Origin of the sequence: Phyllobacterium sp. YR531, from assembly GCF_000282595.1 — a bacterium.
GTDB lineage: Bacteria > Pseudomonadota > Alphaproteobacteria > Rhizobiales > Rhizobiaceae > Phyllobacterium.
Window position 1 is genome coordinate 56,987 of the sequence record NZ_AKIZ01000002.1, and the last position, 49,979, is coordinate 106,965.

At 52.2% G+C, this 49,979-nt stretch carries 47 protein-coding genes and 3 tRNA genes (1 of these 50 cut by a window edge); 23 read left to right on the plus strand and 27 right to left on the minus strand.

Going from position 1 to position 49,979, the window contains the following annotated elements; all coding sequences use genetic code 11:
- The 4 genes from purL to PMI41_RS01010 form a co-directional block, all read right to left on the minus strand.
- Positions 1–1,457, minus strand: partial view of a phosphoribosylformylglycinamidine synthase subunit PurL gene (gene purL / locus PMI41_RS00995; RefSeq protein WP_008120823.1) — the 5' portion only. It extends 775 nt beyond the left edge of the window; the window shows 1,457 of its 2,232 coding nt (coding positions 1–1,457); the start codon lies at positions 1,455–1,457; the stop codon falls past the left edge of the window.
- Positions 1,458–1,626: 169 nt separating this feature from the next.
- Positions 1,627–1,884, minus strand: coding sequence for a YjhX family toxin (locus PMI41_RS01000; protein WP_008120824.1), 258 nt, complete (start codon positions 1,882–1,884; stop codon positions 1,627–1,629).
- A 207-nt stretch (positions 1,885–2,091) separates the two neighbouring features.
- Positions 2,092–2,583: an anthrone oxygenase family protein gene (locus tag PMI41_RS01005; RefSeq protein ID WP_008120825.1), complete on the minus strand. Its 492-nt coding sequence runs from the start codon at positions 2,581–2,583 to the stop codon at positions 2,092–2,094.
- Entirely contained in the window at positions 2,580–3,422 is an 843-nt protein-coding gene (locus tag PMI41_RS01010) for an NAD(P)H-binding protein (RefSeq protein ID WP_008120826.1), read from the minus strand. Before PMI41_RS01010 ends, PMI41_RS01005 begins: the two co-directional genes overlap by 4 nt.
- Before the next feature lie 95 nt (positions 3,423–3,517).
- Here PMI41_RS01010 and PMI41_RS01015 point away from each other — a divergent pair, with 95 nt between their 5' ends.
- The gene (locus PMI41_RS01015; protein ID WP_008120827.1) at positions 3,518–4,147 is read left to right on the plus strand and encodes a TetR/AcrR family transcriptional regulator; all 630 of its coding nucleotides are present in this window, start codon (positions 3,518–3,520) and stop codon (positions 4,145–4,147) included.
- On the opposite strand, the gene PMI41_RS01020 is transcribed toward PMI41_RS01015, so the two are convergent.
- Positions 4,144–4,980 (minus strand): SDR family oxidoreductase, encoded by an 837-nt coding sequence (locus PMI41_RS01020; protein WP_008120828.1) that lies wholly within the window; start codon positions 4,978–4,980, stop codon positions 4,144–4,146. The two genes, PMI41_RS01015 and PMI41_RS01020, sit on opposite strands and share 4 nt — an antisense overlap.
- A 112-nt stretch (positions 4,981–5,092) precedes the next feature.
- Between PMI41_RS01020 and PMI41_RS01025 the strand changes: the two genes are divergently transcribed.
- From PMI41_RS01025 to PMI41_RS01050, 6 genes are all read left to right on the plus strand, one after another.
- On the plus strand, positions 5,093–6,010 hold the full coding sequence (locus tag PMI41_RS01025; protein ID WP_008120829.1) for a LysR family transcriptional regulator: 918 nt from the start codon (positions 5,093–5,095) through the stop codon (positions 6,008–6,010).
- An 88-nt stretch (positions 6,011–6,098) separates the two neighbouring features.
- On the plus strand, positions 6,099–7,601 hold the full coding sequence (gene gatB / locus PMI41_RS01030) for an Asp-tRNA(Asn)/Glu-tRNA(Gln) amidotransferase subunit GatB (RefSeq protein WP_008120830.1): 1,503 nt from the start codon (positions 6,099–6,101) through the stop codon (positions 7,599–7,601).
- Complete coding sequence (locus tag PMI41_RS01035) at positions 7,602–8,111, plus strand: GNAT family N-acetyltransferase (RefSeq protein WP_008120831.1); 510 nt, start codon at positions 7,602–7,604, stop codon at positions 8,109–8,111.
- A complete protein-coding gene (locus PMI41_RS01040) occupies positions 8,108–8,596 on the plus strand; it encodes a GNAT family N-acetyltransferase (protein ID WP_008120833.1) in 489 nt (162 codons plus the stop codon). The genes PMI41_RS01035 and PMI41_RS01040 overlap by 4 nt, the downstream gene beginning before the upstream one ends.
- A 70-nt stretch (positions 8,597–8,666) precedes the next feature.
- Positions 8,667–9,065 (plus strand): NADH:ubiquinone oxidoreductase subunit NDUFA12, encoded by a 399-nt coding sequence (locus PMI41_RS01045; RefSeq protein ID WP_008120835.1) that lies wholly within the window; start codon positions 8,667–8,669, stop codon positions 9,063–9,065.
- Between the two features lie 75 nt (positions 9,066–9,140).
- Complete coding sequence (locus PMI41_RS01050) at positions 9,141–9,584, plus strand: DUF2155 domain-containing protein (RefSeq protein ID WP_008120837.1); 444 nt, start codon at positions 9,141–9,143, stop codon at positions 9,582–9,584.
- A gap of 2 nt (positions 9,585–9,586) precedes the next feature.
- Here PMI41_RS01050 and PMI41_RS01055 read toward each other — a convergent pair whose 3' ends face one another.
- From PMI41_RS01055 to PMI41_RS01090, 8 genes are all read right to left on the minus strand, one after another.
- Positions 9,587–10,003 (minus strand): VOC family protein, encoded by a 417-nt coding sequence (locus tag PMI41_RS01055; protein ID WP_244423887.1) that lies wholly within the window; start codon positions 10,001–10,003, stop codon positions 9,587–9,589.
- Positions 10,004–10,086: 83 nt separating this feature from the next.
- Complete coding sequence (gene aat / locus PMI41_RS01060; RefSeq protein ID WP_040853423.1) at positions 10,087–10,656, minus strand: leucyl/phenylalanyl-tRNA--protein transferase; 570 nt, start codon at positions 10,654–10,656, stop codon at positions 10,087–10,089.
- A gap of 59 nt (positions 10,657–10,715) precedes the next feature.
- Positions 10,716–12,077, minus strand: a complete 1,362-nt coding sequence (gene accC, locus PMI41_RS01065; protein WP_008120844.1) for an acetyl-CoA carboxylase biotin carboxylase subunit — start codon at positions 12,075–12,077, stop codon at positions 10,716–10,718.
- A 28-nt stretch (positions 12,078–12,105) separates the two neighbouring features.
- Positions 12,106–12,573, minus strand: a complete 468-nt coding sequence (gene accB / locus PMI41_RS01070; protein WP_008120846.1) for an acetyl-CoA carboxylase biotin carboxyl carrier protein — start codon at positions 12,571–12,573, stop codon at positions 12,106–12,108.
- A 38-nt stretch (positions 12,574–12,611) separates the two neighbouring features.
- Positions 12,612–13,052, minus strand: coding sequence for a type II 3-dehydroquinate dehydratase (gene aroQ / locus PMI41_RS01075; protein WP_008120847.1), 441 nt, complete (start codon positions 13,050–13,052; stop codon positions 12,612–12,614).
- A gap of 115 nt (positions 13,053–13,167) precedes the next feature.
- Positions 13,168–13,959, minus strand: coding sequence for a DsbA family protein (locus tag PMI41_RS01080; RefSeq protein ID WP_008120849.1), 792 nt, complete (start codon positions 13,957–13,959; stop codon positions 13,168–13,170).
- A 46-nt stretch (positions 13,960–14,005) separates the two neighbouring features.
- On the minus strand, positions 14,006–15,415 hold the full coding sequence (locus tag PMI41_RS01085; protein ID WP_008120850.1) for a M48 family metalloprotease: 1,410 nt from the start codon (positions 15,413–15,415) through the stop codon (positions 14,006–14,008).
- Positions 15,416–15,586: 171 nt separating this feature from the next.
- Positions 15,587–18,523: a ribonuclease E/G gene (locus tag PMI41_RS01090; protein WP_008120852.1), complete on the minus strand. Its 2,937-nt coding sequence runs from the start codon at positions 18,521–18,523 to the stop codon at positions 15,587–15,589.
- Between the two features lie 785 nt (positions 18,524–19,308).
- Between PMI41_RS01090 and PMI41_RS01095 the strand changes: the two genes are divergently transcribed.
- The 3 genes from PMI41_RS01095 to prfB all read left to right on the plus strand — a co-directional run bounded on the left by PMI41_RS01095 (position 19,309) and on the right by prfB (position 24,478).
- Positions 19,309–20,538 (plus strand): N-acetylmuramoyl-L-alanine amidase, encoded by a 1,230-nt coding sequence (locus tag PMI41_RS01095; protein WP_008120853.1) that lies wholly within the window; start codon positions 19,309–19,311, stop codon positions 20,536–20,538.
- 247 nt (positions 20,539–20,785) lie between these two features.
- Positions 20,786–23,245, plus strand: a complete 2,460-nt coding sequence (locus tag PMI41_RS01100) for a penicillin-binding protein 1A (RefSeq protein ID WP_008120855.1) — start codon at positions 20,786–20,788, stop codon at positions 23,243–23,245.
- A gap of 104 nt (positions 23,246–23,349) precedes the next feature.
- Positions 23,350–24,478, plus strand: a protein-coding gene (gene prfB, locus PMI41_RS01105) for a peptide chain release factor 2 (protein ID WP_157179267.1) whose coding sequence is annotated in 2 segments (ribosomal slippage) — positions 23,350–23,418 and positions 23,420–24,478 — 1,128 coding nt in all. Because the reading frame shifts where the segments join, the coding sequence is not laid out codon by codon here.
- A gap of 11 nt (positions 24,479–24,489) precedes the next feature.
- On the opposite strand, the gene PMI41_RS01110 is transcribed toward prfB, so the two are convergent.
- Both PMI41_RS01110 and PMI41_RS01115 read right to left on the minus strand, forming a co-directional pair.
- Positions 24,490–25,755 carry a M23 family metallopeptidase gene (locus PMI41_RS01110; protein ID WP_040853424.1) on the minus strand — a complete coding sequence of 422 codons (1,266 nt, stop codon included), beginning with the start codon at positions 25,753–25,755 and terminating at the stop codon, positions 24,490–24,492.
- A 107-nt stretch (positions 25,756–25,862) separates the two neighbouring features.
- Positions 25,863–26,336, minus strand: coding sequence for a peroxiredoxin (locus tag PMI41_RS01115; RefSeq protein WP_040853425.1), 474 nt, complete (start codon positions 26,334–26,336; stop codon positions 25,863–25,865).
- A gap of 108 nt (positions 26,337–26,444) precedes the next feature.
- Between PMI41_RS01115 and PMI41_RS01120 the strand changes: the two genes are divergently transcribed.
- Complete coding sequence (locus PMI41_RS01120) at positions 26,445–29,882, plus strand: DUF3971 domain-containing protein (protein ID WP_008120862.1); 3,438 nt, start codon at positions 26,445–26,447, stop codon at positions 29,880–29,882.
- A gap of 52 nt (positions 29,883–29,934) precedes the next feature.
- On the opposite strand, the gene tyrS is transcribed toward PMI41_RS01120, so the two are convergent.
- A complete protein-coding gene (gene tyrS / locus PMI41_RS01125; RefSeq protein WP_008120865.1) occupies positions 29,935–31,188 on the minus strand; it encodes a tyrosine--tRNA ligase in 1,254 nt (417 codons plus the stop codon).
- Positions 31,189–31,310: 122 nt separating this feature from the next.
- On the minus strand, positions 31,311–31,985 hold the full coding sequence (locus PMI41_RS01130) for an alpha/beta hydrolase (RefSeq protein WP_008120868.1): 675 nt from the start codon (positions 31,983–31,985) through the stop codon (positions 31,311–31,313).
- Between the two features lie 206 nt (positions 31,986–32,191).
- On the opposite strand from PMI41_RS01130, the gene PMI41_RS01135 reads away from it, so the two are divergent.
- From PMI41_RS01135 to PMI41_RS01165, 7 genes are all read left to right on the plus strand, one after another.
- Positions 32,192–33,367, plus strand: coding sequence for a cysteine desulfurase family protein (locus PMI41_RS01135; RefSeq protein ID WP_008120870.1), 1,176 nt, complete (start codon positions 32,192–32,194; stop codon positions 33,365–33,367).
- Positions 33,368–33,535: 168 nt separating this feature from the next.
- Positions 33,536–35,065 (plus strand): Fe-S cluster assembly protein SufB, encoded by a 1,530-nt coding sequence (sufB, locus tag PMI41_RS01140; RefSeq protein WP_008120872.1) that lies wholly within the window; start codon positions 33,536–33,538, stop codon positions 35,063–35,065.
- Complete coding sequence (locus tag PMI41_RS01145; RefSeq protein WP_008120874.1) at positions 35,065–35,274, plus strand: hypothetical protein; 210 nt, start codon at positions 35,065–35,067, stop codon at positions 35,272–35,274. Before sufB ends, PMI41_RS01145 begins: the two co-directional genes overlap by 1 nt.
- Before the next feature lie 77 nt (positions 35,275–35,351).
- On the plus strand, positions 35,352–36,107 hold the full coding sequence (sufC, locus tag PMI41_RS01150; RefSeq protein WP_008120877.1) for a Fe-S cluster assembly ATPase SufC: 756 nt from the start codon (positions 35,352–35,354) through the stop codon (positions 36,105–36,107).
- A gap of 11 nt (positions 36,108–36,118) precedes the next feature.
- Complete coding sequence (sufD, locus tag PMI41_RS01155; RefSeq protein WP_008120879.1) at positions 36,119–37,390, plus strand: Fe-S cluster assembly protein SufD; 1,272 nt, start codon at positions 36,119–36,121, stop codon at positions 37,388–37,390.
- Positions 37,391–37,430: 40 nt separating this feature from the next.
- Positions 37,431–38,672, plus strand: coding sequence for a cysteine desulfurase (locus tag PMI41_RS01160; protein WP_008120881.1), 1,242 nt, complete (start codon positions 37,431–37,433; stop codon positions 38,670–38,672).
- 6 nt (positions 38,673–38,678) lie between these two features.
- Positions 38,679–39,077, plus strand: coding sequence for an SUF system Fe-S cluster assembly protein (locus PMI41_RS01165; RefSeq protein WP_008120884.1), 399 nt, complete (start codon positions 38,679–38,681; stop codon positions 39,075–39,077).
- A gap of 944 nt (positions 39,078–40,021) precedes the next feature.
- Here PMI41_RS01165 and PMI41_RS01170 read toward each other — a convergent pair.
- Positions 40,022–40,615 (minus strand): hypothetical protein, encoded by a 594-nt coding sequence (locus PMI41_RS01170; RefSeq protein WP_008120885.1) that lies wholly within the window; start codon positions 40,613–40,615, stop codon positions 40,022–40,024.
- Between the two features lie 126 nt (positions 40,616–40,741).
- On the opposite strand from PMI41_RS01170, the gene sufA reads away from it, so the two are divergent.
- Both sufA and PMI41_RS01180 read left to right on the plus strand, forming a co-directional pair.
- Positions 40,742–41,116: a Fe-S cluster assembly scaffold SufA gene (gene sufA, locus PMI41_RS01175; RefSeq protein WP_008120887.1), complete on the plus strand. Its 375-nt coding sequence runs from the start codon at positions 40,742–40,744 to the stop codon at positions 41,114–41,116.
- A gap of 10 nt (positions 41,117–41,126) precedes the next feature.
- Positions 41,127–41,447, plus strand: coding sequence for a TfoX/Sxy family protein (locus tag PMI41_RS01180; protein ID WP_008120890.1), 321 nt, complete (start codon positions 41,127–41,129; stop codon positions 41,445–41,447).
- Between the two features lie 29 nt (positions 41,448–41,476).
- Here the strand turns inward: PMI41_RS01180 and PMI41_RS01185 are convergent, their stop codons facing one another.
- From PMI41_RS01185 to PMI41_RS01205, 5 genes are all read right to left on the minus strand, one after another.
- The gene (locus PMI41_RS01185; RefSeq protein ID WP_040853411.1) at positions 41,477–41,911 is read right to left on the minus strand and encodes an NUDIX domain-containing protein; all 435 of its coding nucleotides are present in this window, start codon (positions 41,909–41,911) and stop codon (positions 41,477–41,479) included.
- Positions 41,908–43,416 (minus strand): DEAD/DEAH box helicase, encoded by a 1,509-nt coding sequence (locus tag PMI41_RS01190; RefSeq protein ID WP_008120893.1) that lies wholly within the window; start codon positions 43,414–43,416, stop codon positions 41,908–41,910. The genes PMI41_RS01185 and PMI41_RS01190 overlap by 4 nt, the downstream gene beginning before the upstream one ends.
- Positions 43,417–43,617: 201 nt before the next feature.
- Positions 43,618–44,391 (minus strand): NAD kinase, encoded by a 774-nt coding sequence (locus PMI41_RS01195; RefSeq protein ID WP_008120895.1) that lies wholly within the window; start codon positions 44,389–44,391, stop codon positions 43,618–43,620.
- Between the two features lie 110 nt (positions 44,392–44,501).
- Positions 44,502–45,008: an AAA family ATPase gene (locus tag PMI41_RS01200; protein WP_008120897.1), complete on the minus strand. Its 507-nt coding sequence runs from the start codon at positions 45,006–45,008 to the stop codon at positions 44,502–44,504.
- A gap of 95 nt (positions 45,009–45,103) precedes the next feature.
- A tRNA-Thr gene (locus PMI41_RS01205) sits at positions 45,104–45,179 on the minus strand.
- 266 nt (positions 45,180–45,445) lie between these two features.
- Between PMI41_RS01205 and PMI41_RS01210 the strand changes: the two genes are divergently transcribed.
- On the plus strand, positions 45,446–47,098 hold the full coding sequence (locus PMI41_RS01210; RefSeq protein WP_008120899.1) for an FAD-binding dehydrogenase: 1,653 nt from the start codon (positions 45,446–45,448) through the stop codon (positions 47,096–47,098).
- A 4-nt stretch (positions 47,099–47,102) separates the two neighbouring features.
- Here the strand turns inward: PMI41_RS01210 and PMI41_RS01215 are convergent, their stop codons facing one another.
- The 3 genes from PMI41_RS01215 to rlmB all read right to left on the minus strand — a co-directional run bounded on the left by PMI41_RS01215 (position 47,103) and on the right by rlmB (position 49,239).
- Entirely contained in the window at positions 47,103–47,657 is a 555-nt protein-coding gene (locus tag PMI41_RS01215) for a YceI family protein (protein WP_348225790.1), read from the minus strand.
- A 50-nt stretch (positions 47,658–47,707) separates the two neighbouring features.
- Positions 47,708–48,280, minus strand: a complete 573-nt coding sequence (locus tag PMI41_RS01220; protein ID WP_008120904.1) for a cytochrome b — start codon at positions 48,278–48,280, stop codon at positions 47,708–47,710.
- A 101-nt stretch (positions 48,281–48,381) separates the two neighbouring features.
- A complete protein-coding gene (gene rlmB / locus PMI41_RS01225; RefSeq protein WP_008120907.1) occupies positions 48,382–49,239 on the minus strand; it encodes a 23S rRNA (guanosine(2251)-2'-O)-methyltransferase RlmB in 858 nt (285 codons plus the stop codon).
- Between the two features lie 240 nt (positions 49,240–49,479).
- Between rlmB and PMI41_RS01230 the strand changes: the two genes are divergently transcribed.
- Both PMI41_RS01230 and PMI41_RS01235 read left to right on the plus strand, forming a co-directional pair.
- Positions 49,480–49,564 (plus strand) — tRNA-Tyr (locus PMI41_RS01230).
- A 79-nt stretch (positions 49,565–49,643) separates the two neighbouring features.
- Positions 49,644–49,717: transfer RNA gene (locus tag PMI41_RS01235), tRNA-Gly, on the plus strand.
- On the opposite strand, the gene PMI41_RS25330 is transcribed toward PMI41_RS01235, so the two are convergent.
- Positions 49,706–49,979, minus strand: a 274-nt coding sequence (locus tag PMI41_RS25330) for a hypothetical protein (RefSeq protein ID WP_210160783.1), incomplete at its 5' end; no start/stop codon positions are given. The two genes, PMI41_RS01235 and PMI41_RS25330, sit on opposite strands and share 12 nt — an antisense overlap.

The window sequence follows — 49,979 nt, forward strand, 5'->3', positions numbered from 1 at the left end:
ACAGCTGTAAGATTGCGCCAGCATTCAGCAACAGCCTGCTTGCCGCCTTCATAGGGATCGGCTTCGCAATAACGTGGTGTCACGTCTGATGAGAAAGCGAGTGCCTTAGTAAGATGGCCTTCAACGCGAACAACACCTGCATCGCCACCCGGCAATTGCAAGGAATTGCCCTGAATGAGGGTATCATACTGCTCGTAAACCCAGCGGCGCGAGGACAGGTCTGCGGAGTTCAACATCTGCAAAAGCGCCGCGCCATAATCTTCGACTTGTGGAACGTTAGACGCTGGTAACGCAGCATGCTTGCCGGGCTCCATCCAGGGCCGGTCATATTCGGGAGCCTGATCGCCAAGATCCTTGATAGGAAGATTGGCAACTTCGTCGCCCTGATGGATGACGCGGAAACGAAGATCGTCAGTGGTGTGGCCTACGATGGCAAAATCCAGACCCCATTTCTTGAAAATGGCCTGTGCTTCTTCCTCTTTTTCCGGACGCAAAACCATGAGCATACGCTCCTGGCTTTCGGAAAGCATCATTTCGTAAGCTGTCATACGCTCTTCGCGCACAGGCACCTTATCCAGGATCAGTTCAATCCCGAGGTTGCCTTTGGCACCCATTTCAACTGCGGAGCAGGTGAGACCAGCAGCACCCATGTCCTGAATTGCGATAACCGCGCCAGAAGCCATCAACTCAAGCGAGGCTTCCAGCAGGCATTTTTCCGTAAAGGGATCGCCAACCTGAACGGTCGGGCGCTTTTCTTCAATCGACTCGTCAAATTCGGCAGATGCCATCGTTGCACCGCCGACACCATCGCGACCGGTCTTCGCACCGAGATAAACGACGGGAAGTCCAACGCCCTTGGCTTCGGAAAGGAAGATCGCATCAGTCTTGGCAAGACCGGCAGCGAATGCATTGACAAGGATATTGCCATTGTAGCGTGCATCGAAATTGACTTCACCACCAACAGTTGGCACACCGAAGGAATTGCCATAGCCGCCGACGCCTTCAACAACACCAGAAACAAGATGGCGGGTCTTGGGGTGGGAAGGTTCGCCAAAGCGCAGAGCGTTCATCGCTGCGATGGGGCGGGCACCCATGGTAAACACATCGCGCAAAATGCCGCCGACGCCTGTTGCAGCGCCTTGGTAAGGCTCGATATAAGAAGGGTGATTGTGGCTTTCCATTTTGAAAACGACGCAATCACCATCACCGATATCAACGACACCGGCATTCTCGCCCGGGCCTTGAATGACCTGGGGGCCAGTGGTGGGCAAGGTGCGGAGCCATTTCTTTGATGACTTGTAAGAGCAATGCTCGTTCCACATGGCGGAGAAAATACCAAGCTCGGTAAAGCTGGGCTCGCGTCCGATCAGATCGAGAATGCGTTGATATTCATCCGGCTTCAGCCCATGAGAGGCGATTAGTTCCGGTGTGATCTGAACAGTGTTGGAAAGACCCATGAGCAATATCAATTCCGTTGCGTGTTAAGCGGTTCTCTTAGAGCAATTTGCTTCGGGAATACACCATGTCGGATAGAAAAAAGAACAGGGAATCACCGAAAAATACCTCGTTTATTGCAGCAGACAGGGATGTTGCTACTGGTAGCGCCTTTCAGCGCCACCAGCAGTCTCAACGATTGTCGAGTTCCGAGCGGACCAGTTGCAGGCCCCGCCGCGTTACAAGATAAGGTCCGCCGCCTGACGAGGCGATGGCCTTCTTTTGTTTCAGTTTACGAAACAGCCTTAAATCACAGGCCGTATATCGGGCACCATCACGCGTGAGGCAGATGATATCCCGGATAATTTTGCGCTCGTCTTTTTCAAGCAGAATTTTACCGCCTTGAGCGAGCAAGTGTAGAATGCGCTGTTCGTCGCGCGAAATGTCCATTTTGATAAGTCCCGAAAACGGGCAAAAATGCCCATGAGAACACGTCCGCAGCCATATGGAAGTGGCGCGGGGCTCCTGTTTTCATGCCCCAAACCTCATAGAAGTTGGGGCTTTAGCGGGACTCAGACTGATTGGACATAAAAACTCCATCGTGTGGATGGCGGCTATATAGCAATGCGAGGGTAGGGTGTCAAAGAGGGAGCAGCTTCAAGCTGCACCCAGCTTTGCATAAGCCAGCACGAATGCGACCAGCGAGCCTGTGCTGGCAATTGTGCGGACGTGATTCCACGGCACCCACTCGGCAAGATAGCGGGTCCAAAGTGCAGCGCCTTCGGGACTGGCAGGCGAGACGGCTTGCAGCGCATCATTCAGTGGCACATTGAATGCAACCGTAACGGCAATTATCCCGATCAGGTAAAGCAGGCTGCCTGTGAGCAGCCATGCCGAGCCAGGCTCTGTCCAGCGCAAGAAGCTGATGATTGCCAGAAAAATGCAGAGCAGCGCTGTACCGAAAAAAGCAAGTCCAAACGTGGCATTGAGGATGGTCACATTGATCGAGTTCATGGCCGCAATACCCTGTTCGGGCGGAAGTCTCGAAAAGGCCGTCATGATGAAACTGGAGAACGCGAAGAAGAGGCCAGCCATGATGCCGCTGCCGACAGCGGCGAGTATGGTCAGAATTGGTAAAAGAAGGATCATTGTCTCTGCTCCCATATGCCGGTTGCGGCGGTTTCACTCGCGAAGATTGAAAAGTCACGCGGCGCGCGTCCGAGCGCTTCGCGAACCCCGTTGCTGATATACTCGTTTCGTCCGTCCAGCACGACTGTGAAAAGCTCGTTGACCAGAGCTGCAATGTCATCAGGAACGTTTTCTGCAGCAAGTCCTTGCATGAATTCTGCCGGAGTGATGGTGAGGTAATCGATGTTGCGTCCAGTTGCTTTTGCGATTTCGGCAGTCGCTTGTGCAAAGGTCAGCATTCTCGGGCCAGTAACTTCATAGAGCTGGCCAATATGGCGATCATCAGTCAAAGCGGCAGTGACGACATCGGCTATGTCATCGGCATGAATGAATGGTTCGCGAACACCATCCGCCGGAAGAGCCAGTGTCCCCGCAATGATCGGCTCCAGCATCATGCTTTCGCTGAAATTCTGCATGAACCAACTTGCACGGACAATCGTCCAGTCTGCACCGGACTGCTGCAGAAGCTTTTCCGCGTGCTGTGCTTCAGGTTCGCCGCGCCCTGAAAGCAGAACAAGCCGGATTACCCCTTTGCGGACCGCCAGACGTATGAAATCGCCAACCATTTCTGCCGCACCGGAGACCGCTAGGTCGGGATAATAGGTAATGTAAGCGGCACAGACACCCTCAAGCGAAGCGGCCCATGTCTCTGGTTGCTCCCAATCAAAGGCGGGAGAGGCATTGCGTGAGCCGATGCGTAAGGGAAGGCCCTGTTCAGCCAGTCTTTGCGCAACGCGGCGTCCGGTTTTCCCTGTGCCACCGACGATCAGAATGGGTTTTTGCCCTGCAGATATATTCATGATTTTCATCTCCGATTGAATATGAGTAATCCTCATATTTGCAAATGTGATAAATCCTCATATTATAAGAGTCAACAGAAATGTGAGGGTTGCTCATGAATCAGAATCTTCCTGTCGATCAAGTGTCCACTACGCGCCGGGAACCCACGCAACGTCGGAGCAGGGAACGCGTAGAGCGTATCCTTGGATGTGCGTCGGAACTGATCGAAAAGGCGGGAAGCGATTCCATGCGCATGAGCGACGTCGCAGAGATGGCCGGAATTTCCATCGGTTCGCTCTACCAGTACTTTCCAGACAAGGCTGCGATTATTCGCACTTTGGCGGAGCGTTATAATCTTGCCGGACAGGCATGCATTGCAGACGGTCTGGTCGGTGTTCGCGATAGTGCAGGATTAATCAAGGCTTTCGGCGAACTGATCGACATCTATTACGCCATGTTTCTGGCAGAGCCGGTGATGCGCGATATCTGGTCAGGTACGCAGGCGGACAAGGCGCTGCGCGATATCGATATTTCGGACAGCCGCATTAATGGGACGGTGTTGGCCAATGCACGTGAAAAGTCAGGCTCTCATTTGGGCAGGCAGGAACTGGAAAGCTCAAGCTTTCTCATCATGCAACTTGGCGAGGCCACGATGCGCCTCGCCATATCTGTTGAGCGCGGGGAAGGGGCTGCGCTTGTTGAGCACTTCAAACGCATGGCACTGCGCGAGATGGTCGAGACTTAGCTCGCAGCGGAAGCACCGAATTTTGATCGCATAAACTGAATATATTCGGCTTCTGATGTCTCGCGCCGAGCCCGTACCAAGGGCTTGATATCATCCGTTGCCACATAGCGGAGCTGGTCTGTTCCATCGGTAACTGCATCATGGATGACCTTTGCTACATCCTCTTCGGTCGCCAGGCGCTGCCCACGCATTGTTTCAAAAATTGCCAAGGATGACGTTACGAATGGCTCGTAATCCGGAATCGATTGCGCCTGTCCTGCTTCCGCACCACTACGTTGACCAAATTTCGTGCTGATAACGCCGCCGGGCTCCACTACCTTGACCGTGATACCAAGGCCGGACAATTCATAACTCAGCGCCTCGGAAAAGCCCTCAAGGGCAAATTTGCTGGCGCAGTAAAGGGAAATCATTGGCAATGTGAAGACGCCAGCGCCGGAGCTGACATTGATGATCACGCCGGCTTTATTGGTCCGGAAATGCGGCAGTATCGCCCGCGTGACCGACATGACGCCAAATACATTGACATCGAACTGCTCTTTGATCTTTTCTGGAGAGGTAGCTTCGAAAATGCCGAAAAGGCCGTAGCCCGCATTGTTGACCAGAGCATCAATGCGCCCGAAACGTTCAATCCCCGCTTCTATTGCGCTGGCAATGCTTGCCGGGTCCTCGACGTCCAGACGTGTCACCAGCACATTGTCCAGTTCGGCTAGCTCTTTGCCATCGCTGATGTTGCGCATCGTCGCGATGACATTCCAGCCTTGCCGTACGAAATAGCCGGTGGCTGTCTTGCCAAAGCCTGAAGAGCAGCCGGTTATCAGAACTGTCTTTGTCATTTTATCTTCCTGTAGATGGATGTGTTGCATTACGACCGAAAGCTAGTCATTGTCGATTGATGCGATAAGAGGCATATTTCGGCATAAGTCATTGCAGAAATCGGGATAATCAGTGACGAGCGATTTTCAGGAACTCAACGCAGTTGTCGCGCTGGCAACACATCGCAACTTCAGGATTGCGGCCTCCAATCTCGGTATGTCGCCGTCAGCGTTCAGCCGTGCGATTGGAGCTCTTGAAGAGCGCATGGGCGTTCGGCTTTTTCACCGCACAACACGCAGTGTTTCACTTTCCGAAGCTGGTGAGCAGTTTCTGGCGCGCGTTCAACCCGCTTTACGCGAGATATCTGACGCAATGGATGCAGCGAATATTTTCCGGGACACGCCTCGGGGAACGTTGCGTATCAATATGTCAGAACCGGCTGCCCGGCAGATATTTCACCCGCTGATACTGGAGTATTTGAAGCGCTACCCTGACATGAGCGTTGATCTGGTGGCTGAAGGCCGTCTCGTGGATATCGTGTCCGGAGGTTTTGATGCAGGTATCAGGCTTGCCGAAACGGTGCCGCAGGACATGATTGCAGTATCCATTGACCAAGGACAAAGAATGGTCGTCATGGGCTCTCCGGAATATTTTCAACGCAACGGAATGCCCAAATCTCCGAGTGACCTTTTGCGGCATGAGTGTATTCGCCTGCGCTTGCCCAGCGGAAAAATATACCGCTGGTCTTTTACAAAAAATGGCGAAGAAATCGTGCTGGACGTGAACGGGAGGCTGACACTCGATGCACCAAGCCTCATCGTTGATGCCGCCTTGGCTGGGGTAGGACTCGGGCATCTCAACCGCTGGTCGGTCCAGGATCACCTGAGGGAAGGTCAACTTGTTGAGGTTCTCGAAGATTGGCTGCCACCATTTCCCGGCTTGCAATTATATTATCCCGGTCATCGCCATATTTCTGCAGGACTTCGGGCGTTCATTGATCTTGTTCGCGAGGTAAATAGCCCTGCAAGGCGTCATAAGCGTGAGCCTTGATAGGCGAAAACCTCAGAATCACTTGCCTCATAAGCCGGATTGCACTAGCCAGTATTCAGATATTTTCATTCAGGAACGACAGACCAGCATGACTCTCGTTGATACCCGCACGCCCGAACCCAAGCGTTTTGTTTCAGGTGCCACAGGCGATTGGGAAATCGTCATCGGCATGGAAGTCCATGCCCAGATAACCTCCAATTCAAAACTGTTTTCTGGTGCCTCGACAACATTTGGTGCAGGCCCGAATGAGAATGTTTCGCTGGTGGACGCGGCAATGCCCGGCATGCTTCCCGTCATCAATGAATGGTGCGTGCGTCAGGCAGTGCGTACCGGTCTTGGCTTGAAGGCGCAGATCAACCTGAAGTCGGTCTTTGATCGCAAGAACTATTTTTATCCGGATTTGCCGCAGGGCTATCAGATTTCACAGTTCAAGCAGCCAATCGTCGGCGAAGGCACAATGATTATCTCCGTTGGTCCCGACAAGAAGGGCGAATTTGAAGATATTGAGATTGGCGTCGAGCGTCTGCATCTTGAGCAGGACGCCGGTAAGTCACTGCACGACCAAAACCCCACAATGTCCTATGTTGATTTGAATCGTTCGGGTGTTGCCCTGATGGAAATCGTATCGAAGCCGGATATGCGATCGTCCGATGAGGCCAAGGCATACCTGACCAAGCTGCGTACCATTGTGCGTTACCTAGGCACTTGCGACGGCAACATGGATGAGGGCTCCATGCGGGCCGACGTCAACGTTTCGGTTCGCAAACCGGGCGGCGAATTTGGCACGCGTTGTGAAATCAAGAATGTCAATTCCATCCGCTTTGTTGGTCAGGCGATCGAGTACGAAGCACGCCGCCAGATTGCCGTTTTGGAGGATGGTGGTTCCATTGATCAGGAGACACGCCTTTTCGATCCCGTGAAAGGCGAAACGCGGTCCATGCGCTCCAAGGAAGAAGCGCATGATTATCGCTATTTCCCCGATCCTGATCTGCTGCCGCTGGAATTTACACAGGCATATGTCGATGAATTGAAGGCAGACCTTCCCGAACTCCCCGACGACAAAAAGGCTCGTTTGGTCTCTGCGCTTGGCCTGTCCGTGTACGATGCATCCATCCTTGTGACCGAAAAAGCAATTGCCGATTACTATGAGGCGGTAGCCAAGGGACGGGACGGAAAACTATCTGCCAACTGGGTGATCAATGATCTTCTTGGTGCTTTGAACAAGGCAGGCAAGGGCATCGAGGAATCACCTGTTTCACCGGATCAGCTTGGCGGAATAATCGATCTCATCAAGGAAGGTGTTATCTCCGGCAAGATCGCCAAGGATCTTTTTGAGATCATCTGGAATGAAGGCGGCGATCCGCGTGACGTCGTTGAAAGCCGCGGTATGAAACAGGTCACTGATACCGGGGCTATCGAAAAGGCAGTTGATGAAATCATCGCCGCTAATCCGGATAAGGTTGAACAGGCTAAAGCCAAGCCAAGTCTGGCGGGCTGGTTTGTTGGTCAGGTGATGAAATCGACTGGTGGTAAAGCGAATCCGCAGGTTCTGAGCGATCTGGTCAAGGCGAAGCTGGGGATTACAGAGTAGATGTGGGTCCGCAGCGCAACCAAGGAAGATTTGAGCGCTGTCCACGACTTGCTGGTCGAGACTTGGCACGCCACTTATGACGATGTCTACGGCGTTGAAAAAGTCAACGAAATTACAGCTCGCTACCATTCGTTGGATGCACTCAAAAAGCAACTGGCCAAGCCCTATTCGGAATTCATTATCGCGGATGATGGAGCCGATATTATGGGTATGGCCTACGCTTCGCAGAAGGATCACAAGCTTTCGATCCTCAATCAGCTTTATGTTCATCCGGAACACCAAAAGAAAGGTGTCGGGTCATTGCTTCTGGCTGAGGTCGAAAGCGCGTTTCCGGGTGTCTTTGCCCTGCAGCTTGAAGTGATCGACAAGAATCGAAATGCTGTCGAATTTTACGAGAGCAGGGGATTTGAGAAAACCAGCACAAAGATTGATGACTGGGGCCAGCCAAATTCCGGCATATCAGTGATTGTTCTCGAAAAATCTCTCACCGGATACGAACTCGCACCATGAGTGTTGAAATTGGTCTGGGCTTTCGGGAAGCGACGATCGATGATCTGCCTGAACTCATAGCTCTGTTTGCCAATGATGCGGTTGGCGGCCATGGGGACACGACCGATGCGAGTGCGTTGCCAGATTATGAGCGTGCATTCGCTGCCATTAGCGATAGTCCCAATAACAGGCTTTTGGTCGGAGTCATCAACCGGGAGGTTGTTGCAACGGCGCAGATTACCTTCATCACCTCACTGACCGGCCGTGGTCGCAAGAGAATGGCAATAGAGGCCGTGCAGACCAGGGCTGATATGCGCGGACAAGGTATTGGCGCGCAGTTGATCAACTATTGCTTGCAGATTGGACGCGATCACGACGTCTCATTGGTGCAGCTGACGTCAAGCAATCAACGCCCGGATGCCCATCGCTTTTACGAACGCCTTGGCTTCGAGAAATCTCACGCGGGCTTCAAACTCAGTTTGAAAGCGGCTCCAGCGTCAACTTGACCCTTGCTATCGGCCAGTGATACGGCCATAAACCCGGTAACAAAACGACTTCGTTGCAAGCAGGATTGCTATGAAAAACCTCATTACCCAGATTTTCACATGGTGGAACGGCCAGACAATCGGTACCCGTTTCTTTACATGGCGCAAGGGCACGAAGGTTGGTGAAGACCAGTTTGGCAATGTCTATTACGAAGGCACGTTCGACTCTGAGGGCCGCAAGCGCCGCTGGGTCATCTATAATGGTTATGCGGAGGCTTCGGCGATTCCAGCAGGTTGGCATGGCTGGATGCATCACCGCGTTGCAACAGCGCCCTCGCAGGAAGATTACAAGCCGCATGCATGGGAAAAGAATCATCAGCAGAACCTGACAGGTTCCGCTGCTGCTTACCGCCCCAAAGGCTCGATTGCACATGGTGATAACCGCCCGGCAGTGACCGGCGATTACGATGCCTGGACGCCCGGAAACTAAACGGATTTTTTGTCGCCACAATTGATCTTTATCGACGGAGAGGAATCTTCGTCGTTATGCCAAACCGGAAGTGAAATGATCCGTCCGACCCAGTTCTTTCCCTTCTTCAAAGGCCAGTTCATTAGCAGACTTTTTGTCGGCGCGATTGCTTTGGCAGGCTTGACGGTTCCAAGCTTGGCGCAGGAAAAAATCACCAATCCTATTGCCGTGTTTTCCGGCCTGGACAAGATTACCGGCCGTATCACGACTTTCGACGTCTATATCAACGAAACGGTCCAGTTCGGTGCGCTGCAATTGACGCCGCGCGTTTGCTATACGCGCCCCGATACGGAAGCTCCCAAAACGGACACTTTCGTTGAAGTCGATGAGATCACGCTCGACCGTAAAATCCGCAAGATTTTTTCCGGCTGGATGTTTGCCGATAGCCCGGGGCTCAACGCTGTTGAACACCCGGTTTATGATGTCTGGCTCAAAGCCTGCAAACAGAAGTCAGATATACCAGCGCCCGATAAAAGCTGATCCTACATCGGTTTCGGGCAGTTAACGATCCATGGCGTGCCGAAGCGATCGGTAAACATGGCAAACTGCTGCGCCCATGATGTCTCGCCAAGGGGCATCATGATGCTTTCGGCTTCTTTCGATAAATCCGTGAACAGACGTTTTGCTTCATCCGGAGTGTCGATATTGATCGCGACGGTCATTCCCTGCGCCTTCTGAAAATAAGGCGGTGGCGCGTCCGAGCCCATCAATACATTGTCACCAATGGTCAACATGGCGTGCATGACATTCTTTGCAGATTCAGGTGGAAAGTCGCCACCTTCCGGCATTTCATCATAGCGTATTATGGCTTCTATCTTGCCGCCAAGAACTTTTTCGTAAAACTTGAAGGCTTCTTCACATTTGCCATCAAAGTTCAGATAAGCGTTGATTTTCATCATAATTCTCCTGTTCGGGATCGTTCCCAATCAGAGGACGAATGAAAAACAATAAATCCTACTCTTTGACGAAAATATTCTTGTCGTCAGAACTCTGCGGACTGGGCGAGGGCGTTCTCAAGCATCTTTTGATATTGACGGCGTGGGACTTCCACGGCGCCAAAGGTCTCTAGATGATCGGTGGTGAACTGTGTGTCGAGCAGCGTAAAGTTCTTTTCGATCAAATGGCTGACCAGATGAACCAGACACACTTTGGAAGCATCACGTTGGCGCGAGAACATGCTCTCGCCAAAGAATGCAGAGCCCAGTGATATGCCGTAAAGTCCGCCGACGAGTTTATCGTCATGCCAGGCTTCGACTGTGTGGCAATAGCCGAGTTCGAACAGCTTGCCATAGGCGTTGCGGATTGGCTGATTGATCCATGTGCGGGCACGCTCGCCACTGCCACTCGCACAGCCGGCAATGACCCCTTCAAAATCGGTATCGTAGCGAATATCGAACGTCGCCTTGCGTACAGTTTTGCGCAGGCTGCGGGATACATAAAAGTTTTCAAAGGGAATAATGCCACGCTTTTCCGGGCGAACCCAGAATACTTCCGGGTTATCGGCCTCTTCTGCCATGGGAAAGACCCCGGTTGCATAAGCTCGAAGCAGCAATTCGGGGTCCAGAATAAATGTTTGTTCCGGGTTTTTACCCGCCATTCCTGAGCCTTGGATTATTCTTCGGCTGTTTCGGGAGCGTCACCAGCCAGATATTTTTCAAGCCAATGAATGTCGTAGTCGCCATTGGCAATATCAGGATTGTTGATCAGGTCCTGAAACAGCGGCAGCGTTGTCTTGATACCGTCGACGACGAACTCGTCAAGAGCGCGACGAAGACGCATCATGCACTCAACGCGGTTGCGACCGTGTACAATCAGCTTACCGATAAGGCTGTCATAATATGGCGGGATTTTATAGCCCGTGTATACGCCTGAATCGACGCGGATGCCGAGCCCGCCCGGTGTATGCCAATGGGTGATCTTTCCGGGAGATGGCGCGAATGTACGCGGATCTTCAGCATTGATGCGGCATTCGATGGCATGGCCGGAGAAGCGGATATCTTCCTGTTTGACGGAAAGACCGCCACCGGATGCGACACGGATTTGCTCGTGCACAAGGTCAATGCCGGTAATTGCTTCGGTTACAGGATGCTCCACCTGAAGCCGGGTGTTCATTTCGATGAAATAGAACTCGCCGTTTTCATAGAGGAACTCAATTGTACCTGCACCGCGATAGCCCATGTCGGCCATCGCATTGGCACAGATCATGCCGATCTTTTCGCGAGCATCGGAATTGAGCGCAGGCGAGTTTGCCTCTTCCCAGACCTTCTGGTGGCGGCGCTGCAACGAGCAATCGCGTTCGCCCAAATGCACGGCATTACCGAAACCGTCGCCCATCACCTGAACTTCGATGTGGCGTGGCTTTTGCAGATATTTTTCAATGTAGACTGCATCGTCGCCGAATGCCGCGCCGGCTTCAGTCCGTGCAGTCGAGAGAGCAATAGAAAGCTCGTCTTCGTTCAGCGCGACCTTCATGCCGCGTCCGCCACCACCGGCAGAAGCCTTGATGATGACCGGATAGCCGATCTCTGCGCAGATGCGTGCAGCTTCCTTGTCATCCGTCACGCCGCCATCAGAGCCCGGAACAACGGGAATGCCAAGGCGCTTTGCAGTGCGCTTGGCTTCGATCTTGTCACCCATGACGCGTATATGCGCTGCGGTGGGGCCGATGAAGGTGATGTTATGCGCTTCAAGAATCTCAGCGAATTTTGCGTTTTCGGACAGAAAACCGTAGCCGGGATGGATTGCATCCGCACCGGTAATTTCGCAGGCAGCAACGATCTGATGAATGTTCAGGTAGCTATCGCGCGAGGGGGGCGGTCCAATACAGACGCTTTCATCGGCAAGGCGTACATGCATGGCATCCGCATCGGCGGTGGAGTGTACGGCAACCGTCTGAATGCCCAGCTCTTTGCATGCGCGAAGGACGCGCAAGGCAATTTCACCGCGATTGGCTATGAGTATTTTTTGAAACATTGCGTTCTCGATCCAGTAACGGTTCCGTCTATTCGATTACGACCAGAAACTCGCCATACTCTACAGGCTGGCTGTCCGAAACGAGGATCGAGGTGACAGTGCCAGCGCGAGGCGAGGCAATCTGGTTCATCGTCTTCATGGCTTCGATAATCAAAAGGGTCTGACCCTCTTTGACCTGCGTGCCGACCTCAATGAATGCGCGAGCGCCAGGAGCTGGTGACAGATAGACGGTTCCTACCATCGGGGAGGGTACGGCGTTCTTCGATGGGTCACCGACGGGTGCGGCAGGCGCTGCGGCTGCCGAAGGGGATGCAAGTGCTGCGGGCGCTGCTGCCTGTGCATAGACAGGAGCACTGGCCTGCATTGTTATTTGCCGTGATACGCGGATGCGCAGGTCACCCTGTTCAATCTCGATATCGGTAAGGTCTGTCTCATTCAGGATTTCCGCGAGATCGCGGATCATGACCTTGTCGATCCCGGTGGTTTTGGTAGCCATGCTTTTTCAAGCCCCTTATTGCTGTTTGGCGAATGCCGCTATTGTGGCGCCAGCTTAACGAGTGCGCGCAGACCCATCACGTAGCCATCAACTCCGAAGCCACATAGCACCCCTTTGGCCAAAGAGGAAACGTAGGAGTGATGACGAAATGGCTCGCGCGCGTGAATATTGGAAATGTGAACTTCCACCAGCGTTACACCTGCTGCACGAATAGCATCATGCAGTGCTATGGAAGTATGCGTATAGGCTGCAGGATTGATCAGCACCAAAGCGCGACGCTCTCCTGCTTCCTGAATCCAGTTCACGAGATCACCTTCGTGATTGGACTGGCGAAACTCGATATCGACACCGAGTTTCTCCCCTTCGGCCCGGCACAGTGCCTCGATATCGCTCAACGTCGTGGCACCATAAATCCCGGGTTCACGCTTTCCCAGCATGTTGAGATTTGGGCCATTGAGGATGAAGACTTGCTGTTTCATGTTTACCGGGCAGGTTGAAAGGTTCTGGTCCCATATAGACGGCTTATGTCCAAGCGGAAAGCCTGCAAATACGCCTTATTGCTTGTCCACAATTCGTTTTGGCAAGAAGCAACAACTATTTGTTGCGAATATGGCTGATTTTCTCTGCAAGAGCGTCCGCGCCAAGTGCTCCAGGTACAACCTCGTTGCCGATAATATAAGATGGCGTGCCGGTAATACTCAGGCTTTGCGCCAACTCGAAATTGGTGCGGAAAGCATTGGCGATCTCCGGTTGCTTCATGGTTTCGCGCATCTTGGCCTCATCCGCACCCAGCTTTACTGCAATGGCCATGGCAGAATCTTCAGTGGCACGACCTTCGGCGCCTAGAAGATCCCTGTGAAACTCCAAATACTTCTCTGGCATCAGAGTCTTGAAAGACTTGGCAACAAGATGGGCGCGTGTGGAGTCAGGGCCAAGGATTGGAAACTCTTTCATGACAAAACGCAGATTGGGATCGCTTTTGAGCAGCGCGTCCATGTCTGGCAAAGCTTTTTTGCAGTAGCCGCAATTATAGTCGAAGAATTCGACGATAGTTACATCGCCTTTGGGATTGCCGAAAACCGCATCCATCGGTGACTGGAAAAGCTTATCTTTGTTTTCACTGATAATTTCGGTGGAAGCTTGCTGCTGTGCAGCTTCCTGTTTCTCGTTCAGCGCGGTTTGTACTTCGATCATGACTTCCGGATTGTTGATAAGATAGTTCCGGACAATCCCCTCAATCTCGGTTCGGTCAATTGCCGGTGCTGCAACAGCTACCGGTTCAGGCGCAGCCAGCGCCATCTGTGAACGGCCAGCCTGATAGCCAAGCGCCAAAGCACCGATAGCGATAAGCCCGGCGGCGATGCCGATAAGTGGGGCCTTTGTCATGATATCTATCCCTTTTTATTCCACTGGCAGAATTCTGCCTTGGCAATCATTTGCTCTTGCTGCGCTTGGCATTGATTATGTCCTGCGCCTGTATCCACTCAGGGGAGCCCTTTGGCAAGGCACGCTGGGCACGGATCGCAAAGATTTGAGCGTCCTGAATTTTTCCGGAGTAGTATTTTTCTTCAGCGCTGGCCAGGTCTGAGCGCGCAGCATCGCCGAGCTGCCCATAGGCCTGTGCCAGATAGGCATAGCCTGCTGGAGATTCGCGGTCGCGACCAATACTGGCTTTCAACTCATTGACGGCGGTTTTCAGGTTTTCAGGCTTTCCGGTGAGCATCAATGTTCGCCCGTAATTCATACGTATCAGGCTGGATTTTCGTGTGTCGAGGCTGCCAGCTCGCTGGAAAGCTTTTGCTGCCAGATCAAGTTTGTTCTGCTTGAGCAGGATTTCTCCCCGAATTTCCTCGAAATAAGGGTTCTTTGGTTGCTGCTTGATCAAAGCGTCGATTTTACCAAGCGCCGACTCCGTAGATCCATTGAGGAAGGTTGCAATGGCATCACCGTAACGCGCGCCGATGTTGGACGGGTCCTTCCGGAAGATTTGCAGCACGCGTGCCCCACCAGCCGTATAGGCGGCAATTTTGCCACGCATGAGGTCGTGTCTTTGTTGCAGGGCAGGGCTGTCTTTCTTATCGAAATCTGGGCTTGCGTGAGCAAGTGTCTCAAGATTTGCAATACGTTCGCGTGGCATTGGATGGCTGATACGATAAGGATCAACCCGCGTACCGGTAAGAGAGAGAGCATTTGAGAAGCGCTCAAATGTCGTCAACATGCCCTTGGCCGATTGACCTGTACTGGCCAGATAAGTGATGGCAGAACGGTCAGCGGCCATCTCTTCGGTGCGTTGATAGTTCAGCAGATTACGCATCGCAACTTCCGGAGCACCCATGGCAATACCACCGCCAGCTTGAGCCAAACCACTCTGCTTGCTGGCCGCACCGGCAATCGCCGCACCTATGCCAAGCAATCCCGCGACGACAGCCATTGTTTTTGCTGCAGCAAGTTGCTCGCGCAGTTTAAATTGATGTCCACCGGCAAGATGTCCCGTTTCATGCGCCAATACACCGATGATTTCATTGGGCGTTTCCGCTTCAAGCAAAGCGCCCGTGTTAATGAAGATCCGCCTGCCATCAACAAAGGCGTTGAAACTGGGACTGTTGACCAGAACAATCTTGATTGACTGCTTGCCGAGACCAGCCGTTTTGATAATCGGTGCAGCGTAGTCTGTGACCAAAGCTTCGATTTCAGCGTCGCGCACAATCGGCACGGATGATGATTGCGCAAAGCCGTTGCCGGTTTGAATAAGGCAAAGAGCACTGGCCGTTACGGCAGCAATTGCTCCACGCATCAGACCTGCAAGAGGGGAAAGCGAAACTGTCTTTTGTAATACGATCATGCCTATTCGTACCCAAATCAATCTTCGAATGAAAGAGAGCTTATTGAAGCTCCTTGAATCGTGAAAAGTCGGTTTATTCGGGCAATATTACGATATTTTTGAAAGAAGATGCCCAAGACAAAGAAAAACCGGCAATCAGCCGGTTTTTCAATCTCAATAATTCAGGAGTTCTTAAAAGAAACCCTTCTTTTGCCACCAGCCTTTTTTAGGAGCTGGTTCATTGTCGGCCTTCTTGTCTTTTCCCGTGGACGTGATGACAGGTGTGCTGTCGTCAACCTTCTTTGGTGCGAGTGCTGCTTCAACCACAGGTTCCGGTGTCGGTTCAACTTTTGGTGCTGCAACTTCTACAACTGGTTCTGCAGCGACTGTCTCAGAAGCGGCGGCCGCTTCAGTCTTCTTTGTAGATTTACGCGGAGCACGCTTTGGCTTGACTGGAGCTTCTGCAGCCACTTCGGCTGTTGCCGGCACGTCTGCTGCCACGACCTCAGCTTTTTCAGCACTCGCCTTGGCACGGGAACGGCGTTTTGCCGGTGCTTTGACGGGTGCCTCTTCGATAACCGTCACCTCAATGGCGCTTGCATCTACAGGTTCCGGTGCAACGACGGGCGCTTCGGCAATTACAGGTGAGACATCTGCAAGCTTGGCTTTGGAGAAATCGGGAAGAGGGATGGAAACGAACACAGGTTCGGCATCCGGCACGGCTTTTGCAGTGCTGCGGTTTGCATCATCACCATCTTCGAAACGCTTATTCTTGCGCCCGCCGCGACGTCCGCGACGACGCTTCTTGCGCCGTTCATTCTCTTCTTCGCGGGCGGCTGCCTGTGCAGCATTTTCGCCTTCCACAGGTGGCTGGTCTGCATCATCTGCGTCTTCGTCACCTGCGGATGCCTGACTTTGGTCAGCGCCACCATTTTCATGGCGGTCGCGACCACCACGCCGACGCCGCTTGCGTTTGCGCTTACGGGATGCGTCATCATCCGAACGAACAGTTTCTGTGGCCACAGCCTCGGCTTCATCATCGATATCCTCAATGACCGGATCACTCTCGTCGAAATCATCCGCAATACCCAGCGCAGGTGTTTCTGAAAGCGGCACAACAGGTCCAAGCGCCAGCGATCCTTTGTCGATAGCAAAATGCTGAGCGCCCACGCTGTCATCAGCTTCGATGCTGATAGTCAGGCCAAAACGCGTTTCAAGATCGGCGAGGTTCTGGCGCTTCTGGTTCAACACATAGAGCGCAGTTGCGACGGTTGTCCGAACGATAATGTTATTCTGCGAGTGACGTAGCAGATATTCTTCAATCGACCGCATGACATGAAGCGCAATAGAGGAGGCGGAGCGGACATGGCCGGTGCCGCCACACATGGCGCAAACCTGCGTTGTGCTTTCCAGGACGCTGGCGCGGATGCGCTGACGCGACATCTCAAGCAGTCCGAAGTGCGAAATGCGTCCCACCTGAATGCGGGCGCGATCATCCTTGAGACAATCTTTCATCCGCTTTTCAACCGCACGGTTGTTGCGGTTTTCTTCCATATCGATGAAATCGATAACAATCAGGCCGGCAAGATCGCGCAGACGCAATTGGCGCGCTATTTCATCTGCCGCTTCCAGATTGGTCTGAAGGGCAGTGTCTTCAATCGAATGTTCGCGTGTTGAGCGACCGGAGTTGACGTCAATCGCAACCAGAGCTTCGGTCTGGTTGATGATGATGTAACCGCCTGACTTCAAGGTAACCTGCGGCTGCAGCATGCGGTCAAGCTGCGCTTCAATGCCGTTGCGGGCAAAGATCGGCGTCAGGTCGCGATAAGGCTGCACGACTTTGGCATGACTCGGCATGAGCATGCGCATGAAGTCTTTGGCTTCGCGATAACCATTCTCGCCAGCAACCTGAATCTCGGCAATGTCTTTATTATAAAGATCGCGGATCGAGCGCTTGATCAGGCTGCCTTCTTCGTAAACGAGGGTAGGTGCGCTGGACGCAAGTGTAAGGCTGCGCACGTTTTCCCACAAACGCATCAGATATTCATAGTCGCGCTTGACTTCAGGCTTGGTGCGCATGGCTCCGGCTGTGCGCAGGATAACGCCCATGCCTTTCGGCACTTCCAGATCCTTGACGATATCTTTCAGACGCTTGCGGTCCTGTATGCTGGTAATCTTGCGTGAAATGCCACCACCACGGGCGGTATTTGGCATGAGCACAGAATAGCGCCCGGCTAGCGAAAGATAGGTTGTAAGAGCCGCGCCTTTATTGCCGCGTTCTTCTTTAACCACCTGTACCAGCAATATCTGGCGGCGCTTGATCACGTCCTGAATGTTGTATTGGCGGCGCTGGAAACGCTGATGTGTTGGAACTTCTTCCATTGCATCTTCAGCACCGACGGACTCAACTTCGTCCAGCTCGTCGTGTGGCTCTTCCTTATCGTCGTTTGACCTATTGCGTGAACGCCTGGAGCGTGTTTCGCCGCCTTCCGATTCTACAATTTTGTCGTCATCTTCAGATGCATCATCTGAATCCGATGAGACAGCTTCCGATATGACATCTGTTTCAACAGCAGCAGCCATAGTCTGGCCATTACCATCATCATCAGGTGAAGCGTCGTCTTCGTTTTTCGGGAAGGGCTGCTCTGTATTCTCGGAAACTTCGCCAGCATCGATAGCGACTATGGTTTCATCATCGGACTCTGCGGAGTCGGACTTTACGGCGTCGTCACCCTGACGCGAACCGCGACGTCCGCGACGCCGATTGCGCGAACCACGATCATTGCGATCGCGCGTACGTTGCTCATTGGCATTTTCTTCGTGATCTTCATCCTGACTGGCGGCTTCCGCCTCAGCATCAATCAGTGCCTGACGATCAGCAACGGGTATCTGGTAATAGTCCGGATGGATTTCGCTGAACGCAAGGAAACCATGGCGATTGCCGCCATATTCCACGAAAGCGGCCTGAAGCGACGGCTCTACACGCGTTACACGCGCCAGATAGATATTGCCTTTGATTTGTTTCTTGTGTTCAGATTCGAAATCAAATTCTTCAATTCGATTGCCGCGAACCACGACAACCCGTGTTTCCTCCTGGTGGGAGGCGTCGATTAGCATTTTGTCCGACATTATATCTGCTCTCCCCGGCCAAAACGCTGGCAACGTCAGACAACCAGGAAACCCGTGGGGTTTCTGGTGCGGCGTGTTCACATTTACCGGATATATTAAAGTTCGCAGGAACAGACAGAACCGGCGTCGCGCGGAGCTGCCCTCGGGCAGCCGCGGCTTGCAAGCCGGTTATGATACTGTCTGTAACAAACATTCCTGTTCCTGACGAAACGACCTCATGAATGGCACGCTTTTCACGCTGTGCCGACCCGTTACTGCGCCGTGCGTCCTTAAACGCACTAAGGACGCAGTAACAAACTTAAGATTCTGCATGATTCAAAAATCGAGGATTTCTGGACCATGCGGTAACACCCTTGATAGGGCTGGCCTGATACGCCTTTGTCCGGGCGATCTGCCGTTCACAAAAAGCGCTACAGACAATCCCTGTCCGCTCGCGCCAAATTCTTTTTCGGTCAGCTGCAGCGAAAATCGCTATCGCCACTCCAGATCATGCATCTTTGTTATCCGGTCATTAGCCGTGACATCAAAGTTCTGATTCCAAGGGGCATGAAGCTAACCCACCTTTGCTTTTAGGAGGTGTGCTGCCTTATGACAAGGGCTTCTTCATAATCGTGTCATTCTGGTGACTGGAACTCGCAGCTATAAGATAATATTAACCATGGTTCCTTACCTATTGGTTATAAGTGATGTTGCGCCTGCAGGGTGCAACCAAGTGCTCGATCTGATATTAAAGAGGGGCCTGTCTGTGTGGTATTCACGCCTGCCAGGTTCCGATCGGTAAAGAGATGAATGTGATTTATCGGATAGTTTTGGCTGCATTTGCGGGTTTGCTGGTCCTGTTGCCGGCAAGCGTAAATTCTTATGCATCCGATGATTTGGCCGCTCTCACATATCAGGCAGCCGGGGACGAGCTGCGTACGCGTGTTGTCATCAATTTTGACAAGGAGCCGGATGTATCGACCATGCTGCTCGAACACCCACACAGGCTCGTCGTCGATATGCCGAAAACAGTTTTTGCGTTCGACAAGAAGTCAGTTGAGCCTCGCGGTCTTGTCGATGATGTGCGCTACGGCATGCTTGATACGGAGCGTTCGCGACTCATTTTCTCGCTTAAAGGTCCATTTGCCGTAGAGCGAATTGATGTCATCAAGAATGACAACAGCCCGGGTTACCGGCTTGTCGCTGATCTCGTTGCATCATCAGACAGGAAGTTTGCGGAAGATTTGAAAACCCAGAACGCAACCACCGCATCGACGGAAAGTACACCGAAGGGCGACAGGATCGCGTCAGCTGCTCCGGATGAAAAGAGCAAGGCTCCCAAACCTTTTACTGTTGTAATTGATCCCGGGCACGGCGGTATCGATAGTGGCGCTGAAAGCGCGAGCGGCATCATGGAAAAGAACGTGACTCTGATGTTCGCCCAGCAGTTGCGCGATGAACTGGCAAAGATACCGGGTCTGCGTATCGAAATGACCCGCACTGACGATACGTTTCTTCGTCTTACCGAACGGGTGCGGGTCGCCCGCCAGTACGAAGCTGATTTGTTCATCTCGTTGCATGCCGATACGATCAACCGCGGCAATATTCGCGGCGCTACGGTTTATACCGTCTCTGATAAAGCCTCTGACGCCGAATCACGTGCCATGGCTGATCGTGAAAACCGGGCAGATGCCGTTGCCGGTATTACTTTCGACAATGAAACGCCGGAAATTGCAGATATCCTTATGGATCTGACGCGGCGTGAAACGCATAATTTCTCATTGAGCTTCGCCAAGAACGTGGTCAATTCGCTCAAAAAAGACGTCAACATGATCAATAACCCGCACAGATTCGCTGGGTTTCAGGTTTTGCGCGCGCCGGATGTGCCTTCTGTACTGGTTGAAATCGGTTATCTTTCCAATGCGGAAGACGAAAAGCTCATGCTTGACCCGGCATGGCGTACCCACGTTGCTTCAAGACTAGCTACGGCAGTGGGCGAATTTTCAGGTTTGAAGACAGCCGGTGCGCTTAATTAGGGCGATGTGCAACCATTGCGTGCGTTGCCGAAACTCCACAATTAGTATTTAAATTGTGAACGCAGGCGGGTTGTCCTTGCCTTTGTCACATTTGTCGCCCAATTGCGTCAGCAACATCCGACTTTCGCAAATGTGATGCCGGATATGGAAAACCCTTCGGGGGTTGGTGTTTTCCACGACACGACCTGCATGGCTTAATGTGCAGCGATGTTAAATGCCAACTGGGTAAAATGGATTCCGGATACACATGATACGCTTGATCGGATATTTTTTCGGAATCGGCACCGTGATGGCGCTGCTGGGTGCAGCAGGCGTTGCGCTTTATGTTGTCAGTATTTCGAAAGATTTGCCCGACTACGAAGTTCTGGCCAAATATGAACCTCCGGTCATGACCCGGGTTCACTCATCCGATGGGCAGCTTATGGCGGAATTTGCCCGCGAGCGCCGGTTGTATCTGCCAATTCAGGCTGTTCCTGATCGCGTAAAGGCTGCCTTCATCTCTGCTGAAGACAAGAATTTTTATCAACATCCCGGTGTTGATATTAGCGGTTTGGCCCGTGCTATCGTGGTGAACGTACAAAACTGGGGTTCGCGCCGTCCTGTCGGTGCTTCGACCATCACGCAGCAGGTTGCAAAGAACTTCCTTCTCAGCAATGACCAGACCATTGGCCGAAAGGTCAAGGAAGCCATACTCTCGTTCCGCATTGAACAGGCCTATTCGAAAGACCGTATTCTTGAGCTTTATCTCAACGAAATTTTCTTCGGTCTCAATTCCTATGGTATCGCCGGCGCAGCGCTGACTTACTACAACAAGTCGGTCAATGAATTGACTATTGCGCAGGCCGCTTATCTTGCCGCACTGCCAAAGGGCCCATCCAACTATCATCCTTTCCGCCAGCCTGACCGCGCAGTCGAACGGCGTAACTGGGTTATCGACCGCATGGCAGAGAATGGCTATGTGACGATGGAAGAGGCCAAGGAAGCAAAGAACGAGCCGCTGGGCGTCACACCACGCCATACGGGCAATTACCTCTTTGCTTCAGAATATTTCACTGAAGAAGTACGTCGCCAGATCATCCAGCGTTACGGCGAGAACGCCCTCTATGAAGGTGGGCTTTCGGTTCGTACCACACTTGATCCAAAGATGCAGGTTCAGGCACGTGCCGCCCTGCAGCATGGTCTGTTCAAGTTCGATGAAGCCAAAGGCTATCGTGGTGCTTACAAGACCATTTCGACAGCGGGTGACTGGGGTCTTCCTCTCTCCGAGATCAAGGAGTTTTCGGACGTTCCTGATTGGCACCTAGCCGTCGTGCTGGAAGTAACGCCGCAGCAGGCCATTATCGGCTTGCGACCAGAGCAGGATGCATCCGGTAAAGTGGTGCAGGAACGCAAGCAGGGCACGATTGCCGCTGACGATATCAAATGGGCTTTCCGGGTTATTGATGGCGATAAGCGTACCAGTGCCAAATCGCTCGAAGGCGTGTTCCATGTCGGCGATGTTGTCTTCGTTCAGAAGAAAGAAGGCAGCGAGACTGAGTTTGATCTGCATCAGATCCCCAAGATTGAAGGTGGCGCTGTAGCCATGGACCCGCACACGGGCCGTGTTCTCGCCATGGTGGGCGGGTTCTCCTTTGCTCAATCAGAGTTTAACCGCGCCACGCAGGCGATGCGTCAGCCAGGCTCGTCATTCAAGCCTTTCGTTTATTCAGCTGCACTCGACAACGGCTATACCCCGGCTTCCGTGGTTTTGGATGGTCCCATTTCCGTTGATCAGGGCGGCAGCCTTGGCGTTTGGGCACCAAAGAACTACAGCGGCAAGTTTGCCGGACCATCGACGTTGCGCTACGGCATTGAGCAATCACGTAACCTTATGACCGTCCGGCTTGCTCAAGACATGGGTATGAAGCTTGTTGCTGAATATGCCGAGCGTTTCGGGATTTATGACAAGATGCTGCCGGTTCTGGCCATGTCACTAGGATCAGGTGAAACCACGGTTCTGCGCATGGTGACGGGCTATTCCATTATTGCCAATGGTGGCCGCAAGATCACGCCATCCATGGTTGACCGCATTCAGGACCGCTACGGCAAGACTGTCTTCAAGCATGACGAGCGCAAGTGCGAGAACTGCTCAGCGGAAAAGTGGACAGGGCAGAGTGATCCAGAATTAATTGACGATCGTGATCAGGTGCTCGATCCAATGACTGCCTATCAGATCACTTCCATGATGGAGGGTGTGGTTCAGCGCGGTACTGCAACTATTCTTAAAAGCCTGAACCGCCCGATTGCCGGCAAGACAGGCACTACAAACGATGAAAAAGACGCATGGTTTATCGGCTTCACGCCTGACCTCGTTTTCGGCGTCTATCTCGGTTATGACAATCCGCAACCCATGGGCCACGGCTTCACCGGTAGCGGCTTGGCCGCTCCTGTGTTCAAGGATTTTGCAGAGGCTGCACTAAGAGATCGCAGACCAGTTGATTTCCACCCACCCGAAGGCATGACACCAATTGCTATTGATCGCAAAACCGGGATGCGTGCCGCTGAAGGTGGTGCAAATGTGATCATGGAGCAGTTTAAACCGGGTACTGGGCCAGCAGATAGCTACTCCGTTATCGGCATGGATACCTTCTCCGAAGGCTCGCCAGTAGAAGTTCAGTCACCTAACGTCAACCGTGCCATACAGGGCGGCGGCGGCGGACTATTCTGATCACCAATTCTTGCGTCTTCATTGACGTTTTCAAGACTTTACATCGTGTTGACCAGTCAATATGGTCCGCCGAAATTCGAATGAACTTTAAGGAATAATACCCCATGCGCGCCGAAATCGAAACGCTGGTCGATGAGATCAAGCAGGCCATAAGCCTGCTGAGGAGGCATCTTTGACTGGGATACTTCAATCAAACGTTTGGGATATCTGAATCAGCTCGCTGAAGATCCGGCGCTGTGGAACGACGCGCAGGAAGCACAAAAATTGATGCGTGAGCGCCAGCAGCTCGAGGACAGCATCAACTCCATTCGCACACTGTCGCAGACACTCGAAGACAATATCGAGTTGATCGCCATGGGTGAAGAGGAGGGCGACAAGTCAATTGTTGACGAAGCTGAAGCCGCCATTCGCGACATCAAGACCGAAGTAGACAGGCGCCAGATCGACACCCTGCTTTCGGGTGAGGCCGATGCCAACGATACCTATGTCGAAGTACATTCCGGTGCCGGCGGAACTGAAAGCCAGGATTGGGCCAATATGCTTTTGCGCATGTACACCCGCTGGGCGGAGCGCAAAGGCTATAAGGTGGAATTACTTGAAGTCCATTATGGGGAAGAGGCGGGTATCAAATCCGCTACAATCCTCGTCAAGGGACATAATGCCTATGGTATGATGAAGACAGAGTCTGGCGTTCATCGGCTGGTTCGTATCTCGCCCTACGATTCAAATGCGCGGCGACATACATCATTCTCCAGCATTTGGGTCTATCCAGTAGTCGACGATAATATCGACATCGCCGTTACTGAAGCAGATGTTCGCATCGATACATATCGCGCATCAGGTGCAGGCGGTCAGCACGTCAACACCACTGATTCTGCGGTACGCATTACACACATAGCAACTGGTATCGTTGTGCAGTGTCAGGCGGAACGTTCGCAGCACAAGAACCGTGCCACGGCGTGGTCAATGTTGCGGGCGCGCCTATACGAAGCTGAGCTTGAAAAGCGTGAGCAGGCGGCAGATGCGATTTCTGCTTCAAAGACCGATATCGGTTGGGGACATCAGATACGCTCCTACGTTCTGCAACCTTACCAGTTGGTCAAGGATTTGCGTACCGGCGTGGAAAGCACCAGCCCCCAGGACGTTCTGGACGGCGAAGTCGATATGTTCATGGAAGCAGCGCTCGCTCATCGCGTCCATGGTACGGACGTTGAAGTAGAAGATATTGCTTAGATCAATCTCAACTATAGCTCGGCCGCGATCTGGCGGCCGATGCTGAGATAGCTTGCCGGATTAACAGCGCTGCCACCTTTGCGAACTTCGTAGTGCAGATGAGGGCCAGTAGAGCGCCCTGTGCTACCGGCCTTACCGATTACATCGCCAATATTTACCTGCTGACCAACCGCGACCAGAATCTGGCTCATGTGACCATAGCGCGTTGAGAGTCCATTGCCATGGTCGATGTCCACCATATTGCCATAACCGCCATTGTAATCAGCGGCTGTCACTGTGCCTTTGGCAGTTGCAAGTACAGAACTTCCACTCATTGCGCGAAAATCCATACCGGAATGAAAGGCCAATAAGCCCAGCAAAGGGTCTCTGCGGGTGCCGAATGGACTTGAGACCGGCATGCCGGGCGCAGGATTGGCGATTGGAACCGAATTAGCCAGCGTCTTGGCCTGCTCAAGCTGTAGCAGCGCAGCATCAAGATCGGCTATGCTCGTATCAAAATCTGTTGTGGGGGTGGCGCTTGCCAGAATGAGTGGTCCGCCGGTGCCAGTCTGCTCTTGGGAAATGGGTGATTTTACACCCGCATTTGCGAGCGCGCCATTAATTCGATCAGCACTCTCATAGGCCTTGTTCGACAATGCCTGCACCTGTTTTACCTGATCTGTCTCAAGCATGCCGAGAGAGCGATCTACACGGTCAAACAGCAACTCTGCCTTGTCGATGCCAAGCTTGGCCGGTTTGCTTGGTGTCGGGACAATCTTGCGGCTGGATGTCGTTGGCCCGGTGATAATTGGATCTATGCCGTAGAATCCTTCGGATTCCTCAGAATCCGCAAGGCTCGGAAGATTGTTATCTACGCGCAACTCTCCAGGAAGATTTTTACCTGCGCGTTCAAGGACAGGTGCTAGACGATTACTTTGGTCGCTCAGAGTTTTCTGGCGCTCTACGAGTTCGCTGATCTTGCCTTCCATCAACTTCTGATCAAGCATCTGGCGGCTGGTTACCCGATCAAGTTGTGTCCGCAGCGATGCAATGCGATCTTCATAGGCTTGTTGTAATCGCGCTTGTCTCGCAACGCTGCCATGAAGCAGATCGTCACGAAAAACCAGATAGGATGTTGCCAACAAATAGCAGGTTGCCAATCCAATAACGAATGTGCCCGCAGCGATACCCATCCAAGGCTTCAAAGTAAAATGCCGAATTGTATCGCCCCGCGCGATAATGATCGTGTGGGGCTCTTTCATGCCGTTGAAGATGCTTTGATTGGGACGTTTCTTCACTGCGGCTACACCATCGTTTGGCGGGCTTCGATCTATCAAAGTATTAGACTTTAGTAAGGTTAATAAACTCTGATAGATTAGACCATGCCAACGAGTTTAATGACCCGTCAGGCGACGAGAGCCCTGGTTTCCTCCAGCACTTCGGCAGCATGGCCGGGGACTTTGACCTTGTTCCAGATTTTTGCGATTTTTCCGTCTGTGCCAATCAGAAATGTTGTGCGTTCCACGCCCATATATTTACGACCGTACATGCTCTTTTCGACCCACAGACCATAGGCCTCGACAATTTTCTTTTCCTCATCGGCGACAAGATCGATTTTAAGGTCATGTTTGGCGATAAATTTATCGTGTTTCTTGACTGGGTCAGGGGACATACCAATGACCTTGGCGCCAAGTTTCTCAAATTGGGGTTTCAACCCCGAGAACTCTATCGCTTCCTGCGTGCAACCACTGGTATCGTCCTTTGGATAAAAATACAGAACCACAGGGCCACTACGCAGCGCAGACAAGGTGATCGTGCCGCCGCCATCTTTCGGCAGTGTAAAATCCGGAGCGTTGCTGCCGATTTCCAAAATTGTCATAGGAATGCCTTTCTTTGATTCTTGTATGCGGTCTTCAATTACGTAACTATAGCGAGGTACGGGAATCATCTACGGTTTCCCAATTGATTCCTCAATTGGCTTGGGAATTTGACAGAGAAACCGGAAAAAGTCCGCTTTACAAAGCGTGATTTCACGAAGCTTCACAAGCACCCGTCTGCTAGCGAGCAAGGTCAGGTGCCGGTTGCTACTTTGCGTCGGCGTTCGCTTTTATACAAGCTCACAGGTGCTTGTTTTTCCTTCATTATTCTTCTTGCCGTGCTTGGCGGAATAGCATTTGTGGTTTTGCGCGTAGGTGTGGGCGGAGAGGCGCTTACACAGCGGGCAGAGGATGCCTTGAAGTCGGTTGCCGGGCCTGATGCCTATGCAACAATCAAATCTGCGCAAATCTCGCTGGATCAAAGGCGGCATGTGGCTCTCGAAGCCCGCGACGTGAATATCACCGACGATAAGCGCGGCATTGCCATTAACAATGTACGCGCAGTCCGTATCGGCTTGGCCACCATGCCATTGCTGCGCGGCAATGTACGCGTTGAACGGCTGGAACTTGAAGGCGCTCAGATCAAGGTGACATCGCATAGTCCCTTTGATTTCATGAGCCTTGTTCCCAAGAATAGTCGAGGCTTGATTGATCTCGATGCCGCTTCGCAAGCAATTTTTGCAAGTCTGGAAAGCGCTGTTTCATTGCTCGATCAACGCGAAACCCGGGATATCTCCATTTCGGACACTGCGTTTGATTTTACGCTGGCGGGGGAACCCAAGCGCCTACGCATTGTGCAGCTCGATCTTTCGGAAACGGGTGGCCCTGTCGCCATTGATGGTATCGTAGAATGGCAAGGCAAGGAGATTGAAATTTCCGCGCAGGCTAAAAGGTCTGCAGTCGGCGGCAAAATCGAAGCTTTCTCCCTTGCGATCAATAAAATCCCGCTGACGGGGAAGCTGGGTACCGCCCCCGTGCCGGATATTGATGGAATCAAGCCGGATGGAGCTTATTTTTCCTATGACAATCTTTCTGATTTGAAACTCGACGGAATTGCCGCGAATACCGCTGAGCCTGCCAGAGTGTGGGGCACGGTGAACATTGGAGAGGGACCTGTCACAATCGGCAATGTCGATGACATGATTGTAGCGTCAGCAATTACGTTTGAGCACATCTCAGGGACCGAAAAAATCGAGATCAAACCTTCAAGAGTTCATTTTGGAGCTTTTGAAGGCATCATTGAAGGGGCAATAGGACCGGAGCCGGTCAAGACGGATGGTAGCAATTCGGCTTCAAATCCCGGTTATCGGTTTGAGCTTATAACCGAGGAGGCGAAGTCAAAACCGCAGGACTCAACGGAACAGCCATTGGAATTCAATGCGCGGGTCGCCGGTAGATACGATCCCATCGCAAAAAGACTGGATGTTGCGGAAATTGCCGTCCGCGGCAATGGCGAAAGCGAACTTTACGGTCAGGCAGGGGCGACGTTCGGGCAGGGGTCGCCTGCCATGAATCTGGATTTGCGCATTCCGAAAATGCCCGTCTCCCATGCCAAGCAGTTATGGCCGGTTTGGGCTGCCACCGGCGCAAGGCGCTGGGTGCAGGACAATCTTGTCGGGGGTACCGCAAAGGATGGTCGCATTGACGTGGTTTTCCCCGCCGGCCGCTTCAATGGCCCCGGAAAGCCGCCGCCACTCACCCAAGACGAAGTGCAGGTCGATTTTACCATTGAAGATTCGCGTTTTGACATTGTCGGTGATCTGCCTCCTGTGCGTGACGCATATGGAAAGATCAGCGTTCGCGGCGCCTATACGACGATCGATCTCGAAAAAGGCTCTTCATTTACGCCGAATAATCGTGAAGCACGGATAATTGGCGGCAAGCTCATCATACCATGGGGACCGCAAAGGCCGGTATTGTCGGAACTAGATCTTAATCTGGAGGGAGACGCTTCTGCTGTTGCCGAAATCATCGGGTTCAAGCCGATAAATGGCTTGAACAAGCTGCCTTTCGGGCCAGACGACATCAAGGGTAATGTGAAGTCCCATGTTTTGGTAACATTTCCGGTTACACGACATTCTCCGCCGGGTAGCCTCAAATGGTCGGCCGACATGGAAATCTCGGATGTCTCGATTGCGAAGAAAATCGATGGGCAAATGGTCGATAATGCCAATGGCAGCCTGTTTGTAACGCAGTCTGAGGCTCGTATTGATGCTGAAGCGGAACTCAATGGCGTACCAGCTGAAATCGAACTTTTTGAACCTTTAGGCGACAATACCTCCCGACGTGAACAGAAAGTTACGCTCAAGCTCGACGACAAAACCCGTAACAATCTTTTCCCGGCGCTCGATCCGCTGCTTTCCGGACCAATTTCCGTGGATATCGAGAAAGCAGCGGATGGCTCAAGGGTGGCTGTGGCTGATTTGACGAAAGCCGAGATCAGGCTGGCGCAACTGGGGTGGACAAAGGGAGCTGGTGTCAAAGCCAGTGCCAAGTTTGCGATCCAGCAGGATGGCGACAATGTGAAGATCAGCAATTTGGACATAGCTGGAGATACTTTCCGGCTGCGTGGTGATGTCAGCGTTGTCGACGGCGATCTGAAGACAGCTGAATTCAGCACGGCAAAACTTAATCGCGGTGACGATGTTGCTGTGAAGGTGACGCGTACGCAATATGGCTACCGTGTTGATGTAAAAGGAGACGCGTTTGATGCGCGACCTTTGCTCAATCAGATCACTGAGCGAAAACAACGCGGTGAAAGCCCGAACACGGGTGGTAAACAACGCATTCTGGTCAATGCGGATATAGGTTCCGTCACGGGATTTTATGCGGAAGATCTCAGCAATGTTTCACTGTCCTACGAGGGGGTAGGGTCTGCTGTTTCGGGTCTTGCATTCAACGCGTCAACCAAAGCTGGGCGCAAGATACTGGCGGCGGACAGTTCCGAGAGTGGTTCGCGGTCAATCAGCCTGCAATCCAAAGATGCAGGGGCTGTACTTCGGTTCTTTGGCTTCTACGACAAGATGCAGGGCGGTGACATCAATGTAACGCTGGATTCAAAAGGCGATGGACCACTGCGCGGTCAGATCGATGCGCGCAACTTCACACTCGTCAACGAGCCGAGGCTTGCAAGTCTGGTATCATCTTCGCCAAATGGGACGAGCCTCAATGACGCTGTGAAGAAAAACATCGACGTTTCGACAGTTACGTTCGAACGCGGCTTCTCGCAGATCGAAAAGGGTGAAAACTATATAAAGCTCGCAAACGGCGTCATCCGCGGATCGACGATTGGAACAACATTTCAAGGTGTCTTGAGTGACCCCAAGGGGAACATGGCTCTGACGGGAACGTTCATGCCAGCCTATGGTATCAATCGTATATTCGGCGACTTGCCAGTGCTTGGCTTGTTTCTCGGCAATGGCCGGGATCGCGGACTGATCGGCATTACCTACAAGCTGGTAGGACCATTGAAGCAACCACAGATCATCGTAAACCCGATTTCCGTGATTGCACCGGGCATATTCCGCTCAATATTCGAGTTTCAGTGATAGGTGTCTATGCGTGGCTTTGAACACGCATAAACATTTTAAGAGAGTCAGTTTACGCTGGACGCACCAGGATGTGTTTCTTCTTGCCCAGCGACAGCTTGATTATGCCATCGGCTGTCACTTCCGATGTTCCGACTTGCGCCTTTTCATCTGAAACGCTCACATCGTTGATACGTACAGCTCCACCTTGAACGTGCCGGCGAGCTTCGCCATTCGATGCGGCAAGGCCAGCCTTGACGAGAAGCGTGAGAATACCAATTCCTGCTTCCAGTTCGCCGGAAGCAACTTCAACAGTCGGCAGATTGGTTGCCAATGCGCCTTCTTCAAATGTCTTACGAGCCGTTTCCGCAGCTTCCTCAGCCGCCTGCCTGCCATGCAACAGGGCCGTGATCTCCGTCGCGAGCACTTTCTTTGTTTCGTTTATCTCAGCGCCACCGAGTGCGCCAAGCTTTGCGATTTCAGCAAGTGGTAGCGTCGTATAGAGCTTCAGGAAGCGTGTGACGTCCGCGTCTTCCGTATTGCGCCAGTACTGCCAGAAGTCATAGGGGCTGAGCAGATCAGCATTCAACCAGATTGCGCCGTTCATGGACTTACCCATTTTGGCGCCGGAGGATGTCGTAAGGAGAGGCGACGTCAATGCATAAAGCTGCGGCGTACCAAGGCGATGCCCCAGATCAATACCGTTGACAATATTGCCCCACTGATCGGAGCCACCCATCTGCAGGCGAAGACCGTAACGCTTGTTCAGTTCGACAAAGTCATAGGCCTGCAAGATCATGTAGTTGAATTCGAGGAACGAAAGCGATTGCTCGCGGTCAAGCCGCTGCTTGACCGAGTCGAATGACAACATGCGATTGACCGAGAAGTGCTGGCCGACATCACGCAGGAATTCAAGGTAGTTCAAGGGCAGCAGCCATTCGGCATTGTTGACCATCAAGGCGTCTTGCGGGCCATCTCCGAAATTCAGGTAATTGGCAAAAACCTGCTTGATGCCATTGATATTACTTTGAATAATCTCCGGCGTCATCAATTTGCGCGCCTCATCCTTGAAGGAAGGATCACCCACCATACCGGTACCACCACCCATCAAGGCGACGGGGCGGTGACCGGTCTTCTGCATCCAGTGCAGCATCATGATCTGGATCAGTCCGCCCGCATGCAGGCTGGAGGCTGTAGGATCAAAACCGATATAGGCTGACACGATTTCCTTGGCAAAAAGCGCATCAAGGCCTGCATCATCAGATGTCTGATGGATGAAACCACGGGTGGAAAGCGTGTGCAAGAATTCGGATTTGAAGGCAGACATAGATTTATTCCTGATTTATCCGGTGCTGCAAAGCTGCAATGCGGAAGACGTCCGTGAATTGGCCGGTGACGACGCGGTAGACGCGCCCCGATTTCAGGGCGCTGTCATTCGTTCTGCTTAACTTAACGCAAGCGTTTTGGCTTGGCTTCGACCAATTCGCCATTAAGGCGGCGGTCGAGATAGTCAGAGCATTCGGCAATAACTTCGTCAGTCATGCCAGAGAAAAAGTGATTTGCACCAACCATCGTCTTTTGTGTGATGGTTATGCCTTTCTGCGTCTTCAGCTTGTCGACGAGACCCTGCACATCTTTGGGCGGTGCAACCTTGTCCTGATCGCCGTGAAGAATCAGTCCGGATGAAGGGCAGGGAGCAAGGAAAGAGAAATCATAGGTATTCGGCTGCGGGGCAACGGAAATAAAACCTTCAATTTCCGGGCGGCGCATAAGCAACTGCATGCCGATCCACGCTCCAAAGGAATATCCTGCCACCCAGCAAGTCTTTGAATCAGGATGCAGCGACTGCACCCAGTCGAGAGCGCCGGCAGCGTCTGACAACTCGCCCGATCCGTGATCGAATTCGCCCTGGCTGCGTCCAATGCCACGGAAATTAAACCGTAGTGTTGTGAACCCGCGCTGCTGGAACATATAGAAAAGATCGTAGACGATCTTGTTGTTCATCGTGCCGCCAAACTGCGGATGCGGATGCAGAATAATGGCTATAGGAGCATTTTTTTCCATCGAAGGCTGATAACGACCTTCAAGACGTCCCGCAGGTCCATTGAAAATTACTTCAGGCATGTATACTCCAGTCTTCGCCAACGGGCGCTTCTTGACCGGCCGGGCTTGACGGCAATCAACAGCACCCATAAAACCAGTTTAGAACCGTTCAAAACTGGTGTAGAAACTATATCGAAGCGGCTTAATAGGCTGGTCCGAGGTGCAATTTCAAGAAAATTGCGCTTTCAGATCATATAGACCGCAAAAGAACAGGATTTGACCCCGATATGGCCCGCAATCGCGCCTATCTTGACTATAATGCAAGCGCACCGCTTATCACAGCGGCGCGCGATGCTATTGTCGATACGCTGACGCATGTGGGCAATCCATCATCAGTTCACACTGAAGGTAGAGCTGCGAAAGCAATTCTCGAAGCAGCACGCCGTGATGTCGCTGCTCTTGTGAACGCCAAACCTGATCATGTGTTCTTTACATCGGGAGCGACTGAGGCTGCTTCAACCCTTCTGACGCCGCAATATAGTATGGGAAGGGCTGAAATGCGCCTCTCACGGCTATATGTCAGTGCAAGCGAGCATCCATGCATGCTTGCCGGTGGCCGTTTTCCGGCGGAGCAGATTGAGATCATTCCCGTTGACGGCAATGGAATCTTGAATCTTGAACGTTTGCAAGAACTCCTCGCATCTCATGACCGCAACCAAGGGCTACCGTTAGTTGCAGTGCAAGCTGCAAACAACGAGACGGGTGTCGTGCAGCCAATTGCGGCTATTGGCGCTGTAGTTAAGCAGTTTGGCGGTTTGTTTATTGTTGATGCCGTACAGGCTGCCGGCAGGATTATATTAGATATAACAACTAGTTCTGCGGATTATCTGATTCTATCTGCTCACAAGATTGGCGGCCCAAAAGGTATTGGCGCAATTATCGCGGTGTCTGATCTGGTCATGCCTAAGGCGCTCGTACGTGGTGGCGGCCAGGAAAAGGGACATCGTGCTGGAACCGAAGCGCTGCCATTAATTGCGGGTTTTGCAGCAGCGGCACGGATGGCGCGGGACCGTTTGGAGCATGGCGGCTGGTCCGTTTCTCAACGTGAGAAAATAGAAGATGGCATCCGTGCAATTGCGTCGGATGCGATCATTTATGGCGCGGATGTTGAGCGGTTGGCAAACACCACATTCTTTTCCCTACCGCTTGTTAAAGCAGAAACGGTGCAAATAGCGTTCGACCTTGCTGGTATAGCACTATCAGCAGGCTCCGCATGTTCATCCGGAAAAGTTGGTCCAAGCCATGTTCTGGCAGCGATGGGACATGGTGCCGGTACTGGCGGTTTGCGGGTCTCCACTGCGCCGGATACGAGCGATGATGACGTTGCCCGCTTTCTTGATGCGCTGACCAAAATCGTTGCCCGAAGGGACCGCTCGGGTGCCGTAGCTGCTGATGCAGCATGAAAGATTTCAATTATCGTCGTTTTTTCGTCGATAATTGCAAAAAATCCGGTGAATACCGGTGTTAAATCGTGCGATTGCACATTACATGAAGGCAAATATTCAAGACGACATACTGCCTTGACGTTTGCAACTGCGGGACCTTGAACCCCGCGAGGATGGAGAACGCCAATGCCTGCAGTGCAGGAAACCATTGACCGGGTCCGTACGCTTGACGTGGACCAATATAAGTATGGCTTTGAAACGCTTATCGAAATGGATAAGGCGCCTAAAGGCCTGAACGCTGACATTATCCGTTTCATTTCCGCCAAGAAGAATGAACCGGAGTGGATGCTGGAATGGCGCCTTAAAGCTTACGAGCGCTGGTTGACGATGGAAGAGCCTACATGGGCTCGCGTCGATTATCCAAAAATCGACTTTCAGGACATGGTCTATTACGCAGGTCCGAAGAACCAGACTGGTCCGACTTCGTTGGCAGAAGTTGATCCGGAGCTTTTGCGCACCTACGAAAAGCTTGGCATTCCTTTAAAAGAACAGGAAATCCTTGCCGGTGTACGCAAGGTTGGAGAGCCGAGCCCTAGTGACGAAAACGAAGAAGCCAGTGACAATGTTTACAAGTCGGGCCGCGTTGCGGTGGATGCCGTATTTGATAGCGTGTCCGTTGTAACGACGTTCAAGGCCGAACTGGCGAAGGCTGGCGTTATTTTTTGCTCGATTTCCGAAGCAATCCGCGAGCACCCTGAGCTGATCAAGAAATATCTGGCTTCGGTCGTGCCTGTTTCGGACAATTTCTATGCAACGCTGAATTCTGCAGTCTTTACGGACGGCTCGTTTGTGTATGTGCCGAAGGGTGTTCGCTGTCCAATGGAACTGTCCACTTATTTCCGCATCAATGAGCGGGATACGGGGCAGTTTGAGCGCACACTGATTATTGCCGAAGAGGGCGCTTACGTTTCCTATCTGGAAGGCTGCACAGCACCTCAGCGCGACGAAAACCAGCTGCATGCGGCGGTTGTTGAATTGATTGCTCTGGATGATGCCGAGATCAAATACTCGACTGTCCAGAACTGGTTTCCTGGAGATGCGGAAGGCAAAGGTGGCATCTACAATTTCGTCACCAAGCGTGGCGATTGCCGCGGTGTAAATTCCAAGATTTCCTGGACGCAGGTTGAAACCGGTTCTGCAATTACGTGGAAATACCCATCTGTCATCCTGCGTGGCGATAATTCACGCGGCGAGTTCTATTCGATTGCTGTGTCCAATGGTCATCAGCAGATCGATAGCGGTACGAAGATGTTGCATCTCGGCAAAAATACGTCGAGTCGCATCATTTCGAAGGGAATTTCCGCAGGCAAGTCGAACAATACCTATCGTGGTCAGGTCTCTGCCCATCGCAAGGCGGAAAATGCGCGTAATTTCACCCAGTGCGATTCGCTGCTGATCGGTAATGATTGCGGCGCGCATACTGTGCCTTACATCGAGGCGAAGAACGCGACTGCCCAATTCGAGCACGAAGCCACTACATCGAAGATTTCTGAAGATGCACTGTTTTATGTCATGCAGCGCGGTATTCCCGAGGAGGAAGCGATTGCACTGATCGTCAATGGTTTCGTCAAGGAAGTCATTCAGGAACTGCCGATGGAGTTTGCTGTTGAAGCGCAAAAACTGATCGGCATCAGTCTCGAGGGGAGCGTCGGATAATGGCTGTCACCGTCACGAAGGAAGAACTGGACCGGTTGCGCAAGCGTTACAAAGAGCTTGGCAGTGTTATCGACGAGCTTACGGATACACTTGGTCGAGCTTCTACCGCGACGGAACGCGTTCTTGAGCCCGAATTGATGAGAGCCCGCAAAGAGCTGGCATCGGTTGTAGAGCGGCTCAAAAGCCTGAGTGGCGACAGTTCATCGTAACGCGGCTTCGATAGCTGCGCGAAATTTAAACATCAGGGTCGCCACGGCTGATCCATGTAATATCAAAGGGTACTGAAATGCTGGAAATCAGAAATCTCCATGCGAAGATCGCAGACACGGACACGGAAATCATTCGCGGTTTGAACCTCACGGTAAAGGCTGGTGAGGTTGCTGCCATCATGGGGCCGAATGGTTCAGGTAAATCAACTTTGTCTTATATTCTCGCTGGCCGCGATGATTATGAAGTCACCGAAGGCGACATTCTTTACAACGGTGAATCCATTCTCGAGTTGGACCCGGCAGAACGTGCCGCAAAGGGCATTTTTCTGGCATTTCAATATCCAATGGAAATACCAGGCGTTGCAACGATGGAATTCCTCAAAGTTGCTTTGAACTCGCAGCGCAAGGCGCGCGGTGAAGAGCCTTTGAAGATTCCGGAATTCATCTCGCGCGTTAAAACAGCAGCAGGATCGCTGGACATGGATCTGGCGATGCTGAAGCGTCCGCTCAATGTCGGCTTCTCCGGCGGTGAAAAAAAGCGGGCTGAAATCCTGCAGATGAAATTGTTGGAGCCCAAGCTTTGCGTGCTTGATGAAACCGACTCCGGTCTCGATATTGATGCGTTGAAGATCGTCTCTGATGGCGTCAATGCGTTGCGCTCCCCGGAACGCGCTGTGATTGTCATTACTCACTATCAGCGCCTGCTTGATTATATCGTGCCGGACAGTGTGCATGTGCTTTACAAGGGCCAGGTCATCAAATCCGGCGACAAAAATCTTGCACTTCATCTCGAAGAGAATGGCTACGCCGATATCATCGGCGAAGCTGCTTGAGGATTGATGTCATGAATGTTCACACAGGGCGTCAGCCCACCGCAGCAGAATCGACCCTGGTCGATGCTTTTGTTGACCGCATGGGCGAATTGCCGGGCGATGGTGAAGTTGTCAGTGCCCGTGACAATGCTATCGAAGCACTGAAAACGCAGGGATTGCCTTCGCGAAGGGTTGAGGCTTGGCACTATACCGATCTTCGCACCCTGCTGCGTAGCATACCCGCCTATGATTCTGCCGCCGGCAGCTCTGCTTTGCCTTCAGTTATTGCCGGATCGTCGGTAGCAACAGTTTCAAATGGCATTGCTCTCAACGCGCCAAAAATCGAAGCGGTCACTTTCACGAAGTTCAGTGAGACGCTCGCGAATGGTGAAGCAATTCGGCATCTGGCCATACGTGATGGCGATGACGCTATTGGTCAGATCAATGCTGCATATGTCACGGACGGGTGGAATATCGTCGTTGCGGACGGCGTCGAGCTTGACTCGCCATTGGAAATACAAAACGCGCAAACTCGTGGACAGGGCCATGTGCGTTTTCCGGTTCAGTTTGGAAAAGGCGTCAAGGCGACGGTCATAGAGCGCCAAACCGGCGGCGAGGGTGAAGGTTTTTCGACCAGCGTCAGTAATCTTACCATTGCGGATGATGCGGAAATAAACTGGATCATTCTGCGCGAACAGGGTGCCGATGCAACACAGTTGGCGCAGTTTACGGCCACACTTGGCACCAATTCCAAACTCACGCTCTATGTTGTCAATGCTGGCGGCAAGCTGGTGCGCCAGGAAGTGCATGTTCTGGTGAAGGGTGAGGGGTCTGATTTCCAGTTGCGTGGCGTAAACCTGCTTGCAGGCGATACGCATACCGATGTGACAATGACGCTTGGCCATCTGGTCGAGAACACAACGTCAGTGCAGATCGTTCGCAATGTTGTTACGGATCGTGCCCGCGGCGTGTTCCAGGGGCAGATCAAGGTCAACAGGATCGCCCAGAAGACCGACGCCCGTATGGCATGCAATACGCTACTCTTGTCTGACGATGGCGAGTTTGATGCGAAGCCGGAGCTTGAAATCTTTGCTGATGACGTAGCTTGCGGTCACGGTGCCACTGTTACCGAGATTGATGGCAATCATCTGTTTTATCTGAAGGCTCGTGGAATCCCCGAGAACGAGGCTCGCGGTCTTTTGATCAAGGCTTTTGTCGCGGAGATTATTGAAGAGCTGGAAAGCGAACCTTTGGTGGAAGCGCTGGAAGCAATTCTCGATAAGTGGCTGGCCACGCACATCTGATTGATTGACGCGGCAAACCTCAAGGACGAGTGCAGCTATCATGGATACGAAGATCATCAATAATGGCTATGACGTAGACGCAATACGTCAGGATTTTCCGATCCTTTCGCGCGAGGTTTATGGCAAGCCTTTGGTCTATCTCGACAATGGCGCATCGGCACAAAAACCCCGAGCCGTCATTGATATGATTTCGCAGACCTATTCCAACGAATATGCCAATGTGCACCGCGGACTGCATTTTCTCTCTAACGCGACGACCGATGCATATGAAAAGGCACGCGAAAGCGTTCGCCGTTTTCTGAATGCCGGTTCGGTTGATGAAATTGTCTTTACGAAGTCGGCAACGGAAGCCATCAACACTGTTTCCTATGGCTTTGGCATGCCCAATATCGGCGAGGGCGACGAAATTGTCCTCTCGATCATGGAGCATCATTCGAATATTGTGCCTTGGCATTTTATTCGCGAGCGGCAAGGGGCAAAACTAGTCTGGGTTCCTGTCGATGAACAGGGCGCTTTTCACATTGAGGAATTTGAAAAACGCCTGACAGATCGCACGAAGCTTGTTGCGATTACCCACATGTCAAACGTGTTGGGCACCGTAACACCGATCAAGGAAATCGTCCGGATCGCGCATGCACGCGGTATTCCCGTGCTTGTCGACGGCAGTCAAGGCGCTGTGCACTTGCCTGTTGATGTGCAGGATCTTGGCTGTGACTGGTATATCTTTACTGGCCACAAGATTTACGGACCTTCCGGTATCGGTGTGCTCTACGGTCGCAAAAATATTCTCGAAGCGATGAGGCCATTTCAGGGTGGCGGCGAAATGATCGAAGAGGTGAGCGAAGATATCGTCACTTACAATCATCCGCCCCATCGTTTTGAAGCCGGTACGCCGCCTATCGCACAGGCAATCGGTCTTGGTGCCGCAATCGAATATGTGGAAAAGATCGGGCGTCATGCGATTCTGGCGCACGAAGAAAACCTGCGCGACTACGCGCATGAACGTCTGCGCGAGATCAACTCCTTACGTATCTTTGGTGATGCCAAGGGCAAAGGTGCAATAATTTCGTTTGAGCTGCAAGGTATTCACGCGCACGACGTTTCCATGGTCATCGACCGGGCGGGCGTTGCCGTTCGTGCGGGAACACATTGCGCACAGCCTCTCTTGAAACGGTTCGGCGTAACATCCACATGCCGTGCATCATTTGCGATGTACAATACGAGAGACGAGATCGATGTTCTCGCCGATGCGCTGGAGAAAGCGCGAAAGTTTTTTGGGTGATTTGTCATGACCGATAAAGTCGAAACACTGCAAGATGCGGCTGTCGAAGGCGTGCACCCGGAACCAGCGGAGCAGGTGTCGGCAATTCCGGCCGACGAATTGGCGCGTATGACTGACGATGTTATCGGTGCGTTGAAGACAGTTTATGATCCGGAAATTCCAGCCGACATCTACGAACTCGGTCTCGTCTACAAGATTGATATTGAAAATGATCGCTCGGTAAAGATTGAAATGACGCTTACCGCCCCTGGTTGCCCGGTCGCAGGTGAAATGCCAGGTTGGGTGCAGGACGCCGTCAGCGCTGTCGAGGGCGTAAGTTTTGTCGACGTGACCATGACATTTGATCCCCCATGGACACCTGACCGCATGTCAGAAGAAGCCCAGGTCGCAGTTGGCTGGTATTGATATCAGCTGACATTTCTAGACGAAAGTCTGACTTGAAACTTAACTTTATTCTTTCGTACAGAAGGTCACCTTAGATAGGCGACCTTATTTTCTTTCATTTTCTCAATTCTTATTCTGTTGTCTATGGCAGGGCTTGCAGTGCTTGACGGTCTCATAATGGCCAAAGTACTTTTAGGACTCGCCTGCCTTGTTCTTCTTTCTCAAGGTCTGTTGGCATAGGCATGAAATATCCGAATTGCTGAACGCAGCGGATATTGCAGGTCTTTCCGATGGGCGTTGCATCTTATCTCTATAAAAAGCGATAGTGCAGCAGTGAAAAAAACTACAGGCTAGGGTGTTCGCATCTGCCGGATTGGCGATAATGGCGCTCATAGTGGTCATCGCACTAAACTATTATTTCAGTTGATGAAATTCGCAGATAAGTCGAAATAATGGTTCGTCATGTTGCTGGATTTGGCAAAGGGGAGTCGACAACAATGTGCGTTTAAAACTCGAATAACGGGTGCCGATAAGTAGTGCGCAGATATTAGACTTTAGAACTACAACTAACGTACGGATTGTTATTTTGGATATTTTAGTAAATTATAAACATATGGCGAGCGCGAATAGAGTAAAAAGCGTGCTTCTAATTAAGACGAGCGCCTGTTTGTAATTTACTGGTTCTATTTGAGTATAAGTTTCCAAAACTAAAAGCATACATTTTAATCACGGTTTTATTCGGATATTGATTATGCAAGTCTTGTGGTGCCGGACAATTCTATCGAGAGAACAATTGGTTAGTGTTTCCGGCACCTACGGACTGCGTCGTATCATGATGGCGAACAGCAGACGTGCGCTGAGGAAAGAAAAGAGAGACCATGCTGTCGCCGTTATAAGCGTACTGGCGATTGTCGCGGCCGTCCTTTGCTTCATCTAAAATGCAACCTAATGCAATCCTGGGGTATTCAAGGTGCTTCGCAGCCCTCTGGTACGCTGTCTTCCATGCTTTTTTCAGATTTTTGTAGTGTTCCGTCGATTAGCGATAAGGGCAAGAATGGTACGCCTTGTATGGCTGGGTTCGCGAGCTTGAGACGATAACAGCCATAATAAACAGTGATTGCTCCGTCTTTTGCTTCGGATTTGATTGCGACAGGTTGGCTCCAATAGGCTGATCCAGCTGCACCTTCACCCTCTACTTTGCCAAACTGAACTGTGACGGATGCGGTGTTTTCATATCCGGCCTGAAACTGTGGGAAAGGCTGTGGTGGGCTGTCAGGGACGTAATAGCTGTAGGCCCGCGCATATTCTTGCCTATTAATGGCATTATAGTAAGACTTGATCAGTGTTTCCGGTGTGCTGCGATTATCAAGATACTCCGGTGGGGTCTGAGTTTCGCTTTGTGCTGCTGGTTTGGTCTCACTGTTAGGAGCAGGCGAAGACGCAACAGGTGCCTCTACAGTTGCACCGGTTTCGGGCGTTTTTGCCTCTTGTGCCAGAACGGGAAGTGAGCCACTTATCAAAATTGTAGCGCCAATGAGAGCGCGATAGCGATTTTTCATGATCCAGACCTTCGCTGTCTTGTTTATGACTTCACATTCATTGTGAGCACTTGCAGTGACATACGCGTAACACTAACTATAATGGCAGGTGATTATTGCACCGGTCTTGAACAAGAGAGCTGATAAATGGGTCGTTTTTCTGTCATCACATTAACTGACGCAGCGGCAAGCCGCGTAGGCGAGATTGTGGCGACGCGTGAAAACGCGCTCGGCATTCGCGTTGGCATCAAGAAGGGCGGCTGTGCAGGAATGGAATACACGATCGATCTGGTCACCGAAGCCAAAGCTGGTGACGATGTGATCGAGAAAGATGGTTCCAAGGTTTTCGTCGCGCCGGAGGCAGTGCTTTATTTGCTCGGCACGGAAATGGACTTTGAGGTTACCAAGCTGCGCACAGGTTTCGTTTTCAATAATCCAAATCAGACATCAGCCTGCGGCTGCGGCGAATCGGTTGAACTGACGCCCGCCAAGCCGGAAGCTTTGGCGTCTGCCGCTTCCTGAGCGTTGAAACGTGGATAATGACGCAATCCGCGATTTATTTGATGGGTTGGGTCGCGTAACAATCCGCAAAATGTTCGGTGGTAAAGGCATTTATTTCGAGGGCTTGATCTTCGCTCTTGAGCTTTCAACCGGACATATTCTCCTAAAGGCCGATGAGGTTTCAATACCTGTGTTCGAAGCGGCAGGCTGCGAACAATGGACCTATAACGGCAAGGAGAAACTTGTGAAAATGCCTTACTGGTCTGTTCCAGAAGAAGCGCTGGATGATCCGGAAATCATGACGGAGTGGGCGAGGCGTGCATACGAGGCAGCGCTCCGCGTAACGAAATAGCTAAACTAGAGCAAGTTTTTTATATAGAGCTAGACCAGCGAAGCCTGCTCCAGACTACGTTGTCGTATAAGTTCGAGAGCATGCTTGGTGGGGAGTGTCAGAAAACCTGGCAATTTATCCAAGGGAAACCAGTCTATTCCGCCGTGCTTCTCGGGTTCGAGCAATTGCATTTCACCATCAAAGTCTTCTGCGAGGAACAATATTCCCAGCCAATGCTGTTGTTCATCGTGAAATAGCTGCTCACTAATTCCCAGTAAGCTCATGGTTCCGGCTGAAAGTCCGGTTTCTTCCAATGCTTCGCGCCGCACCGCCTCCTCGGCAGTTTCGAGAAAATCGACCTTGCCGCCCGGTATGCCCCAAGCTCCCGATTCCGGGCTTTTCTTGCGTTGAAGCAAAAGTATGTGGGCGTCCTTTAAAAATACGAGGCCGCATCCAACACCCGGGTTTTGCACAGTAAGCCTCAGATTTTGGTATCAATCAGCATGAATGCTGGAATTTCATCACCAAAACCGATGGGCGCCGCGCCCATATCGTCGCGATCTCTGCGATGATCCCGCCGTGGTTCCGAACGCTGTTCGGGTCTTGCGCGGCGTTGGTCGTTTTCGGCTTTGATCGCAACCTTGTTGGGCTTGTCAGCCGTGCGGATAACCGGTTGATCGTCCAAAGGCTCGACTTCAATTTCCTTGGCTTTTTCAGCGGCGGCAATGATGTCAATCTCAGACTGCGGCCGCTCGCGTTCCCGACCTTCATTGCGGCGACGCTTTGGCGCCGGCTTGTCACGACCGCCGCGTCCGCGGCGTGGTGCCTCGTCAGGTTCACTGGAGACGGGGAGGGTAGACAAATCGCCATCGTGCCATGTGATATCTTCGCCGATCAGCTTTTCAATAGCCGCAAGATACTTGGCGTCAGCTTGCGTTACGATCGTGAAGGCCTTGCCAGAGCGACCTGCGCGTCCGGTACGACCGATACGATGAACATAATCCTCGGAATGGATCGGGACATCGAAATTGAACACGTGACTGACGTCCGGAATATCGAGACCACGTGCCGCAACATCGGATGCGACGAGTATCTTTAGCTTGTTATCCTTGAAATTCGCCAGCATGGTTGTGCGGGCACGCTGATCCATGTCGCCATGAAGTGCACCAGCATCAAACTCGTGTTTGACGAGCGAGCGGAAAAGCTCCGAAACATCTTTCTTGCGATTGCAGAAGATGATCGCATTCTTGAGTCCATCGGCTTCCGCGCGTATCAGATCGCGCAGGATTGCCCGCTTTTCCCAATCCTTCTTGCCGGACTTTACGAGCTTCTGCTCGACGGTCTTGGCTGTTGTTGCTGCTTTCGCCACTTCAATACGTACTGGCGAATGGAGAAACTGTTCCGTCAGTTTTGTGATTTCCGGCGGCATGGTTGCCGAGAAGAACAGTGTCTGCCGTGTAAATGGAATGAGTTTGCAGATGCGCTCAATATCCGGGATGAAGCCCATGTCGAGCATCCGATCTGCTTCATCGATAACGAGAATATCAACAGCGCTCAAAAGCAGCTTGCCGCGCTCGAAATGATCAAGCAGGCGGCCCGGCGTTGCAATCAAAACATCTGCACCACGCTCAAGCTTGCGCAGCTGATCATCGAAAGACACGCCGCCAATGAGCAGCGCCACGTTCAAACGATGGTTTTTTCCGTATTTGACGAAATTTTCTTCTACCTGTGCCGCAAGTTCGCGTGTCGGCTCGAGAATGAGTGTGCGTGGCATGCGGGCACGGGCACGGCCCTGCTCAAGCAATGTCAACATGGGCAATACGAATGAAGCGGTTTTGCCGGTTCCCGTCTGGGCAATTCCGAGAACATCCTTGCGTTGCAGCGCATGTGGAATTGCGCCTGCCTGGATGGGTGTCGGGATTGTATATCCTGCTGCTTCTACAGCATCGAGCACTTTCGGCGAAAGGCCCAGATCAGTAAAGGTGGTCAATGGAGATTTAACTTTCTATCTGCAGTCGGTACCATGCATGCCTGTCATCGGCATAAAGCTGCATTTGCCAGAAGCATCTGACGCTTATCTGCATAGCGTTTGCTGCAATTGCGTTACGGCTCATACCAGCAAAAGTCAACTCTTGGGTATGGTCACATTTAAGAGTTTGTTACAATTGTCCGTCATTTTATTCTAATGTTGTCAATAAAGGAACTGTTCCTTGAGAATTCGTTCGTTCCAGGAATGGTTCTTGTCAAACAGAATGGTCGCCCGCAACTGCGAAGCTTCTTCGATTGTGACGGATAAAACCGACTTTACTTCCGTATGATCTGCGACAGCGTTGACGGGGCGCTTTTCAGGCTCGAGAATATCAAGGCGCACGGTTACCTTGTTCGGTAGCAGCGCTCCACGCCAACGCCGGGGCCGAAAGGCAGAGACCGGAGTGAGTGCTAGAAGACGAGCATCAAGTGGCAGGATAGGGCCTTGAGCTGAAAGATTATAGGCTGTGGAGCCCGCAGGTGTTGCTACCATGACCCCATCGCAAATCAGCTCTTCCAGTCGAACTTGATCGTCGACCGAAATCCGGATTTTTGCTGCTTGGTAGGATTGGCGAAGGAGTGAGACTTCATTCAATGCAAAGGCAGTTACAGTGCCTTCTTCAACGGACTCCGCCACCATCTTGAGCGGCCTGATTGTCTCTGATTGAGCAGCTTCAACGCGATCTTTTAACCCAGTGCTGTTGAATTCATTCATCAGGAAGCCGACAGACCCACGATTCATGCCGTAGATCATCTTTCCCTGGTTCATATAATGCTGCAGCGTTTGAAGCATAAATCCATCGCCGCCAAGTGCAACGATTACATCCGCATCGCGGGCGTCCGATTGACCATAGGTCTTGATCAGCTCCTCAGCCGCTTCATCGGAATCCGGTGTGCCGGAGGAAAGAAAAGCAAATGTTTCAATTTTCCGGTTCATGGTTGCCTGCGGGTATGAAAGAGTAAGAACTATCGCCTAGCACGGCGAGCGTGATCTGGCAAAAGTCGAAAGCGATGTATGGTAAAGGAAACCGGCAATCTCGGGTGATGTCAGGATGCCATCGGTTCGGAAGCCAGTTTGAGAATTTCATCGACGGTAACTTTCAAAGGGCCGCTTGTGTCGATTTCGTGATGAGCCGCCTGTCTCAACATTGGTTCTACTGTCGCGACAAGCTCGCTGATCTTGTTTCGCTCGGCGTCAGTACTGCCGTAACTATCGGACGAACGAGCCTTCAAGCGCTGCATTACTAGTTCCAAAGGCGTCGACAAGAGTATGATCTTGTCGATCAGTGGATAGAGATTTTCCATATTCTCCGCGCAGCCACTGATAAACAGAATGTCGTTGTGATCTTCCGAAAGGAGGGCGCGCACGCGATCTTCGCGCCAGACCCAGTCTTTGCCTTCCGCAGGCGTAAGGACATCTGCCGAATCGACATTCACCCATTCAGACCATTCCGGAGTATCCAGATCAACGGCTCGGTAACCGCGTGTGATAAGCTCTCGCACAATGGCTGATTTGCCTGTTGCAGACATGCCGGTAAGGAGGATGTGATTCATGATCAAAGCCTGCTCTGTGTTCAAACACATCATGCAGGAAAACGAACACGAGTTTCAACCCGGTTCATGCGTATAGGATTTGTACAAGTGAAAGGTGGTGCCCCCAGAGAGACTCGAACTCCCGACCCTCTGATTACAAATCAGATGCTCTACCAACTGAGCTATAAGGGCAGCGGCGTTCGATTAGCACAAAGCTCCCCAGTGTAAAATGGAAAATGTGATTTATATGAAATAATTTTGCAGAAAGTCTGGAAACCTCGCAAACACGGTCTTTCAGGGCTCGTCGCGTAAGCCGTTTCTCCATGGCAAAGTCGTATGGTCGCCGAAAATCGCAATGCCCGGAGCAAACCAGCTGAACGGGAATCGATTTTGTATAACGCCGTTGACGTAAAGGTAATCTGTAGTTCAATGTCATCGGGACGGGGAGGGTTTCGAATATGGCATATGATGCAGACGCTATTGTGATTGGAGCAGGGCTGGCAGGACTTGTCGCCGCAACTGAACTGACGGATGCGGGAAAACGTGTAATCATTGTCGACCAGGAGCCCGAACAAACACTTGGTGGGCAGGCCTGGCGTTCTTTTGGTGGCTTGTTCTTTGTAGACAGCCCCGAACAGCGGCGATTGCGAATCAAGGACTCCCGCGAACTGGCTCTACAGGACTGGATGGGGTCTGCCGGTTTTGATCGCGAGGAAGATCATTGGCCTCGCAAATGGGCTGAGGCCTACGTGGATTTTGCTGCAGGTGAGAAGCGCTCCTGGCTGCAAGCGCAGGGCATGCGCTGGTTTCCCATTGTTGGTTGGGCAGAACGCGGCGGTTCGCTGGCCACAGGGCACGGAAACTCAGTGCCACGTTTTCATATTACATGGGGAACCGGATTGGGTGTGGTTGAGCCATTCATCCGGCGGGCGCGTGAAGCAGAACAAAAAGGCCTTTTGACCTTTCGTTTTCGTCACAGGGTGACATCTCTCGGTACCAATGGTGGCGTCGTCGACAGCGTAGAGGGGGAGGTGCTGGAGCCCAGCAATGTAAAACGCAGCGAACCAAGCTCGCGAGTGGCTAGTGGTTCATTCATTCTACGCGCGCAGGCAATCATTGTTTGCAGTGGTGGCATCGGGGGCAATCATGATCTTGTACGCAAGAACTGGCCGAAGCGCTTGGGCGATGCGCCGAAGCGTATGATTAGCGGCGTACCCGATCATGTTGATGGTTTGATGCTGGGTATCGCTGAACAAAGCGGTGCGCATCTGATCAATGGCGATCGCATGTGGCATTATGTGGAAGGCGTACATAATTGGGACCCGATCTGGTCAAAACATGCGATACGCATTCTTCCGGGCCCATCATCATTGTGGTTTGATGCGAAGGGAGATCGCTTGCCGGCGCCGTGCCTGCCCGGATTCGATACCTTGTCTACGCTCAGTCACATCATGAAAACGGGTTATGACTATTCTTGGTTCATTCTGAACGAAACTATCGTGAAAAAGGAATTTACCCTTTCGGGTTCGGAGCAAAACCCTGATTTTACCAGCAAAAGCTGGCGGCAGGTGTTGAAGCGGGCTCTTGGGGGAATTCCAGCGCCCGTTCAGGCATTTCTCGATAAGGGCGAAGACTTCATCGTTGAAAGTAATCTGACCGATCTGGTGCGGAGAATGAACACCTTGAGTGGTGACAACCTGATTGATGAGCAAAAGCTTGAGGCACAAATTACGGCGCGGGACCGCGAAGTTGATAATGCTTACACCAAGGACGTGCAGATCACTGCGATACGGGGCGCCCGCAATTATATTGGCGACAAGCTTGTCCGCGTCGTACCTCCGCACAAGATACTCGACCCAAAGCACGGGCGTTTGATCGCGGTGCGCCTCAATATCCTGACACGCAAATCCTTGGGTGGTATCGAAACTGATTTAAGCGCGCGAGCGCTGAAACAGGATGGAGAGCCGTTGGCAGGCGTTTACGCAGCCGGTGAGGCTGCAGGCTTCGGCGGTGGTGGAGTTCACGGTTACAACTCGCTTGAAGGGACATTTCTCGGAGGATGTATATTCTCCGGACGGACCGCTGGGCGTGCCGCTGCGAAGGCAGTGTAACAATTCAGGTGCGCTGCGCCTCAATTGTCATGTCGAACTGGACAACGTTCGAGTAAATCGGCGTGCCCACATCCATGCCATAGCGTGAACGCATGATCTTTCCATCTACATGGAATGTGATCGTATTCTTTCCATGTCCCGACAGGGTTGCCTGAAAGGTGGCTGGACTGCTTTTGCCGCGCGCCGTCAGCAAGCCGGAGATGACTGCAGTATCCGGACTGGTTTGGGTGATCTGGGTAGATTTGAACTTTATGGTCGGGAAGTTTTCCGTGTCGAATACCGCGTCCGAACGCAGAAAGTTCTCGATGCGCGCCTGACCCGTGACGACACTTTCTGGATATAATGTGAAATCTATCATGGAGTGGGCAATATCGGATTTGTTTAATGCAAAAACCCCGGAAAATTTCTTGAAATCTCCGGTTATGCCACCGCCGCCAACTTGAGCGACTGTGAAGCCAATATGGGATGAGGGTTGTATATCGTAACGTCCTGCTACTTCAGAAAGTGTGTCCGCAGCAGCAACAGAAGCGGCCATGGCCAACATACCGGCGAATATCACTTGGACTCTTCTTAATCTTTTCCTCGCGGGCATGTGCAGATTTCCCTGATTTAGCGCCTTTCGGCAGGGGCTGGGCTCGGCCGCAGCATACGGGTTAATATTGCGTCTTTTTTCCAGAAATGATGATGAAGTGCTGCCAGAATATGCAAAGCGGCAATCGTGGCCGAGAAATATGCCAGATAGGCATGGCTCGCTGTCCAGAATGCTTCAGCATTGTCGGACACCTGTAAGGGTAGCGATGGTATGACCACCAGATTGAACATATAAGTGGGGATCAGCAAAGGTGAACTGGAGGCAATCGCCCATCCTGTCAGCGGTACTATGAACAGTGCTCCATAGAGCGCGGCATGGACTATGCGCGATCCAACTCGTTCTATGGTTGTCATGCTTTCAGGATTTGACGGAGACACGCTCGCAGCCTTCCAGAGCAACCGCACTGCGGAGAGCCCGAGAACCAGAAATCCGAAGGATTTGTGCCATTGAAACAGGCTGAACTGGAGTGTGAAATCGCTGACCCGCGACATCAGATAGCCCAGCAAAATCTGGCCAAGAAAAATCAGGGCGATGATCCAGTGGAACAGGATCGAGATCAGGCCAAAAGAATCTTTGCTGTTGCGCAGCATTGCCGCACTCCGTTGGCGAGCCAACTCAATTAACGAGTTGACTTTACGCCCACGGGAATGCGGCTGTCACTGCCAAACTATGCAGTTCAAATTCAATTGATCTATTTGGTCAGGAAACGCTGCGCTGCATAAAGTGAGATCGCAGCCGCGTTGGATACGTTCAGCGATTTTATGGCGCCGGGCATGTCCAGTCGGGCGAGGTGAGTGACAGTCTCACGTGTCTTCTGCCGCAAGCCTTTACCCTCAGCTCCAAGTACAAGTGCAATACGGCCTTGTTGCATCGTCTTCTCAAGCTCGAGTGGACCTTCCGAATCAAGACCTATCGTCGTGAAGCCAACTTCATGTAATTCGCCGATGGCATCAGCAAGATTGCGCACTTCGATATGTGGAATGAGTTCCAGCGCCCCGGAAGCGGCTTTTGCCAGCACACCTGATTCCTGCGGGCTATGGCGTGCCGTGGTGATGATGGCGCCTGCACCAAAGGCAACTGCCGAGCGCATGATTGCACCAACATTGTGCGGATCGGTTACCTGATCAAGAATCAACAGCAACTGACTTTCCTGAAGCGCCTTCAGGGATTGTGCTTTGAGCGGTTTTGCCTCGATCATTACTCCCTGATGCACAGCATCAGAACCAGTTTCTTTGTCGATTGCGCGCGGTTCAACGATATCGATATTAAACGGCAAGGCATCCGTATCGGTAATTTCCAGCCGGTCGAGGGCGTTTTTCGTCACCAGCATGCGCTTTATTTGGCGTGCAGGGTTATCCAGCGCTGCACGCACGGTGTGCAGCCCGTAGAGGCGCACCAGACCTTCCGGCGCCTGTGTGCCTGCCACCTGAGGGCGAGAGGCGCGATCCGCTTGCTGTGGCGGTCCTCCGGCTTTCTGGTCACGGTACTGGCGGCGCAGTGTCGCGTAATGGGAATCTTTTTGCGTGTGGGTGGGTTTTTGTGTTGTCATGGCGCGACCATATACCCTTTCAAGCTGGGCAGCGATACGACTAATCGTTGAATTTATTGACTGCAGCACTCGGATTGGCGCATTTCACCAAGCAATTTCCACAACTCATTCATTTTCTTTCGGTAAGTGTTGACACCACGTAGCCTAGTCGGCATAAGGCCCTCCGCAAGCAACAGCCTGATCGATGATCTGGCCGGTGTTTGTAAAGTGCCAAATGGCGCGGTTCCATCGGCAGTGACCGGAGGAGTGCCCGAGTGGTTAAAGGGGACGGACTGTAAATCCGTTAGCTTGGCTTACGTTGGTTCGAATCCAACCTCCTCCACCACTGCCGGAACCGCCCGCCTGGCGCATAATCCCAAGACGAATTGGTCTTGGTGGAGATTATGTGCCAATTTGAGTGTTGTGCGGGTATAGCTCAGTGGTAGAGCAGCAGCCTTCCAAGCTGAATATGCGGGTTCGATTCCCGCTACCCGCTCCAGTTTCGATAGAGAGCACCGCGTGCACGCGAGAGCGCGTATGGTGCTCTTCGATTTTGTCTTGAGCTTGTACGCCGCTCATGTGTCCCCATATGAACGAGCATAACCCAAGACAAACCCAACCCGGATCGGTCGTGTTTGGCCGGGCGGGTGACTGTGCTGACGGACGGCTCGCTGTCTCGTCTGACTACAAACATGGTACCGGCCTCTAGACCGGTTGTGATGACGAGAGAACGACGATTATGGCTAAGAGCAAGTTTGAAC

What these genes read in the sequence shown, in the direction of transcription:
- PMI41_RS01000 (WP_008120824.1), bottom strand. Translation starts at nt 1,884, where the DNA reads ATGGACATTTCGCGCGACGAACAGCGCATTCTACACTTGCTCGCTCAA.
- PMI41_RS01005 (WP_008120825.1), bottom strand. Translation starts at nt 2,583, where the DNA reads ATGATCCTTCTTTTACCAATTCTGACCATACTCGCCGCTGTCGGCAGC.
- PMI41_RS01010 (WP_008120826.1), bottom strand. Translation starts at nt 3,422, where the DNA reads ATGAATATATCTGCAGGGCAAAAACCCATTCTGATCGTCGGTGGCACA.
- PMI41_RS01015 (WP_008120827.1), top strand. Translation starts at nt 3,518, where the DNA reads ATGAATCAGAATCTTCCTGTCGATCAAGTGTCCACTACGCGCCGGGAA.
- PMI41_RS01020 (WP_008120828.1), bottom strand. Translation starts at nt 4,980, where the DNA reads ATGACAAAGACAGTTCTGATAACCGGCTGCTCTTCAGGCTTTGGCAAG.
- gatB (WP_008120830.1), top strand. Translation starts at nt 6,099, where the DNA reads ATGACTCTCGTTGATACCCGCACGCCCGAACCCAAGCGTTTTGTTTCA.
- PMI41_RS01035 (WP_008120831.1), top strand. Translation starts at nt 7,602, where the DNA reads ATGTGGGTCCGCAGCGCAACCAAGGAAGATTTGAGCGCTGTCCACGAC.
- PMI41_RS01040 (WP_008120833.1), top strand. Translation starts at nt 8,108, where the DNA reads ATGAGTGTTGAAATTGGTCTGGGCTTTCGGGAAGCGACGATCGATGAT.
- PMI41_RS01045 (WP_008120835.1), top strand. Translation starts at nt 8,667, where the DNA reads ATGAAAAACCTCATTACCCAGATTTTCACATGGTGGAACGGCCAGACA.
- PMI41_RS01050 (WP_008120837.1), top strand. Translation starts at nt 9,141, where the DNA reads ATGATCCGTCCGACCCAGTTCTTTCCCTTCTTCAAAGGCCAGTTCATT.
- PMI41_RS01055 (WP_244423887.1), bottom strand. Translation starts at nt 10,003, where the DNA reads ATGATGAAAATCAACGCTTATCTGAACTTTGATGGCAAATGTGAAGAA.
- accC (WP_008120844.1), bottom strand. Translation starts at nt 12,077, where the DNA reads ATGTTTCAAAAAATACTCATAGCCAATCGCGGTGAAATTGCCTTGCGC.
- accB (WP_008120846.1), bottom strand. Translation starts at nt 12,573, where the DNA reads ATGGCTACCAAAACCACCGGGATCGACAAGGTCATGATCCGCGATCTC.
- aroQ (WP_008120847.1), bottom strand. Translation starts at nt 13,052, where the DNA reads ATGAAACAGCAAGTCTTCATCCTCAATGGCCCAAATCTCAACATGCTG.
- PMI41_RS01080 (WP_008120849.1), bottom strand. Translation starts at nt 13,959, where the DNA reads ATGACAAAGGCCCCACTTATCGGCATCGCCGCCGGGCTTATCGCTATC.
- PMI41_RS01085 (WP_008120850.1), bottom strand. Translation starts at nt 15,415, where the DNA reads ATGATCGTATTACAAAAGACAGTTTCGCTTTCCCCTCTTGCAGGTCTG.
- PMI41_RS01090 (WP_008120852.1), bottom strand. Translation starts at nt 18,523, where the DNA reads ATGTCGGACAAAATGCTAATCGACGCCTCCCACCAGGAGGAAACACGG.
- PMI41_RS01095 (WP_008120853.1), top strand. Translation starts at nt 19,309, where the DNA reads ATGAATGTGATTTATCGGATAGTTTTGGCTGCATTTGCGGGTTTGCTG.
- PMI41_RS01100 (WP_008120855.1), top strand. Translation starts at nt 20,786, where the DNA reads ATGATACGCTTGATCGGATATTTTTTCGGAATCGGCACCGTGATGGCG.
- PMI41_RS01115 (WP_040853425.1), bottom strand. Translation starts at nt 26,336, where the DNA reads ATGACAATTTTGGAAATCGGCAGCAACGCTCCGGATTTTACACTGCCG.
- tyrS (WP_008120865.1), bottom strand. Translation starts at nt 31,188, where the DNA reads ATGTCTGCCTTCAAATCCGAATTCTTGCACACGCTTTCCACCCGTGGT.
- PMI41_RS01130 (WP_008120868.1), bottom strand. Translation starts at nt 31,985, where the DNA reads ATGCCTGAAGTAATTTTCAATGGACCTGCGGGACGTCTTGAAGGTCGT.
- PMI41_RS01135 (WP_008120870.1), top strand. Translation starts at nt 32,192, where the DNA reads ATGGCCCGCAATCGCGCCTATCTTGACTATAATGCAAGCGCACCGCTT.
- sufB (WP_008120872.1), top strand. Translation starts at nt 33,536, where the DNA reads ATGCCTGCAGTGCAGGAAACCATTGACCGGGTCCGTACGCTTGACGTG.
- PMI41_RS01145 (WP_008120874.1), top strand. Translation starts at nt 35,065, where the DNA reads ATGGCTGTCACCGTCACGAAGGAAGAACTGGACCGGTTGCGCAAGCGT.
- sufC (WP_008120877.1), top strand. Translation starts at nt 35,352, where the DNA reads ATGCTGGAAATCAGAAATCTCCATGCGAAGATCGCAGACACGGACACG.
- sufD (WP_008120879.1), top strand. Translation starts at nt 36,119, where the DNA reads ATGAATGTTCACACAGGGCGTCAGCCCACCGCAGCAGAATCGACCCTG.
- PMI41_RS01160 (WP_008120881.1), top strand. Translation starts at nt 37,431, where the DNA reads ATGGATACGAAGATCATCAATAATGGCTATGACGTAGACGCAATACGT.
- PMI41_RS01165 (WP_008120884.1), top strand. Translation starts at nt 38,679, where the DNA reads ATGACCGATAAAGTCGAAACACTGCAAGATGCGGCTGTCGAAGGCGTG.
- PMI41_RS01170 (WP_008120885.1), bottom strand. Translation starts at nt 40,615, where the DNA reads ATGAAAAATCGCTATCGCGCTCTCATTGGCGCTACAATTTTGATAAGT.
- sufA (WP_008120887.1), top strand. Translation starts at nt 40,742, where the DNA reads ATGGGTCGTTTTTCTGTCATCACATTAACTGACGCAGCGGCAAGCCGC.
- PMI41_RS01195 (WP_008120895.1), bottom strand. Translation starts at nt 44,391, where the DNA reads ATGAACCGGAAAATTGAAACATTTGCTTTTCTTTCCTCCGGCACACCG.
- PMI41_RS01200 (WP_008120897.1), bottom strand. Translation starts at nt 45,008, where the DNA reads ATGAATCACATCCTCCTTACCGGCATGTCTGCAACAGGCAAATCAGCC.
- PMI41_RS01210 (WP_008120899.1), top strand. Translation starts at nt 45,446, where the DNA reads ATGGCATATGATGCAGACGCTATTGTGATTGGAGCAGGGCTGGCAGGA.
- PMI41_RS01220 (WP_008120904.1), bottom strand. Translation starts at nt 48,280, where the DNA reads ATGCTGCGCAACAGCAAAGATTCTTTTGGCCTGATCTCGATCCTGTTC.
- rlmB (WP_008120907.1), bottom strand. Translation starts at nt 49,239, where the DNA reads ATGACAACACAAAAACCCACCCACACGCAAAAAGATTCCCATTACGCG.